55 protein-coding genes (1 of these 55 only partly in view) are annotated in these 55503 nt (G+C 67.2%); 26 read left to right on the forward strand and 29 right to left on the reverse strand.

Going from position 1 to position 55503, the window contains the following annotated elements:
• Positions 1 to 875, reverse strand: an 875-nt coding sequence (locus C477_RS05285; protein ID WP_008893419.1) for a nucleotidyl transferase family protein, incomplete at its 3' end; no start/stop codon positions are given.
• Positions 876 to 1265: 390 nt separating this feature from the next.
• On the opposite strand from C477_RS05285, the gene C477_RS05290 reads away from it, so the two are divergent.
• Positions 1266 to 2915: a bifunctional metallophosphatase/5'-nucleotidase gene (locus C477_RS05290; protein WP_008893420.1), complete on the forward strand. Its 1650-nt coding sequence runs from the start codon at positions 1266 to 1268 to the stop codon at positions 2913 to 2915.
• 39 nt (positions 2916 to 2954) lie between these two features.
• Here the strand turns inward: C477_RS05290 and rio1 are convergent, their stop codons facing one another.
• Positions 2955 to 3830, reverse strand: a complete 876-nt coding sequence (gene rio1 / locus C477_RS05295; RefSeq protein ID WP_008893421.1) for a serine/threonine-protein kinase Rio1 — start codon at positions 3828 to 3830, stop codon at positions 2955 to 2957.
• A gap of 140 nt (positions 3831 to 3970) precedes the next feature.
• On the opposite strand from rio1, the gene arcD reads away from it, so the two are divergent.
• The 5 genes from arcD to ligA all read left to right on the forward strand — a co-directional run bounded on the left by arcD (position 3971) and on the right by ligA (position 10055).
• A complete protein-coding gene (gene arcD, locus C477_RS05300; protein ID WP_008893422.1) occupies positions 3971 to 5437 on the forward strand; it encodes an arginine/ornithine antiporter ArcD in 1467 nt (488 codons plus the stop codon).
• Between the two features lie 198 nt (positions 5438 to 5635).
• Positions 5636 to 6016: a 2Fe-2S iron-sulfur cluster-binding protein gene (locus C477_RS05305; protein ID WP_008893423.1), complete on the forward strand. Its 381-nt coding sequence runs from the start codon at positions 5636 to 5638 to the stop codon at positions 6014 to 6016.
• Between the two features lie 74 nt (positions 6017 to 6090).
• Positions 6091 to 7488 (forward strand): selenium-binding protein SBP56-related protein, encoded by a 1398-nt coding sequence (locus C477_RS05310; RefSeq protein WP_008893424.1) that lies wholly within the window; start codon positions 6091 to 6093, stop codon positions 7486 to 7488.
• A 4-nt stretch (positions 7489 to 7492) separates the two neighbouring features.
• Positions 7493 to 7882: a 2Fe-2S iron-sulfur cluster-binding protein gene (locus C477_RS05315; RefSeq protein WP_008893425.1), complete on the forward strand. Its 390-nt coding sequence runs from the start codon at positions 7493 to 7495 to the stop codon at positions 7880 to 7882.
• Positions 7883 to 7976: 94 nt separating this feature from the next.
• The gene (gene ligA, locus C477_RS05320) at positions 7977 to 10055 is read left to right on the forward strand and encodes an NAD-dependent DNA ligase LigA (RefSeq protein ID WP_008893426.1); all 2079 of its coding nucleotides are present in this window, start codon (positions 7977 to 7979) and stop codon (positions 10053 to 10055) included.
• A 35-nt stretch (positions 10056 to 10090) separates the two neighbouring features.
• Here ligA and C477_RS05325 read toward each other — a convergent pair whose 3' ends face one another.
• The 5 genes from C477_RS05325 to C477_RS05345 all read right to left on the reverse strand — a co-directional run bounded on the left by C477_RS05325 (position 10091) and on the right by C477_RS05345 (position 13793).
• On the reverse strand, positions 10091 to 10279 hold the full coding sequence (locus C477_RS05325) for a hypothetical protein (protein WP_008893427.1): 189 nt from the start codon (positions 10277 to 10279) through the stop codon (positions 10091 to 10093).
• A 140-nt stretch (positions 10280 to 10419) separates the two neighbouring features.
• Positions 10420 to 11385, reverse strand: a complete 966-nt coding sequence (locus C477_RS05330) for an ArsA family ATPase (protein ID WP_008893428.1) — start codon at positions 11383 to 11385, stop codon at positions 10420 to 10422.
• A 159-nt stretch (positions 11386 to 11544) separates the two neighbouring features.
• Positions 11545 to 12519 carry an ABC transporter permease gene (locus tag C477_RS05335; RefSeq protein ID WP_008893429.1) on the reverse strand — a complete coding sequence of 325 codons (975 nt, stop codon included), beginning with the start codon at positions 12517 to 12519 and terminating at the stop codon, positions 11545 to 11547.
• Entirely contained in the window at positions 12516 to 13442 is a 927-nt protein-coding gene (locus C477_RS05340) for an ABC transporter ATP-binding protein (RefSeq protein WP_008893430.1), read from the reverse strand. Before C477_RS05340 ends, C477_RS05335 begins: the two co-directional genes overlap by 4 nt.
• Before the next feature lie 81 nt (positions 13443 to 13523).
• On the reverse strand, positions 13524 to 13793 hold the full coding sequence (locus tag C477_RS05345; RefSeq protein WP_008893431.1) for a hypothetical protein: 270 nt from the start codon (positions 13791 to 13793) through the stop codon (positions 13524 to 13526).
• 130 nt (positions 13794 to 13923) lie between these two features.
• Here C477_RS05345 and C477_RS05350 point away from each other — a divergent pair, with 130 nt between their 5' ends.
• The 5 genes from C477_RS05350 to C477_RS05370 all read left to right on the forward strand — a co-directional run bounded on the left by C477_RS05350 (position 13924) and on the right by C477_RS05370 (position 18132).
• Positions 13924 to 14616, forward strand: coding sequence for a hypothetical protein (locus C477_RS05350; protein WP_008893432.1), 693 nt, complete (start codon positions 13924 to 13926; stop codon positions 14614 to 14616).
• 26 nt (positions 14617 to 14642) lie between these two features.
• A complete protein-coding gene (locus C477_RS05355; protein WP_008893433.1) occupies positions 14643 to 16436 on the forward strand; it encodes an excinuclease ABC subunit C in 1794 nt (597 codons plus the stop codon).
• A gap of 105 nt (positions 16437 to 16541) precedes the next feature.
• Positions 16542 to 17132 carry a DUF192 domain-containing protein gene (locus tag C477_RS05360; protein WP_008893434.1) on the forward strand — a complete coding sequence of 197 codons (591 nt, stop codon included), beginning with the start codon at positions 16542 to 16544 and terminating at the stop codon, positions 17130 to 17132.
• A 78-nt stretch (positions 17133 to 17210) separates the two neighbouring features.
• Positions 17211 to 17507 carry an SUI1 family translation initiation factor gene (locus C477_RS05365; protein WP_008893435.1) on the forward strand — a complete coding sequence of 99 codons (297 nt, stop codon included), beginning with the start codon at positions 17211 to 17213 and terminating at the stop codon, positions 17505 to 17507.
• A 100-nt stretch (positions 17508 to 17607) separates the two neighbouring features.
• Positions 17608 to 18132 carry a GNAT family N-acetyltransferase gene (locus tag C477_RS05370; RefSeq protein WP_008893436.1) on the forward strand — a complete coding sequence of 175 codons (525 nt, stop codon included), beginning with the start codon at positions 17608 to 17610 and terminating at the stop codon, positions 18130 to 18132.
• Between the two features lie 118 nt (positions 18133 to 18250).
• On the opposite strand, the gene C477_RS05375 is transcribed toward C477_RS05370, so the two are convergent.
• A complete protein-coding gene (locus tag C477_RS05375; protein ID WP_008893437.1) occupies positions 18251 to 19357 on the reverse strand; it encodes a saccharopine dehydrogenase family protein in 1107 nt (368 codons plus the stop codon).
• A gap of 99 nt (positions 19358 to 19456) precedes the next feature.
• Positions 19457 to 20587, reverse strand: coding sequence for an ORC1-type DNA replication protein (locus tag C477_RS05380; protein WP_008893438.1), 1131 nt, complete (start codon positions 20585 to 20587; stop codon positions 19457 to 19459).
• A gap of 135 nt (positions 20588 to 20722) precedes the next feature.
• Between C477_RS05380 and C477_RS05385 the strand changes: the two genes are divergently transcribed.
• The 3 genes from C477_RS05385 (at position 20723) to C477_RS05395 (ending at position 23375) form a co-directional block, all read left to right on the forward strand.
• Positions 20723 to 21046 carry a hypothetical protein gene (locus tag C477_RS05385; protein ID WP_008893439.1) on the forward strand — a complete coding sequence of 108 codons (324 nt, stop codon included), beginning with the start codon at positions 20723 to 20725 and terminating at the stop codon, positions 21044 to 21046.
• 169 nt (positions 21047 to 21215) lie between these two features.
• Positions 21216 to 21893 carry an IS6 family transposase gene (locus C477_RS05390; RefSeq protein WP_008893440.1) on the forward strand — a complete coding sequence of 226 codons (678 nt, stop codon included), beginning with the start codon at positions 21216 to 21218 and terminating at the stop codon, positions 21891 to 21893.
• A gap of 84 nt (positions 21894 to 21977) precedes the next feature.
• Positions 21978 to 23375: an RNA-guided endonuclease TnpB family protein gene (locus tag C477_RS05395; RefSeq protein WP_008893441.1), complete on the forward strand. Its 1398-nt coding sequence runs from the start codon at positions 21978 to 21980 to the stop codon at positions 23373 to 23375.
• A 56-nt stretch (positions 23376 to 23431) separates the two neighbouring features.
• Here the strand turns inward: C477_RS05395 and C477_RS22790 are convergent, their stop codons facing one another.
• On the reverse strand, positions 23432 to 23599 hold the full coding sequence (locus tag C477_RS22790; protein WP_008893442.1) for a DUF1059 domain-containing protein: 168 nt from the start codon (positions 23597 to 23599) through the stop codon (positions 23432 to 23434).
• Between the two features lie 77 nt (positions 23600 to 23676).
• Positions 23677 to 25761, reverse strand: coding sequence for a MutS-related protein (locus C477_RS05400; RefSeq protein WP_008893443.1), 2085 nt, complete (start codon positions 25759 to 25761; stop codon positions 23677 to 23679).
• A gap of 80 nt (positions 25762 to 25841) precedes the next feature.
• Between C477_RS05400 and C477_RS05405 the strand changes: the two genes are divergently transcribed.
• The 4 genes from C477_RS05405 to C477_RS23990 all read left to right on the forward strand — a co-directional run bounded on the left by C477_RS05405 (position 25842) and on the right by C477_RS23990 (position 29213).
• Positions 25842 to 27440 carry a SagB/ThcOx family dehydrogenase gene (locus C477_RS05405; RefSeq protein WP_008893444.1) on the forward strand — a complete coding sequence of 533 codons (1599 nt, stop codon included), beginning with the start codon at positions 25842 to 25844 and terminating at the stop codon, positions 27438 to 27440.
• Between the two features lie 254 nt (positions 27441 to 27694).
• Positions 27695 to 28651 (forward strand): DUF368 domain-containing protein, encoded by a 957-nt coding sequence (locus C477_RS05410; protein ID WP_008893445.1) that lies wholly within the window; start codon positions 27695 to 27697, stop codon positions 28649 to 28651.
• A gap of 68 nt (positions 28652 to 28719) precedes the next feature.
• Positions 28720 to 28950: a hypothetical protein gene (locus C477_RS05415; RefSeq protein WP_008893446.1), complete on the forward strand. Its 231-nt coding sequence runs from the start codon at positions 28720 to 28722 to the stop codon at positions 28948 to 28950.
• Positions 28951 to 29042: 92 nt separating this feature from the next.
• Positions 29043 to 29213: a hypothetical protein gene (locus tag C477_RS23990; RefSeq protein WP_008893447.1), complete on the forward strand. Its 171-nt coding sequence runs from the start codon at positions 29043 to 29045 to the stop codon at positions 29211 to 29213.
• A 47-nt stretch (positions 29214 to 29260) separates the two neighbouring features.
• On the opposite strand, the gene C477_RS05420 is transcribed toward C477_RS23990, so the two are convergent.
• Complete coding sequence (locus tag C477_RS05420; RefSeq protein ID WP_008893448.1) at positions 29261 to 29653, reverse strand: hypothetical protein; 393 nt, start codon at positions 29651 to 29653, stop codon at positions 29261 to 29263.
• A 168-nt stretch (positions 29654 to 29821) separates the two neighbouring features.
• Here C477_RS05420 and hemL point away from each other — a divergent pair, with 168 nt between their 5' ends.
• Both hemL and C477_RS05430 read left to right on the forward strand, forming a co-directional pair.
• A complete protein-coding gene (gene hemL, locus C477_RS05425) occupies positions 29822 to 31117 on the forward strand; it encodes a glutamate-1-semialdehyde 2,1-aminomutase (protein WP_008893449.1) in 1296 nt (431 codons plus the stop codon).
• Between the two features lie 90 nt (positions 31118 to 31207).
• A complete protein-coding gene (locus tag C477_RS05430) occupies positions 31208 to 31879 on the forward strand; it encodes a type 1 glutamine amidotransferase (protein WP_008893450.1) in 672 nt (223 codons plus the stop codon).
• A gap of 53 nt (positions 31880 to 31932) precedes the next feature.
• Here the strand turns inward: C477_RS05430 and C477_RS05435 are convergent, their stop codons facing one another.
• On the reverse strand, positions 31933 to 33258 hold the full coding sequence (locus tag C477_RS05435; protein WP_008893451.1) for an MFS transporter: 1326 nt from the start codon (positions 33256 to 33258) through the stop codon (positions 31933 to 31935).
• 331 nt (positions 33259 to 33589) lie between these two features.
• Positions 33590 to 33898 (reverse strand): non-histone chromosomal MC1 family protein, encoded by a 309-nt coding sequence (locus tag C477_RS05440; protein WP_008893452.1) that lies wholly within the window; start codon positions 33896 to 33898, stop codon positions 33590 to 33592.
• A gap of 239 nt (positions 33899 to 34137) precedes the next feature.
• Here C477_RS05440 and C477_RS05445 point away from each other — a divergent pair, with 239 nt between their 5' ends.
• Positions 34138 to 34335, forward strand: a complete 198-nt coding sequence (locus tag C477_RS05445; RefSeq protein ID WP_006111025.1) for a hypothetical protein — start codon at positions 34138 to 34140, stop codon at positions 34333 to 34335.
• Between the two features lie 182 nt (positions 34336 to 34517).
• On the opposite strand, the gene pheT is transcribed toward C477_RS05445, so the two are convergent.
• The 4 genes from pheT to C477_RS05465 all read right to left on the reverse strand — a co-directional run bounded on the left by pheT (position 34518) and on the right by C477_RS05465 (position 41290).
• Positions 34518 to 36233, reverse strand: coding sequence for a phenylalanine--tRNA ligase subunit beta (gene pheT / locus C477_RS05450; RefSeq protein ID WP_008893453.1), 1716 nt, complete (start codon positions 36231 to 36233; stop codon positions 34518 to 34520).
• Positions 36233 to 37759 carry a phenylalanine--tRNA ligase subunit alpha gene (gene pheS, locus C477_RS05455; protein ID WP_008893454.1) on the reverse strand — a complete coding sequence of 509 codons (1527 nt, stop codon included), beginning with the start codon at positions 37757 to 37759 and terminating at the stop codon, positions 36233 to 36235. Before pheS ends, pheT begins: the two co-directional genes overlap by 1 nt.
• 323 nt (positions 37760 to 38082) lie before the next feature.
• Positions 38083 to 39564, reverse strand: a complete 1482-nt coding sequence (locus C477_RS05460) for a hypothetical protein (RefSeq protein WP_008893455.1) — start codon at positions 39562 to 39564, stop codon at positions 38083 to 38085.
• A 100-nt stretch (positions 39565 to 39664) separates the two neighbouring features.
• Positions 39665 to 41290, reverse strand: a complete 1626-nt coding sequence (locus C477_RS05465) for a tryptophan--tRNA ligase (protein WP_008893456.1) — start codon at positions 41288 to 41290, stop codon at positions 39665 to 39667.
• Positions 41291 to 41376: 86 nt separating this feature from the next.
• Here C477_RS05465 and C477_RS24700 point away from each other — a divergent pair, with 86 nt between their 5' ends.
• The 3 genes from C477_RS24700 (at position 41377) to C477_RS05475 (ending at position 42972) form a co-directional block, all read left to right on the forward strand.
• Entirely contained in the window at positions 41377 to 41511 is a 135-nt protein-coding gene (locus C477_RS24700) for a hypothetical protein (RefSeq protein WP_008893457.1), read from the forward strand.
• A 54-nt stretch (positions 41512 to 41565) separates the two neighbouring features.
• Complete coding sequence (locus C477_RS05470) at positions 41566 to 41961, forward strand: methylated-DNA--[protein]-cysteine S-methyltransferase (protein ID WP_008893458.1); 396 nt, start codon at positions 41566 to 41568, stop codon at positions 41959 to 41961.
• A 75-nt stretch (positions 41962 to 42036) separates the two neighbouring features.
• Positions 42037 to 42972, forward strand: a complete 936-nt coding sequence (locus C477_RS05475) for an ornithine cyclodeaminase family protein (RefSeq protein ID WP_008893459.1) — start codon at positions 42037 to 42039, stop codon at positions 42970 to 42972.
• A gap of 12 nt (positions 42973 to 42984) precedes the next feature.
• Here C477_RS05475 and C477_RS05480 read toward each other — a convergent pair whose 3' ends face one another.
• From C477_RS05480 to C477_RS05520, 9 genes are all read right to left on the reverse strand, one after another.
• The gene (locus tag C477_RS05480) at positions 42985 to 44127 is read right to left on the reverse strand and encodes a tubulin/FtsZ family protein (protein ID WP_008893460.1); all 1143 of its coding nucleotides are present in this window, start codon (positions 44125 to 44127) and stop codon (positions 42985 to 42987) included.
• Positions 44128 to 44175: 48 nt separating this feature from the next.
• Positions 44176 to 45231: a tRNA-intron lyase gene (gene endA, locus C477_RS05485; protein WP_008893461.1), complete on the reverse strand. Its 1056-nt coding sequence runs from the start codon at positions 45229 to 45231 to the stop codon at positions 44176 to 44178.
• Between the two features lie 279 nt (positions 45232 to 45510).
• The gene (locus C477_RS05490) at positions 45511 to 46287 is read right to left on the reverse strand and encodes a hypothetical protein (RefSeq protein WP_008893462.1); all 777 of its coding nucleotides are present in this window, start codon (positions 46285 to 46287) and stop codon (positions 45511 to 45513) included.
• Between the two features lie 104 nt (positions 46288 to 46391).
• A complete protein-coding gene (locus C477_RS05495; RefSeq protein ID WP_008893463.1) occupies positions 46392 to 47039 on the reverse strand; it encodes a hypothetical protein in 648 nt (215 codons plus the stop codon).
• A gap of 171 nt (positions 47040 to 47210) precedes the next feature.
• On the reverse strand, positions 47211 to 48404 hold the full coding sequence (locus C477_RS05500) for a helix-turn-helix transcriptional regulator (RefSeq protein ID WP_008893464.1): 1194 nt from the start codon (positions 48402 to 48404) through the stop codon (positions 47211 to 47213).
• Positions 48405 to 48695: 291 nt separating this feature from the next.
• On the reverse strand, positions 48696 to 49070 hold the full coding sequence (locus C477_RS05505) for a hypothetical protein (protein ID WP_008893465.1): 375 nt from the start codon (positions 49068 to 49070) through the stop codon (positions 48696 to 48698).
• 23 nt (positions 49071 to 49093) lie between these two features.
• Complete coding sequence (locus C477_RS05510) at positions 49094 to 49600, reverse strand: hypothetical protein (protein ID WP_008893466.1); 507 nt, start codon at positions 49598 to 49600, stop codon at positions 49094 to 49096.
• A gap of 342 nt (positions 49601 to 49942) precedes the next feature.
• Positions 49943 to 50527, reverse strand: a complete 585-nt coding sequence (locus C477_RS05515; RefSeq protein ID WP_008893467.1) for a TlpA family protein disulfide reductase — start codon at positions 50525 to 50527, stop codon at positions 49943 to 49945.
• A gap of 130 nt (positions 50528 to 50657) precedes the next feature.
• Positions 50658 to 50888 carry an Lrp/AsnC family transcriptional regulator gene (locus C477_RS05520; protein WP_008893468.1) on the reverse strand — a complete coding sequence of 77 codons (231 nt, stop codon included), beginning with the start codon at positions 50886 to 50888 and terminating at the stop codon, positions 50658 to 50660.
• A 159-nt stretch (positions 50889 to 51047) separates the two neighbouring features.
• Between C477_RS05520 and C477_RS05525 the strand changes: the two genes are divergently transcribed.
• Together C477_RS05525 and C477_RS05530 are read left to right on the forward strand one after the other, a co-directional pair.
• Positions 51048 to 51641 carry a DJ-1/PfpI family protein gene (locus C477_RS05525; protein ID WP_008893469.1) on the forward strand — a complete coding sequence of 198 codons (594 nt, stop codon included), beginning with the start codon at positions 51048 to 51050 and terminating at the stop codon, positions 51639 to 51641.
• 356 nt (positions 51642 to 51997) lie between these two features.
• The gene (locus C477_RS05530; RefSeq protein ID WP_008893470.1) at positions 51998 to 52648 is read left to right on the forward strand and encodes an HAD family hydrolase; all 651 of its coding nucleotides are present in this window, start codon (positions 51998 to 52000) and stop codon (positions 52646 to 52648) included.
• A 107-nt stretch (positions 52649 to 52755) separates the two neighbouring features.
• Here C477_RS05530 and C477_RS05535 read toward each other — a convergent pair whose 3' ends face one another.
• Together C477_RS05535 and C477_RS05540 are read right to left on the reverse strand one after the other, a co-directional pair.
• Entirely contained in the window at positions 52756 to 55116 is a 2361-nt protein-coding gene (locus C477_RS05535) for a DEAD/DEAH box helicase (RefSeq protein ID WP_008893471.1), read from the reverse strand.
• 199 nt (positions 55117 to 55315) lie between these two features.
• Positions 55316 to 55503, reverse strand: the 3' end of a protein-coding gene (locus C477_RS05540; RefSeq protein WP_008893472.1) for a PH domain-containing protein. The gene runs 334 nt beyond the window's last position; 188 of the gene's 522 nt are visible here — the last part of the coding sequence; its start codon lies off the right edge, out of view; the stop codon is at positions 55316 to 55318.

Below are 55503 nucleotides of genomic sequence, written 5' to 3' on the forward strand. Positions count from 1 at the left end.
GGGTCGTCCGTGAGTTCGATCGACGGCGCCGACCCGGAGGAACTCATCTTGCCGGGCCCCTCGAGGCTCGGGAGGAACCGCCCGAGCAGGGCGCCCGGCTTGTCGACCGGCAGGGCCTCCTTCGCGGCGACGTCGCGACAGACCCGAACGTGGGGATCCTGATCCACGGCGATGGGGACGAGCGTCGGCTGCCGGCCGCCGACGAGTTGCGGAAACAGGAGGTGGGTCGCCTGCACGGCGGGGTAGAACTGCAGACCCACGGTGTCCTGCTCGCCGTAGACGGCCTCGACCGTCGCCGGCGTGAGGTGCTTCGCGAGACGGACCGCGATCGGATAGATCACGTCCGCGTCGGCGGTGTCGACGACGATCCGCGTCCGGTCGGGATCGAAGCCGACGGCGAGGATATCGCGCAGATTCTCGCGGGCGTGCTCGCCGATCGATTCGAACGACTGGTCCTTGGCGAGGAACTTCTCGTCGTCGGAGAGCGGGATGTACACCGTCGCGCCGGTCTCCCTCTGAAAGCGCTTCGCGAGGTACAGCGGGAGGACGTGGCCCAGATGCATCGGTCCCGAGGGCCCGCGACCGGTGACGATCGCGTGCGGATCGCCGGCCGCGGCGGCCTCGAGATAGTCGTCGACGTCCCGGCCCGCGTAGAACGTCCACCGCCGGAGCAGCGGATGGTCGGGGAAGCGTTCGATCTGCTCGTCGGTGAGCGGATCCGCGCCGAAGCGTTCGAGCAGTTTCTCGTAGTCGATCTTGCCGTCGACGGCGTAGGGCGTGACGGTGAACCCGTCGGTGGCCGTGCTCTCCTCAGCGGGGGATGCAGCGTTCGTCTCGCTGTCGGTGCTGTTCGGCGTGTCGGATGGTTCTGGCATTAGGTCTGGAAGTGTGACTGCAGCGGCTGGAACTCGATTCGAGTCGAAAAACGAGCGGAGGGAGCGTCCGTCGCCGCGGCCGCCGGGTTAGGCCGCGTCGCCCGCAGCGACGGGACTGTCCGCTCTCGAGGGGGCTCGCCAGCGCCACTGCCACTCGAGAGCGGACGCCATTACCGACCCGTAGCCTGTCGACGAATCTAACAGTTTCGGTTCTCCGGATCGGAAGCGACAGTCGTCTCTCGAGGCCCTCATCGCGCTTCTCATCGACTATGGATACCAATAGAGGGGCCTATCGTGTCGCCCCGATACGCATCCCGCTACGTTTGCATGTTGTTGTTTTAGTATAAATTTTCCGATAAGAATATCAGCACTCCGCGAGAGGGTCCGCGTATGACCGACCGGACGACCGATATCGAACGGCGGCGACTGCTGGGGTACGTCGGCGCGACGGGCGTCACCGCGCTGGCGGGATGCCTGTTCGGCGAGGAAACGACGGACGACGAGGGGAACGGTGACGAGAACGCCACCGATTCGGACGACCCCAATTCCGAAGAGACGGAGTCAGAGGAGTCGACCGACGACGGGTCGACGACCGTTCGACTGCTCCACGATACGCACTTGCACGGATCGATGGGGAGTCCCGACGAGGCGCTCAACGTCGCGAACTACTTCGGGCTGATGTGCGATCTCGCCGCCGACGCGCCCGACGGGAACGCGCTCGTCGTCGGGAACGGCGACGACCTGCATACGTCCGTCGAGTCGTCGGTCTTCGACGGCGGACACATGGTTTCGCTGTTCAACGCGGGACCGCTCGAGTACGACACGTACGGCAACCACGAGTTCGACAACGGTCCGGAGAGCCTCCGGGAGAACGTCGCCGACAGCGAGTTTACGTGGGTGAGCGCGAACGTTCGCGACGAGCGGACCGACGATGTCTTCGCCGCCGAAGAGGGCGCCCGGCGGTACGCCATCGAGGAGATCGACGGCGTCAAATTCGGAATTACCGGGCTCGCGCCGGCGGACACCCCCGACGTCAGTTCCGTCGGCGACCACGTCGAGGTGCTCGACCCGGAAACTGCGGTCGAGGCGGTCGTCAGTGAACTCCGCGATGAGGGCGCAGACGCGATCGTGTTGCTGTCGCACCTCGCCAGTCCCGTCGCTCAGGAGGTTGTCGCGTCCGTCGACGGGATCGACGTCGCCGTCGGCGACCACGCCGCGATGGTCTACGACGAACCCGAGACGGTCGACGGGGCCGTCGTTTCGGTCGTCGGAGACGAGTTCGACTACGTCGGCCAGCTGGATCTCGAGGTCGGGAACGACGGACTCGTCGATCACTCGTTCGAACGCTACGACCTCGCGGAGCAGGTCGAAAGCGGCGAGGTCACGCCCCACGAGGAGGTCCAGTCGCTGCTCGAGGAGTACGAGGCCGCCCTCGAGGCCGAACTCGACGTCGTCATCGGTGAGACGACCGAACCGCTTGACGTGCGGACCGAAACGGTCCGCAGCGCGGAATCGAACTTCGGCAACTGGCTGACCGACGTCATGCGCGCGGACCTCGAGGCCGACGTCGCCCTCCAGAACGGCGGCGGCATCCGAAGCGACGAGCTGTACCCGGTCGGCGGAATCACCAGACGGACGGTCGTCGACATCCTCCCGTTCCCGAATCGGACGGTGAAACTCGAGGTCACGGGGGCGACGCTTCGCGAGGCGATCGAACTCGGCGTGAGTACGGTCACGGAGGGCCACGGCCGCTTCCCGCAGGTCAGCGGGATGGCCTACGCCTACGATCCGGACGCGCCCGCCGGCGAGCGCGTCGAAGAGATCACGGTCGGCGACGAACCCCTCGAGGCCGACGCGACGTACGAACTCGCGACGAACGACTTCGTCGCGGGCGGGGGCGACGGCTACGAGATGTTCGCGGACGGCGACGTGCTCGTCCCCGCCGACGAGGGGACGCTGCTCTCGGCGCTCGCGATCGAGGCCATCCAGGAGGCCGAGGTCATCGGACCCGAAACGGAGGGGCGGATCGAGGTCGTCTGAGTCCGGGTTCGTCTGCGTTCGGAGACAGCAGCCCGGCCCTCAGTCCCGCGACGGGTCCGGTTCCGGACTCGTGACGAACTCGAGTAACTCGTCTTCGGTGACGTCCATCCCCTGTCGCGAGAAGAATCCGGCGACGTTCCGGCAGTCCCGCTCTAAGAACTCCCGGCTGTTGGGGTGGTGGACCGTGACGGCCTGGCCGAGGTCGATGAAGACGAGCTGACCCTCGTCCTGATCGAAGACGACATTGTACTCGCTGAGGTCGCCGTGGATCAACCCCGCCGAGTAGAGGCGACGCATGTACTCGCGCATGACCTCGTAGGCGGTTCGGGGGTTCTCGATGTGGACCTCGCCGAGGCGTTTCGCGCGGCCGTCGTCGGTGCCGATGTACTCCATGACCAACACGTTGCGCTCGGTGGCGATCGGTTCGGGCACGCGGACGCCGGCCGCCTTCGCCCGCTCTAAGTTCGCCAGTTCCTTCTTCGTCCAGGCGAGGACGACATCCTTCTTCTTGCCGCCCAGCCCCTCGAATCGGGGGTCGCCCTCGAGGTAGTCGCGCATCTGTCGGAAGTTCGAGGCGTTGATCCGGTAGATCTTGACCGCGACCTCGCGGTCGTCGCCCAGCGCGTGGTAGACGTTGGCCTCCTTGCCCGTCGACAGCGGCCCGCCGAAGGCCTCGACGTAGCCGTCCTGGACGAGTTTGTACAGCGCAGCGAGGGTCGCGTCGTCGAACACCGACTGCTCGACCTTGAACTGGTCGGCGTCCTTGATGCGCTCCTCGAACTGCTCGAACTTCCGATCGCGCTTGCGAGCGATCCGGTCGGCCTCGGTGTCCGAGACGTCGATCTCTTCCCACTCGTCGCCCGGCGTCTCGACCTCCTCGAGGTCGACCAGCCCGTATTCCGTTCCCTCTCCCATCTACTCGGTCGTAGGCGCTCCGACGGGTAAAGTACTGGGTCTGGTCGCCGACCCGTTCCGATCGCCGCGACGGGGCAACGGCGAACGGGGAACGGCGATCTATTTATATCCGCTATCGAAAAAACGCGTGCGACCTGCTCATGGCACTGGACTTCACACCGAAGACCTACGACGAAATCCCCGAGGACAAGCGGCCGTCCCTGGGGGAAGCGCTCGTCCCGATCGCGGGAATGATCCTGTTCCTCTCGGTCGGGATGATCTACCTCGAGATGGATCCGCAGATGCCGCTGTTGTGGGGGATCGCGTTCGCGGGACTGTTCGGCCGGTACTACTTCGGTTACGCCTGGAGCGACCTCTACGACGGGATCGGTCGCAGTATTCTGACCGGTCTCCAAGCCATCCTCATCCTGTTCGTTATCTACATGGTCATCTCGGCGTGGATCGATTCCGGGACGATCCCGACGCTCATGTACTACGGGCTGGAGTTCCTCTCGCCGACGATCTTCCTCCCCTTTACCGTCGTCCTCTCGGCGGTCGTCGCCTTCGCGATCGGTTCCTCGTGGACGACGGCCGGGACGCTCGGCGTCGCGATGATCGGGATCGGCTCCGGGCTCGGAATTCCGGAGGCGATGACGGCCGGCGCCGTCCTGTCGGGCGCCTACACCGGCGACAAGAACTCGCCGCTCTCGGACACCACGAACCTCGCCGCCGCGGTGACGAACACGGAACTGATGGACCACATCCGAGCGATGCGCCCCGGCACCGCGATTTCGTTCGCGATCTCGCTGCTCCTGTTCGTCGTGCTGGGCCTGAGCGCGAGCGGGACGATCCCCGTCGATCGGATCGCCGAGATCCAGGGCGGCCTCGAGAGCAGTTACGCGATTTCGCCGCTGACGTTCGTCCCGCTGGTCATCACGTTCGCGCTCGCGTTCTACGGCTTCCCCGCGCTACCGTCGCTCGGCGCCGGGATCTTCGCCGGCGTCGCGGTCAGCACCACGGTGCAGGGCGTCGGCTTCGCCGCCGCCTGGGAGACCGTCCACTTCGGGACCAGCCCCGAAACGGGCGTCGACCTCACGGACGAACTGCTCGCGAGCGGCGGCCTCGAGGGCTCCGTGTGGGTCGTTTCGATCGTCGTTGCCGCGCTGGCGCTGGGCGGTATCCTGCAGGAAACCGGCGTGCTGGCGGCGATCGCCTACCACATCGGCCGGGCCGTTAGCAGCGTCGCGGGCCTGACGGCCGGTACGGCCGCGGGCACGATCGCGATGAACTTCCTCGCCGCGGAACAGTACATGGCGATCGTCGTCCCCGGGATGACGCTGCAGAACCTGTACGACGAGTACGACCTCGAGAGTCGGAACCTCTCGCGGGCGGTCGAAGCGTCCGGGACGACGACGTCGGCGTTCGTGCCCTGGGGATCCGGCGGGGTCTTCATGGCCTCGGCGCTCGGCGTGCCGGTGATCGAGTACGCTCCGTACTACTTCTTCGGCATCCTCTCGCCGCTGATTCTGGTCCTGATGGGTGTCACCGGCTGGCGGATCTTCTACAAGGACGACCCCGAACGGGAATCGCCGGCGGAAGCCGACGCGCCGACGCCCTCCGTCGAATAGCGTCGTCGTCGGATCGCGGCTTTCCTTCTCGAAGCCGGATCGCTTGGTGGTACTGACGGCGATCCGAACCGCGGTCGGTACTGACAACGACACGATGTGTGATCGAGCGCACCCACGCGCGGACTTTTTCTCGGCGGCGGCCGTACCGTCGGTCATGGCCGAACTGCACGCGAAACGCGTACCGACGGAACGGGGACGATGACGAGCCACGTCGTGACCCTCGAGTGGACCGACGGCTCGACGCAGACGATCGCGGTCGACGAGAACGAATCGGTCCTCGACGCGGCCCAGCGGGCCGGCGCCCGACTGCCCTACGACTGCCGGAAGGGGACCTGTATCACCTGCGTCGGTCGATTGCTCGCCCTCGAGGGCGAGGAGAACGAGTCGGCCGAAGGCGGGACGGAACGGCCGCCCCACGCCGCGGACGCGTTCACGTATCGGCGGGCGCCGGCGGCGCTGACCGACGAGGAGCAGGCGGACGGCTACGTCCTGCTCTGTATCGCGCACCCGCAGTCGGATTGTCGAATCAAAGTCGGACCGCGAGTGCGCGCCGAAGTCGGCGACAGTCCCTGGGCGTAACCCTCGGTCTCGTCGCGCCCTCCGTTTCTCTCCCCCTGACCAGATTTATCTCCGTGCTCGTGGTCGGACGGTATATGAGTGATGTTAACGCACCCAGCGACGTCGAACCGGACCACGAGCACGACCACCACGAGGGCCCTGGCTACGCGACGCCCCAGGCCGCCATCGAGGAGGGCGAGCGAGAGGAACTGGCCTACGTGATGAGCCTCTACGTCGGCACGGACGTCGACGCGCCGGACTTCGTCGCGGTCGTCGACCTCGATCCTGACTCCGAGACCTACTGCGAGATCGTCGACCGCATCGAACTGCCCAACCGCGGCGACGAACTCCACCACTTCGGCTGGAACGCCTGCTCGTCGTCGTGTCACATGGAGGGCCTCGAGCGCCGCCACCTGATCGTCCCCGGCCAGCGCTCCTCGCGAATCCACGTGATCGACGCGAAGGATCGGCGCAATCCCGAACTCGAGACGGTGATCGAACCCGAGGAGGTCTTCGAATACGACCTCTCGGCGCCCCACACGGTCCACTGTATCCCGGACGGCGAGATCCTGATCAGCATGCTCGGCGACGCCGACGGCGAGTTACCGGGCGGCTTCCTCGAGCTGAACGACGACTTCGAGATCGAGGGCCGGTGGGAGCCACCGGGCGAGGTCGAGATGAACTACGACTACTGGTACCAGCCCCGCCAGAACGTGATGGTCTCGAGCGAGTGGGCCGCGCCGAAGACGTACTACCCGGGCTTTGACCTCGAGGACGTCGAGGCGGGCAACTACGGCCAGCGCCTCCACTTCTGGGACTGGGAGGCCGGCACCGTCGAGCAGACCATCGACCTCGGCGAAGAGGGGCTGATCCCGCTCGAGGTGCGCTTCCTCCACACGCCCGAATCGACCCACGGCTTCGTCGGGGCCGCGCTGTCGTCGAATATTTTCCACTTCTGGCGCGACGGCGAGTCCGGCGAGTACCGCGCCGAGAAGGTGATCGACTTCGAGAGCCGGGAGCACGACGACTGGGACATGCCCGTCCCCGCGCTGCCGACGGACATCCTGATCTCGATGGACGACCGCTACCTGTTCGGCTCGAACTGGCTCCACGGGGACGTCTGGATGTACGACATCTCGGACCCGTCGAACCCGCGACGGGCCGACTCGCTGTCGGTCGGGGGCACCTTCGGCGAGGTGCAGGAAGTCCAGGGCCGCGAACTGTCCGCGGGCCCCCAGATGATCCAGCTCTCGCTTGACGGCGAGCGCCTCTACTGGACCACCTCGCTGTTCTCCTCGTGGGACGAGCAGTTCTACCCCGAGGAGGGCGAGCGCGGCTCGGTGATGCTGAAGGCCGACGTCGACCCCCGGAAGGGAACGATGGAACTCGACGAGGACTTCCTCGTCGACTGGGGCGAGTGCCCAGAGGGTCCAGCCCGCGCCCACGAGATCCGCTGGCCCGACGGCGACTGCACGAGCGACGTCTGGCAGTGACCGGATGGTGAGCCAGCGCCACGACGTCACCCTCGAGTGGCCCGACGCCGACCGCGAGACGCGGACCATCGCGGTCGGCGAGGACGAGACGGTCCTCGAGGCCGCCGAGCGCGCCGACATCGCCCTCCCGTTCGGTTGTCGCACCGGCGCCTGCGGGACCTGTACTGGGCGGCTGCTCGAAGTCGACGGAGCGGAGCCGGCGGCCGGCGACGACGAACGCGGTACGGTTGAAATCGACGGCGCGTTCTCGTACCGTCGCTCGCCTCGAGCGCTGAAAGACCGACACCGTACCGCGGGCTACGTCCTGCTGTGTATCGCCTCGCCGCGAGCAGACTGTCGGATCGCCGTCGGCGCGAGCGTCCACACCGAACTGGTGGACAACCCGTGGAAGTGACCGATTCGGACGAACCGGTCGCGTCTCGAGCGGAGATCCCGCATTCGAGCGGCAGTCAGTAACGTTAACGGGCGCGAGCGGCAACCCTCGAGCAATGTCTGTCGCCGACGAGGACGTGGAGAACCCGTACCTCCGGGATCCGCCGATCGACTTCACGCCGGTCGAGGAGCTCTCGGAGGACGAGGCCCGCGAGCAGGTCGAACTGCTCCGGGAGGCCGTCCGCGAACACGACCGCCGGTACTACGTCGAGAGCGAACCGCTGATCGCCGACCGGACCTACGACGCGCTGTTCGCCCGCCTGCGGGACCTCGAGGACGCCTTCGGGCTCGAACACCCCGACAGCCCGACGCGCAGCGTCGGCGGCGAGCCCATCGAGGAGTTCGACACGGTCGAGCACGTCGCGCCGATGCTCTCGATCGACCAGAGCGGCGAGGAGGAAGACGTCCGCGAGTTCGCCGATCGCGTGCGCCGCGAAGTGGGTGACGTCCAGTACGTCTGCGAACCCAAGTTCGACGGCGTCTCGATGGAGTTCGTCTACGAGGACGGCCGCCTCGAGCGCGCGGCGACCCGCGGGGACGGCCGCGAGGGCGACGACGTGACGCGCAACGCGCGCACGATCGGCTCCGTTCCCCAGAAGCTCCACGGCGACTACCCCGAGTTCCTCGCCGTGCGAGGCGAGGTCTACATGCCCAAAGACGCCTTCCAGGCGCACAACCGCGAGCGAATCGAGCGCGGCGAGGAGCCCTTCGCCAACCCGCGCAACGCCACCGCGGGGACGATCCGCCAGCTCGATCCCGCCGTCGTCGCCGACCGTCCCCTCGAGGTGTTCTTCTTCGACGTGCTCGAGGCCAGCGACCTCGAGGACTCCCACAGCGCCGAACTCGAGCGCTTTCCCGACTGGGGGTTACGGGTCACCGAGCACGTCGAATTCGCGGACGACATCGACGAGGCGATCGACTACCGCGACCGGATGCTCGAGGCCCGCGACGACCTGAACTACGAGATCGACGGCACTGTGATCAAGGTCGACGACCGAGACGCCCGCGAGGAGTTGGGCCGCACGGCGCGTCACGACCGCTATGCCTTCGCCTACAAGTTCCCCGCCCGCGCCGAGGTGACGCCCATCGTCGACGTGGCGGTGCAGGTGGGTCGCACCGGTCGGCTGACGCCGGTCGCCCTCCTGGAACCGGTGGACGTCGGCGGCGTGACGGTCTCGCGGGCGAGCCTGCACAACCCCGAGGAGATCGCCGAGAAGAACGTCGGGATCGGCGACACGGTCCGCGTCCAGCGGGCCGGCGACGTCATCCCCTACGTCGAGGAGGTCGTCGAGAAGGGCAGCGAGGGCCATTACGAACTGCCCGACCACTGTCCCGTCTGCGACAGCGCCGTCGAGCGCGACGGTCCGATGGCCTTCTGTACCGGCGGCCTCGCCTGCGACGCCCAACTCCGGCGCTCGATCGAGTACTACGCCGGCGACGACGGGCTCGACCTCGAGGGGCTCGGCGAAAAGAGCGTCCGCCAACTGGTCGACGCCGGCCTCCTCGAGTCCGTCGCGGACCTCTACGAACTCGACCGCGAGGACCTCACCGACCTCGAGGGCTGGGGCGAGACGAGCGCTGAGAACGTCCTCGCCGAGATCGAGGCCAGCCGCGAGCCCCCGCTCGCCGACTTCCTCTCGGCGCTGGGCATCCCCCACGTCGGGCCGACGACGGCCCGCGAACTCGCCCGCGAGTTCGGCACGTTCGACGCGTTCCGCGAGACCGCCGAAGCCGAGCCCGAACGCCTCGAGGACGTGCCGGACGTCGGCCAGACCGTCGCCGAACAGCTCCACGAGTTCTTCACCAGCGAGGCCAACGCCGAGGCCGTCGACGACCTGCTTGAGCACGCCTCGCCCCAGGAGTCGGACCTCGAGAGCGGCGGCGACGAACTCGAGGGGCTGACGTTCGTCTTCACGGGCTCGCTCGAGGGGGTCACCCGCGGCGAGGCCCAGGAGGCCGTCGAGGCCCACGGCGCCAACGCGACGGGCAGCGTCTCGGGGAACACGGACTACCTCGTCGTCGGCGAGAACCCGGGACAGACCAAACGCGACGACGCCGAAGCGAACGACGTCCCGATCGTCGACGAGGACGAGTTCCGCGAACTGCTGGCGGAGTACGGGATCGCCCTCGAGTGATCGCTCGCTGATTCTGGCGGCGACATGTGGCGGTCTCAGCCACGCCGGCTGAGGACCACGACGATAGCGATCGCGGCGGCGACGACGCCGATGACCGTGGGAACGAGTTGTCCGCCGCCCCACTCCCAGCCGAGGAACTGGGTGCCGACGATCGCGACGAGTACGGCGGCCAGTCCGATCGCGGTGCCGATCGAGGACGAGGTCCGGCCGATGGAGCGCGCCATGTGATAATATTGGACACCCAACAAGTAAAACGGCAAGGCCGCGCCGTCGTTTTACGACCTCGTCTCTAGGTCCCTTGTACTGTTGCTGTCAGGCCGTCTCGAGCAACTGTCGCCGTCATCGACGGTCGCCCCGGTCACGCTCACGCCTCGGCGGGCAACCGCGCCGCGATCTCCGCGACCGCCCCGAGGCCCTGCACCTCGCCCTCCCGTTCGGGCAGCGTGACGACCTCGAGGTCGGGAAACGTCTCCCGGACCTCTTCGACTCGCTCCAGATGCCGTCGGTGGCGCGACTGACACCGCGAGCAGTCGTCCTCCGGATCCTCGAAGACCCGGTTCACGACGAGGCGGTCGACCCGGACATCGGCCTCCCGGAGCGTCCCTACCAGCCGTTCGGACTCGGCGATGGCCATCCCCTCCGGAAGGAGGACGACCCGGAACTCCGTGCGCTCGGGATCGGTCAGCAGGTCGCGAGCGCGCTCGAGGCGGGCGCGAAACGCCTCGAGGCTCTCCTCCTCGTCCTCCTTGCTGCTTCCCATCATCGACATCGGGCCGAGGACGGCCGTCCGGGCGGCGTTGCCGATCCGCTTGGCCTGCCCGCGCAGCGACTGGGCCGTCTCGAGGGCCAGCCCCATCACCTCGGGCATGTCGAACAGTCGGAGGGTGTGGCCGGTCGGCGCGGTGTCGAAGACGACCACGTCCCAGTCGCCCTCGTCGACGTATTCGACGAGCAGATCGAGGGCCGCAATTTCGTCGCTGCCGGCCGGCGCGCCCGAGGCGAACAGCCGTCGGACTTCCTCGTCGTCCAGTCGAATGCCGGCGCTACGGAGGTCCTTCGCGAGCGCTCGCGCCAGTTTCTCGTACCGTTCCTTCTGGGTGTCGGGATCGATCTCGACGGCCCAGAGACTGCCGTCACCGTCGCCAATGCCCTCGAGTTCGCGGGGTTCGGCCCCGAGATCGACCTCGAGGGAGTCCGACAGCGAGTGGGCCGGATCGGTCGAGACGACCAGCGTCTCCCGGCCGGAATCGGCCAGTCCGAGGGCGGTCGCCGCCGCGCAGGTCGTCTTGCCGACGCCGCCCTTGCCGCCGTAGAAGATGCAGTCGGTCACGGTCTCGCGTACGATCGATAGACACCTAAATCGATTGCCACGATCGCCGGAGTGTCATCGCTGGCGATCGGATGCAGGTCGATCGAGTATCGAGTCGGGGTGAGGACTCGAGCGCGAAATGCGAGTGAAAAGAACGAACGCGCTGCGAACGCCGTCAGTCTACAGGTCGACGCGGTCGAACCGCCAGAGCGCGACCGCGAGCGGGACGACGATCCACAGCAACAGGATGATAAAGGAGAACCAGTCCTCGAGGAAGAACGGCATGCCGTCCGGGAAGTAGTAGTCCGGGTACGTGGTGCCCTCGACGGTGGAACTGATGATCGAGAGCGCGTTCGCGAAGGCGTTACCCGGGTCGAGCGAGTCGATGAACAGCGCCCAGTCGGGCACTCGTTGGGCGGTTATCTGTTCGGTCGTTCCGTCGGCCATCTCGAAGGTCCGCGTGTATTCGACGCCGTCGATCGTCCCCCGGGACATCAGGATCTGAAGCCCGGTGAGAAGCAGGTTCCAGACGGCGTAGAACAGCAGGAAGACGCCGAAGACCGCGGCGCCGGCGATCGTCGTCGACTTGGTCATCGAGGAGAGCGAGACGGCGATACTGGTGTAGGCGAGGCCGTAGAGGATCGCCATCGCGAGCAGTCCGGCGTACTCGACCACGTCGAAGCTCCCGAGGATCGCGGCGACGACGACGGCCGCGAGGACGAACCCGACGATCAGCGACAGCGACAGCACGGCCGCTCGGCCGAGCAGTTTGCCCAGCAGCACGTCCTTTCGCGAGTGGGGCAGCGAGAGCAACACCTTGATGCTCCCGGACTCCCGCTCGCCGGCGATGGCCTTCCAGCCCAGCACCAGCGCGATCAGCGGAATGACGACCCGCGTCATCTGGCTGACCAGCGAGACGAGCGCCCCCGTCGTTTCCGCCTGCGTCGGCGAGACTTCGGCACCGAAGTACGAGAGCCCGCCGGTGACGCCGACCAGCAACAGGAAGAAGAAGACGCTCAGTCCCCAGAACAGCCACGAGCGGACCGCGTCCTGAAAGTCCTTCTTCGCGACGGCGCGGACGCTCTCGAGGTTCACGGAACTCGAGGCCGATCCCGACCCCGACCCCGATGATCCGGCTGCGGTTTCGGTGCTCATCGCGCGTGCACCTCCGTGCCGGTCGTGTACGACTGGAAGACGTCCTCGAGGGAGGCCTCGCGGGTCGTGAAGTCCTTGACCTCGATGCCCCGATCCTCGAGTTCGCCGAGGACGGCCGTCTTGGAGCCCTGGACCTGGACGACGAGGACGGGCGGATTCCGGCCCTCGACGGTGGCGTCGGAGACGTCCGGCAGCGAGCGAACGACCTGGAGCGTGTCGTCGTCGAGGCGGTCGACGGTGACCCGCAGCGTCGTCCCGCCGCCGACGGAGTCGCGCAGTCCCTCGACGGTGTCGACGGCGACCATCTCGCCGTCGCGGAGGATGCCGACGCGGTCACAGACCGCCTCGACCTGTTCCATGATGTGACTCGAGAAGAAGACGGTCGCGCCGCGTTCGTTCTCCTCGCGGACGATTTCGCGCATCTCGCGGGCGCCGTTGGGGTCGAGCCCCGTCGACGGCTCGTCGAGAATGAGGAGGTCCGGCTGGCCGACGAGGGCCATCGCCAGCATGAGTCGCTGGGACATCCCCTTCGAGAAGCCGCCGGCCTTCTTGTCGATGGCGTCGACGAGGCCGACCCGCTCGAGGAGGGCTTCGGGGTCGTCGTCGGATCCCTTCGAGTCGATGGCGAACTCGAGGTGCTGGCGGGCCGTCAGGCGGTCGTAGGTCTCGACGCCCTCCGGGAGGACGCCGGTCCGCGAGCGGATCTCGCGGCTGTTGGCCTGGGCGTCCAGCCCCAGGACTTCGACCCGTCCGGCGGTCGGCCGGATGAAGTCGAGGATGACGTTGATCGTCGTCGACTTGCCGGCGCCGTTCGGACCGAGAAAGCCGAATACCTCTCCCTCTTGGACCTGAAACGACAGATCCTCGAGCGCGAGGGTCTGACCGTAGGACTTGGTCAGGTTATCGACTGTAATAGCTGGCATAGCTGTGTGGTCTCACCCGTGTCCGATAAGAGTTGTTACTCTCCCGCGATAATATTCGTCCCCTCGGGGAGGAAAAATGGGCTAAATCGGGTCGTCGGGTCCGTACTGCTCGGCGGTACGTTCGGCCTCCGTGGCGTATCGGTCCCGGGTCTCCTCGTCGTCGACCGGCTCGAGTTCGTCCTCGGGGACGTCGACCGCCGCGGTGACTTCGGCGCCGGTTTGCAGCGATTGGCCCGATCGCTCCCGCTGTTGATACCGCGATCCGTCGGGCGTCGCGTAGACGAGCGTCACGATGTTCCGGCTGTCGAAGTCGCGCTCGACGAGCCAGCACTGCACCGTCGACTCACTCATACCCACCCCTTCGGCGTCGACGACCGAGAATGTACCGCGTCTCTCGTCGGGCGACGCCGGGCGGACGGTCTCACGCAGTGGCGGACTTCGCGAGGTACTTGCCCCTCGAGGTGAGATTTCGTACTACTCCATGCAGGAGACCTGGAGCGACCACGTCGACCAGTTGCTGGACGAGCGCGAGCGCGAACAGCACCGCGTCGACCTCGAGCGGGCGACGGTCGTCGTCACGAACCGTCGCGTGCTGGCCTTTACGCCCGACGAGGACGGACCGAACTACCGATCCGCGGATCGGCCGAACGTCACGCGGGTCTCCGTCGAAACCGACAGCGCGCCGGGACGGCTCCTCTGGGCGTCCCTCTTCCTGTTCCTCGGGCTCGGCCTCCTACTGATCAGCACGACGGTCGACCTCGCCGGCTTCGCCGACGGCTACGCCGGCACAACCGGCGATCCGACTGGTATCGTCGACGCCGCTCTCGAGGCGCTCGCGACGATTTTGACGGTGTTCGATCTCTCGATCCTCATCGGCGGCGGCCTCCTGCTCGCGCTCGCCGTCCTGTTCTTCGCCGGCTACGTCCGGTCGCGGTGGCGGCGACTCGTCCTCCGGGTCAGCGGTGACGACGACATCCTGCTCCCGGTCACCGACGCCGACCTCGAGGCCGGACGGGCGGTCACCCTCGAGGAGGCGATCCTCCCGAATACGTCGCCCGCGGACGGCGACGCCGGTGGCGACTCCGCGACCGACGAGCCGTCGACTGCCGACCAATCGAGTGACGCCCCATCAACCAACGAGCCGTCGACTGCCGGGGTCGATGAGTCAGGCTGAAAGCCGCTGACGACCTAGGCCCGCCGATGAACGCCGACGGGGTCCGCGAACGAGCGAAGTCGCTGCCGCGCGAGCCCGGCGTCTACCAGTTCCGGGCCGAGGGAACCACCCTCTACGTCGGGAAGGCCGTCGATCTCCGGAGTCGCGTCCGCTCCTACGCCGATCCGCGGACGGCGCGGATCCGCCGGATGGTCGACCGCGCCGACGAGATCGAGATCGCCGTCACCGACACCGAGACGCAGGCGCTGTTGCTCGAGGCGAACCTAATCAAGCGCCACCAGCCCCGCTACAACGTCCGGCTGAAGGACGACAAGTCCTACCCGATGGTACAGTTGACCGACCACGAGGCCCCGCGGATCGAGATCACCCGTGATCCCGACGGCGAGGCGCAGGGCGCCTCGAGTGCAAGCGGTGGAGCCGCGAGCGGGCCGACGGTCTTCGGTCCGTTCACCGACAAGGGCCAGGTCGAGACCGTCGTGAAGGCCCTGCGGGAGACCTATGGCGTCCGCGGCTGTTCGGACCATAAGTACAGCGGCCGCGAGCGCCCCTGTCTGGACTACGAGATGGGGCTCTGTACCGCACCTTGCACCCGCGAGATCGACCTCGAGAGCTACGCGCAGGACGTGACCGCCGTCGAGCGCTTCTTCGAGGGCGAGACGGGGATCCTCGCGGACCCGCTGCGCCGGGAGATGGAGGCCGCCGCGGCGGACCAGAACTTCGAGCGCGCCGCCAATCTCCGGGACCGCCTCGAGACCGTCGAGGCGTTCCACGGCGAGGGCGGCGAGGCGGTCCAGTCGGTCGGCGACGAGCGCGCGGTCGACGTCCTCGGGGTCGCTATCGAGGGCGAAGACGCGACCGTCGCCCGCCTGCGCGCCGAGCGCGGGAAACTGGTCGACCGGGATCGACACACCCTCGAGGCGCCCGCGGCCGAGGGCGCCGGAGACGAGGAGGGCGGCGTCCCCGCGGTGCTGGCCGCCTTCATCGTCCAGTACTACGCCGAGCGCGACCTGCCCGACGCCCTCCTCTTGCCCGAACGCCACGGCGACGGCGAGGTCGCGGCGTGGCTCGAGGCCGAGGGCGTCTCGGTGCGCGTCCCCGGTGCCGGTCGGGAGGCCAAACTGGTCGACCTCGCGCTGAAGAACGCCCGCCGGAACGTCGGCGGCCGCGACGAGTGCGGGATGCTCGCCGACGCCCTCGAGATCGACGCGGCCCGGCGGATCGAGGGGTTCGACGTGAGCCACGCCCAGGGGAAGTCTGCGGTCGGCAGCGACGTGACGTTCGTCGACGGCAGCGCCGAGAAAGCGGACTACCGCCGGAAGAAGCTCACCGATCAGAACGACGACTACGACAACATGCGGACCCTCCTCGAGTGGCGCGCCAGCCGCGCCGTCGAGGGGCGAGACGATCGCCCCGACCCCGATCTGCTTCTGATCGACGGCGGCGAAGGCCAACTCGAGGCGGCCCGCGACGCGCTGGCCGATGTCGGCTGGGACGTGCCTGCGATCGCGCTGGCGAAGGCCGAGGAGCGGGTGGTCACACCCCGCCGGACGTTCTCGTGGCCGAGCGACGCGCCCCACCTCCACCTCCTCCAGCGGGTGCGCGACGAGGCCCACCGCTTCGCGGTGCAGTACCACCAGACCGTCCGCGACGAGGTTAAGACCGTCCTGGACGACGTCCCCGGCGTCGGTCCCGAGACCAGAAAGCGACTCCTCGGCCGGTTCGGCAGTGTCGAGAACGTCCGCGAGGCGAGTGTCGACGATCTCGAGAGCGTCGAGGGGATCGGCGAGAAGACGGCCGAGACGATCAAATCGCGGCTCTGACGCGCTCGCTTCCGGAACTTGTACCGATGGCTGACACTCTCTGCCGTTGATTACTTACCGGAACTATGAAGAAGTAATTTATCCTGTATCGTTGGAAGCACTGCTATGAAAACCGAGCTTCGCCGCCGATCCCTGCTCGCCGTTTCCGGTGCGGTCGCGGTCGCCGGCTGTCTCGACGCGGGCGACTCGAGCGAGGCGAACGGCGAGACGCAGGCCGAACCGACCGACGGAACGACTGACGACGACGAGACGAATGGATCAGAGGCGAACGCTACCGCGGAAACGGTTCACGAGGATTACGAAACGACCGAGGTCCGGATCGTTTCTGCCGACGGGGACGAACTCGGTGCGGTGACGGCGGCGATCGCCGACACGCAGGACCTCCAGAGTCTCGGACTCAGCGACACCGAGGAACTGCCGTCGGACCGCGGCATGCTGTTCGTCTTCGAGTCGGTCGAGGAGCACAGCTTCGTCATGCGAGAGATGGACTTCGGCATCGATATCGTCTTCGCCGACGCGGACGGGACGATCACCGACATTCACCACGCGCCGGCGCCCGAACCGGGCGAGGACGGCGAGGAAGAACACCATCAGTATCCCGGCCGGGGACAGTACGTCCTCGAGGTCAACTACGAGTGGACGGCCGACCACGACGTCAGCGAGGGAGACGTCCTCGAGTTCGACCTCGAGGAATGACCGAAATCCCGGCGTCGCCGTGTGACCGTTGCGAAAGCAAGGACAGGGCTATCCCCCGTACCGGTCCTATGATACGGCATGTCAAACGACGACGAACTCGACGACCTGCTCGACGAACTCGACAGCCAAGGCGACCTCGAGACGTCACAGCAGGTGCTGTCGATCCGGACGGAGAGCCGTCGGTACGACAAGCCGGTGACGATCGTCGAGGGCTTCGACCTCGAGTCGGACGAGATCAAATCGATCGCGTCGGACCTCAAGAGTTCGATGGGGACCGGCGGGACCGTCGACGACGGCCGGATCGAACTGCAGGGCGACCACCGGGATCGCGTGCCCGACTTGCTTCGCGACCGAGGATTCGACGTCCGCGAGTGAGCCGTCCCGAGCGGTCGAACTGACGCTTTTCGCGTCGACCCGGGGCCGCAAACCGGCCCCGCGTCGAAGTCGCTTTATGTCCGTCCTAGCAAGTACGAGTATGAGGATTCGTCCGGCGGCGGACGACGATTTTCGGGACATCCGAGCGATCGCTCGGAAAACCTGGCACGATACCTACGACGAACTCGACGAAGACCTGATCGACCAAACCGTCGACGACTGGTACACCGACGACTCGATGCCCCTCGAGGCGCCGGGGACGGTCGTCCTCGTCGTGGAGAGCACGGAGCAACGCTCCGCGGACGGGAGTCGGGCGAAGCCCGACGACGATGACGGCGAAATCGTCGGCTTCACCCACGCGGTCGTCCAGGGCGACACGGCCGATATCCTCCGGATGTACGTCGATCCCGACCGGCAGGCGGCGGGCGTCGGCACCGACCTCCACGAGCGGCTGGTCGAACAACTCCGGGTCTACGACGTCGAGCGGATCCGCGCCTTCGACTTCGCCTTCAACGACACTAGCCGGCGGTTCTACAAAGGGCTGGGTTTCGAGCGGACCGACGTCGGCGAAGTCGAGATCGCCGGCGAGTGCTACGACGAGGCGGTCTACACGCTCGAGCTCTAGAGCGGACGGTGCGGAAACGGGTCGAGAAGGACGGAGCGTGTCTTCTCCGTTCGATCGACCGGGAACCTCCCGAGAACGCCGCAAAACCACTCCCGAGCAGAGAGACGGCTAATCAGTATTACTGCAACAGCGGATTCACCGGCGACGTCTCCGCTGGCGTCTCCTCGTCGAAGAAGCCCTCGACGCCCTCGAGTTCGAAGACGAAGTCGGCGCCGAACGCGCCGGCGGGGGTCTGGAACCCGGCGTCGGCGTCGCCCGCGAGCACCCGCTCGGCGACCGTCACCGCGCCGTCGACGGTGACGACGTACGGATCGGGCGTCACGAGTCGGGAGACGACGCGCTCGCCCTCTGCGCCGCCTTCGCCTTCGGTGCGCGCTTCGCCCCAGACGTACGCGGATCCGCGGTCGCGAGCCCGCTCGGAGGGACCCTCGCGGACGCCGGCCAACTGCTTCAGCGTCCAGCGTACCGGTTTCGACTCGAACACCGGCGAGAGGTAGCGATGCAGCCGCAGCGCGGTGCGAGCGGGCTGGGGCATCACCGCGTACATCTCGACGTTCGGGATCCCGGTCGTGTAGTGGGCCGTCGAAACGTCGCCCATCGGCATCGTCACCGCCGGTCGCTCCCCGCGGCCGAAGTCGATTTCGCGGGTCTTCCACCCCGTCGGCGCGCTCTCGAGGTCGCCGTCCCGACGGACGGCGTTCTCGGTGTCGGCGCCCTCGATGACCGTCCGGAGCGTGCCGATCGACGGCACGCGGAACGAGTCGACGCCCAGCGAGAGGTGGGTCGCCTCGGGCAGGCGATCGGCGAGGTGGGCGGCCAGACAGTCCATCGGGATCGTCGAGAGAGCGGCGGCCGGAAGCAGGGTGATGCCGGCCTCGGTCGCCGCCGCGTCGCGGTCGTGGATCGACTCGATGACGGGAATCTCTCCGGTGATGTCGACGTAGTCCGTCTCGCTGCGGAGACAACCCTCGACGAGCGGTTCTGCGGTGTTCGAGAACGGCCCCGCGCAGTTCAGCACGCAGTCGACGTCCTCGAGGGCCGTCGCGACGGTCACGGGGTCCTCGAGCGAGAACCGGCGCCCCGGCTGCTCGAGGTCGGCGACCTGCTCGCGGAGCCGTTCCCGGTCGCGGCCGGCCAGGATCGGATCCAGTCCGCGGTCGATCGCCTTCTCGGCGATTAGACCGCCGACGAACCCGTACGAGCCGTAGATCAGGAGGGTCGACATACCCCGAACGAGGTCGCGTCGGCGGTTAAGCGGCGGGCCGGCATTGCTATGCAGCGAACGGCGACGGCGAGAATCAGTCTCTCGAGGGGCCGATACGGCTCACTCGAGGCGTTCTAACACCGCGTCCTTCTCGTAGGACAGCGACAGCGACCGCGAGCGCCCGCGGCCGTCGACCTCGGCGTAGTCGGCGTCGATCAGCCCCAACTGGTCGAGTTTGTTGACGATCTCCGAGTAGCGCGTGTAGCCCAGCTCGGTCTCCTCGTGGAACGCCTCGTAGACGTCGCCGGCCTGCTCGCCGTCGTGGTGGGCGATCACCTCGAGCAGCGTCCGTTCGGTGTCGGTCAGCCCCGAGAGGCTCCGCGAGAGGTTAATGTACTTTGACTTCTCGAAGGCCTGCTCGACGTCCTGGCGCTCGACAGTGCGGCTGGCGCGCATCTCGGCGTTCAGCCCGGCCCGGCGCAGCAGGTCGATCCCGACACGCAGGTCGCCGCTGTCGGCGGTGAGGTCGGCGACGTACTCCAAGGTGTCCCGACCGATGACGCCGTCGTTGAAGCCGCGTTTGACGCGCTCGTCGAGGATGTCAGCGATCTCGGGCTGGTCGTAGACGGGGAAGTAGACGTCCTCGGGGCGGAAGACGCTCTGGACCCGCGAGTCGAGTTCGTCGATGACGTCCAGGGCGGGGTCGGAGGAGACGACGACGACCCCGATCTTCGCGCCGGGATACTCCTCGTGGGCCCGCAGGAGCGAGTAGAGCGTGTCCGAGGCCTCGTTCTCGTAGAAGAGGTAGTTGATGTCGTCTAAGGCGACGACGAGCACCTTGTCCTCTTCGACGAGTTTCTCGGCGATCTGGCCGAACAGCTTCTTGAACGAGATCCCCGAGGACGGCGGTTCGTAGTCGAAGGTCCCCTCGAAGAGCCGCGAGAACACCGAGTACCGGGTCGCGTTGACCTGACAGTTGACGCGGATGGTGCGGACGTCGCTGGTCTGGGCGCCCACCTCGTCGAACAGCTTCTGGATGGCCGTCGTCTTGCCGGTGCCCGGCGGTCCGCGGACCATGACGTTCAGCGGCCGGGAGCCGCGCACCGCCGGCCGAAGCGCGTACGTCAGGCTCTGGGTCTGGCCTTCGCGGTGCTTGAACGTCTCGGGAACGTAGTCGATCTCGAAAACGTGCTCGTCCCGGAACACGGATTCGTCCCACGACAACATCCCCTCCTCGGGGTCGTCTGCCATCACTTTCACCCTGCTCCCGCAGCGTCTTAAGGATTCGGGCGGCCGATCCTGCGGTCGCAAGGAATCGATCGATATGTGTGACCACACCACAATAATTAATATTGATTAGAGTGACTCTCAGGCGAGGATACCGATATGACTCCACCGGACCCACCGGCGACGATTCCCGACTTCCTACTCGATCAGTTCACTGATCACTCGCCGGAGACGCTGCGAGACATCGGCGAGTACGCCCGCAAGGAGACCTATGTCGCACCCGAGGCGGCGCCCAATTCCATCGTCGAAGCCTTCGCGCTCCAGGACGAGGACACGCTCGAGGCGATCGCCCGGTACGTCGACGAACTCGCCGATTTCCTCGAGGAGCGCGACGCCGACTCCCTCGAGGCGATCACCGGCGACGACGCAGGCGACGAATCGGGATCGTGGGGCCACCAGCGACTTCTGGACTGGCACAGTTGACCGGGCGGCCGGCGGCGTCTCCGGCGCGACCGTCTCGGTCGCACGGCCCGCTTACACGAAGCACAGGAGAAAGCCCACGACTTTAGTCGTGGGATGAATCCGTCACTACTGAAGGCACCGTCTAGTTAGCGCGGTTTGAGAAGTGAGCAGGTCGTAGAGTTGGTTTGGAATGATGCTCGCAGACCTGCTCAGCGAGAGCTACGCGGCGGAATTTGATGAATGTTGGGAGCGTGAGCGGACGGCGACGCCTGTCAGGGCGTTCGCCGTCCGGCTCCACGCAACCGGTTGTTCGCTTCGAGAGATACAAGCAATTCTTCGCTCACTCGGCGTTGAACGGTCTCACCAAGCAATCTGGCACTGGGTACATCGGCTGGCTGACAGCGTACCAGACCCGCCGACGGCGAAGCCGTCGCGGGTCGCGGTTGACGAAACCGCTGTCAGGATTAACGGCGACCAATCTTGGATATACGCTGCAATAGACCTCGACACGAAACTCATTCTCGATGTCGCGCTCTTTGGACGGCGAGGCACCGATCCAGCTGCTGCGTTTCTGCATGGACTTACCGAGAAACACGATCTCTCTGAGGCTGAGTTCCTCGTCGATGGTGCTGGCTATCTGACTGCCCTCTCTCGATTAGGATTGAGCGGTCACCTCGACTATGTCGATCGAAACCACATCGAAAAGTGGTTTCACACCCTCAAAATGCGGGTTGACCGCTTCCATAACTCATGGGTCGGCAGTCGAGCAAGCGTCAAAGAGTGGCTTGAACAGTTCGTACACTATTACAATATACAGCGACCGCACCAGTCACTCAACGGAGAGACGCCAGCGGAGGTGCTAAACTAGACAGTGCCCTACTGAAGATAACCACAACACCATAGCCCGACCGCAATCCCAACGTTCACAATACAAGAATTCGACATCTAACGTGTGAGCGACCGGCCACAACGCACAAACGAGTACATCGCGGAACCCGCTAGTCAACGGTACCGCGAGTGTTTGTTCGAGTGGTTGGCCGCCCACGCCCCTTTATGGAACCAGATTAACTACCGACGCCGACAAGAATACTTCGCCGACAACGGTGACGTCTGGGACGCCGAATACACAGAACTATACGACGAGTACGCACCCATGCTCGGAAAAGCAGCGTGCCAGCAAGTCGCCCGCAAAAACAGCGAAGCATGGCGGAGTCACTTTGACCTCCTCGACAAATACCACTCCGACGACCCAGCAGTCACGGAGACCCCCTCTCCACCCGGCTACTGGGGTAATCGCGAGGAGGGATACAAGCTTCACGGGCTCGTCCGAAACGACCTCTACACACTCGATTGGGACGAGGATACGAGTACGCTCGACTTCGGCGTCGGCGACGTACTTGAAGAGAAATACGACTTCGAGTACCAAGAACGCGTCACATTGGAAGTCCGTGGTAATCCACAGTGGGATGGTGACGATTCGCGGTTGGAACTCGTCTACGACGAGGCGGCAGACACGCTTCGTGTCAAGCATCCAGTTCGCATACGGCCAGACAAACTGCGAGAACAGCGAGTGGATGTCTTCACTCACACACTCGACTCCGAGAACACGACGCACTCTGCCGCCATCGACGTGGGCGCAAACAACACGCTCGCCCTCGTCACCACCACTGGAGAAACCGCGGTGTATCACGCTCGCCCAGAGTTCGACCGCTTCCGAGCCCTGTCCGGGTTGATTGCCAAGTTGCAGTCTGAACTCTCCGACGACCAGTATACGAGCAAGCGGATTCAACGCGTGTACGACGAGCGTGGGGAGAAACGCGACCATAGCCGTGATGCTGCGGTGAAACACGCGGCAGACTGGCTTCTTGAACGGAATGTGGATACCGTGTACGTCGGCGACCTGACCGACGTATTGGACACGCATTGGCAGGCTGAGGTGAACGAGAAGACACACGCGTTCTGGTCGCACGGGCAACTCGTTGACCGACTCGAACTCACGCTCGGTGATGTTGGAATCACAGTCGAGCAAGTGAGCGAGGCTGATTCGAGTAGCGAGTGTCCCGAATGTGGGAGCGAGGACGTTGTTCGGGATGGTGACTCATTCAGATGCCACGAATGCGAATTGGACGCGCATAGTGACATCGTTGGGGCGTGGAATTTATTGCAATCAGCGGTTGGGCCGATGGCGCGGCCTGCTGCCCTACTCGCTGAACGCGATAGGGACGTACCCACTAACGGGGCGTACTGGGAGTGGAATGGACACGACTGGACGCCCGCGAGTTTTGGGAAACAGTCGAGTCCGCTCGACCAAACCAGCGTCAGCGAACCCGCAAGTTCACAGCCGGGGTAGTCCACTGGCCGGATTGCCCACGGAGGAATCCCACGACTTCAGTCGTGTGGAGGACGTCAAGCGAGTTCGACGCGATCCATTTCGCGTTCGATATCGGCCTTCGCGATCCGTCCGTTGTGGGTCATTCGAACGTGCGCTCGGACTAACCGTTCCACCTCGTCGGAGCTGCTCGAGCGGATCATAAACTGGCAGTGCTCCCCTGAACACTCGAACTGGTAGGGCATGTCATAGCATCGCTCGAGTATCGGGGTAGCTATTTCACTTGCAGTTGCGGGAATAGGATTCGAGACCGACCCAACGGCTAATCGAACTTCTCGAGCAGCCGATCGTAGAAGACGGGCTCCGGATCGCCTTCGCCGTCCGGCGCGCCGCCGTTGGTCGCGACCGCGTCGTCCCGGGCCTCGTCGGCCAGTTTCTCGACGATCAACTCGGGCGTCGACCGCGCGAGGTGGTCCTTGACGGGCGAGCGGTTGACCTCGAGTTCGCCGTCCACGAGGCCGACCGCCTCGATGCCGTCGACGGTCACGTCGTAGTCGGCCATCTCCCGGATCTCGCCGGCGAGGTGGGAGACGAAGACGGCCGTCGCGCCGTTCTCCGAGAGCGCTTCCAAGATGCCGGCGATGATCTTCGCCGAAGCGCCGGGTTCGGTGATGCTCTCGAGTTCGTCGACCAGCACGAGCGAGCCCTCGCCGCCCTGGGCGAGGTCGGCGAACTCCCGGACCGTCGACTCGAAGGCGCCCGCGTCGAGGGTTCCCTGGGTCTTGGCGTGGTAGTGGAGGTCGTCGAACCGCTGGAGGCGCACGCGCTCCGCCGGCACGGGCAGGCCCATGTGGGCCAGCACGACGACGCCGGCGACCAGATCTAGCGTCGAGGTCTTCCCCCCGCTGTTGACCCCCGACAGCAGCGCCACGTTCGAGACCTCGTAGTCGACGGGATCGATGGCCTCGAGCGGCTCGTCCAGGAGGGGTGACTGGCCGCCCTCGATGGCGAAGCCGATGGGATCGCCGCTCTCGGTCGTCGCTTCGCCGCCGTCCGAGGCGCGTGGCGCCTCGCTCTCGACGAACTCCGGCATCGTACACTCGTACTCCCGGGCGAAGCGGGCGATCGCGAGTTCGACGTCCAACTCGAGGGCATCCCGAACGAGCTGGCGGGCCCCCTCGCGCTGGTCGGCCAGATCGGCCGCGAGCTCTCGCTTGAGTCGGCCGGCGCGGCGCTCCTTGGCCGCGGTCAGCTCCTCGCGCAGCCGCGAGACGACTGCCTTGTCGCGTTCGACCGGAAACGCCGGTTCGTCGCTGAACGCCCGTCGGGCGATCTCGCTCTCCCCCTGATCGAGATCGAGCGCGTCGACCAGGTGTTCGCGGGCGGCCTCGACGGCCGCGGCGTACTCGTCGGCGAGTTCTCGGGACAGCAGGGAGTCGACGCCGGCGCCCCGTTCGACCAGCGAGAGCAGGTCCGAGCCCTCGATCGTCACGTCCTGTTCGCGGATGGCCTCCCGCAGGCGGTCGTTGGCCACGCTCTCGGCCGCGCTCGCGGCCGCGTCCAGGTCGTCGACCGCCGTCGTCAGCCGGTCGAGTTCGTCGTCGCCCGCGACGGTGCCGTCCTCGTCGAGCCGCGAGAGGCCGTCCTCGAGCGCCTCGAGGTCACAGGCCGGCTCCAGATCCGCCGCTTGATGCACCTCGACGGCCGCCTGCAGGCGGTCCCGGTTGCGCGCGAAGAAGGCCAGCGGGCGCTCGGGGACGACCTCGGCGGGATTCTCGAGGGCGCCGGGCTTGACCTGGACGTCGCCCTCGAGGGTGACGCCGGCGAAGGATTCGTCGAGGGCGATCACCGTCGAGTACCCCCTCGCGAGTTCGGCCAGTCCCTGGGCGTTCTCCACGATCTCGACGGAGAGTTCCGGGATCGCTTCTTTCGCCTCGCTGTAACGCTCGGCGTCGGTCGTCGCCAGACAGCGCTCGCGGACGCGGACGTCGCCCGGGTTCCGGAGCGGTTCGAGCCCCTCGAGGGCCTCGAGCACCGCGTCGTCGTCGTCGCGGTCGATCGCCTCGCGGGCGAACGCCTGCACGTCCTCGATGCGCGAGCGGCGCGGACTCGGGTAAATCGTCTCGAGCCGCTGGGCGGCGTAGTCGGTGACGGTGCGTTCTTTCAGCAGTCCGAGGACCTCCCGGTAGACCTCCCGCGCGCGGTCGGTCGCGAGGAAGCCGCCGGGGTCGTCGTGCTCCTGGCGGATCGCGCCGCGCGCGATGCGGGCGGCGCGCCCCTGTGTGATCCCCGGCGCGGTCGCGATCGTCGCGACGTCGCCTCGCCGCAGCGCGCGCTCGGGCTCGTCGAGCGCTTCCAGCGCCCGAGCGGTCTTTTCGCCCACGCCCGGGATCGACTCGAGGTCCATTGCTTCTCGAGGGTCGTATCCAACCGAAGCGAGAAAAAGTTCCCGCCCGGTTTTTGGCGACCGGCGTGGTAACTCGGCGCATGACGGCCGGCGCACTCGAGTACCACGAACGGACGAAACACTCGCCCAGAAGCGTCCGCGAGGAGAGTACGGGGCTGAACTTCGACAACAAGCCGCGGCCGTACAAGGCGTACGTCGACCTGCCGTCGATACCGCTCGCCGAGCGGATCCGGCCGCCCCAGCAGCCGGCGCTGTCGGCGATCGCCGAGCCGACTCCCGACGGCGACTCGAGGCGCGGTCGCGATCCGGACCGCGAGACCGTCACGACGCTCTGTTACGACGCCGCGGGCATCACGAAGGCGATCGAGCTTCGCAACCGGACGAAACTGTTCCGGGCGGCGGCGACCACCGGCGCGCTCTACCACGTCGATCTGTACGTCGTCTGCGGCGACCTTGAGGGGGCTGGCGACGGCTCGAGCGCCGATCCCGACCTCGACCTCGAGGCCGGCGTCTACCACTTCGATCCTCGCACCTGCTCGCTGGACGTCCTCCGCGAGGGGGACCACCGCGGCGTCCTCGCGGCCGCCAGCGAGTACGAGGCCGTCGCCGAGGCGCCGCTGTCGATCGTCGCGACCTCGACGTGGTGGCGAAACGCCTGGAAGTACGAGGCGCGCACCGTCCGCCACGCCTTCTGGGACTCGGGGACGACGCTGGCGAACCTGCTCGCGGTCGCCCACGCGCTGGACTACCGCGCCGAGGTCGTCACCGGCTTCGCCGACCGTCCCGTCGCCGACCTGCTCGGCGTCGACCCCGAGCGGGAGGCGCCCCTCGAGATCGTCCCGATCGGCGCGAACGCGCCTGTTCCGAGTTCGGCGGCCGCTGATATCGACCCGATCGATCCCGACACCGAACCGCTGTCTCCCGACGAAAAGACATTCCCACTGATCCACGAGGCCTGGGAAGCCGGGACGCTCGAGGACGGCGCCGCTGCCGCTTCGTGGCGCGCTACGGGTCCACCGGAGAACCGGACGATCGGCACCCGCGACCCCGGGGACGGCGAGCGCGTGGCGCTCAAGCCGGTCGACCACGAGCGGGCCTCGAGTCGCCCCCTCCATCGAACAATCCGTCGGCGCGGCTCCTGTCGCGAGTACGAGCGCGAGCCGATCAGTTTCCGACAGCTCTCGACCGTGCTCGACCGGGCCGTCCGCGGCGTCCCGATGGACGTGCGGAGCGGGGACGAGCGAAGCGAGACCGGCGCCGGCCCACCGCTCTCGTTCGTCGACCCCTACCTGATCGTCAACGGTGTCAACGGCCTCGAGTCGGGCAGTTACCACTACCACCCCGACGCGGGCGAACTCGAGCGCCTCCAGTCGGGCGCGTTCCGCCGCGAAGCGAGTCACCTCGCGCTGGACCAGCGACTGGGCGGCGATGCCGCTGTCTGCATCTATTTCATGACCGACTTGGACGAACTCGTCGACGCGCTCGGTGACCGCGGCTATCGCGCGGCCCAACTCGAGGCCGCCCTGACCGCGGGGCGACTGTATCTGGGGACCTACGCCCACCGGACGCTAGGCGGGACCGGGCTGACGTTCTACGACGACGTCGCGACGGACTTCTTCGCGCCGCGAGCCGCCGGGCAGACCCCGATGTTCCTGTACACGATTGGACGACCAGCCTGAGATCTTCGTCGCCGGAATCGGACGGTAACGGAGATGGGAGACCGACGGGAAGAAGAAAACGGGCGGCGATGCGAGACGAGAGGCGAGAGCCGGACGACGGTCGACGAGGGGCACGCGCCGTCGTCGGTGTCGCACTTTTATACGGCAGCGCGTTACCCAATCGACTATGCAGCCCAGACCGCCCTGCGGTTCGTCGGCGCGGTACCGACCCGGATCGATCCCCTCCCCGAACGAACGGCGACGAGAGCAGACGCATGGAGTATGAACGCACCGACGTGGTCGACCGCGTCGAACTGCTTCGCGCCTACGCATACGGCCTCTGTATGGGCGCGGCCGACGCCCTGCCCGGCGTCTCTGGCGGCACCGTCGCGCTCCTGCTCGGCTTCTACGGACGTCTGATCGCCGCCGTCACCGCGTTCACCCCCGGCCGGGCGCTCACCGTCCTGCGAGGGTATCGCTCCGAGCGGCGCTCCCAGGCCCGGGACGCGCTCCTTGAGCTGGATCTCCAGTTCCTGTTGCCCCTCGGCGTCGGAATGGTCACCGCCGTCGTCTTCATCGCGGATATCGTCTCGTCGCTCGCAGAGTCCCACCCGGTCGCCCTGTTCGGCTTCTTCACCGGTCTGATCGCCGCCTCGGCGGTCGCCCTCTACCGGAGCCTCGAGGTCTCCTCGCCGAGCCACGTCGTCGCCGGGCTGGCCGGCGCCGGGCTCGCACTGCTGGTCGCCGCCGGTATCGTCGAACTTCCGGGCAGCGGCGGGGTCGTGATCTTCCTCGCCGGCGCCGTCGCCATCAGCGCGATGATCTTGCCGGGGATCTCGGGCTCGCTCATCCTGATCCTGCTCGGCCAGTACGTCTACCTCACCGGGGAACTGACCGCGTTCGTTCACGCGGTCGCCGACCTCGTCGGCGGCGGCTCGCTCGCGGCCGTCGTCGATCCGGGAACGACCGTCGCGCTGTTCGTCGCCGGCGGGATCGTCGGGCTCGTGACGATCGCTCGCGTCGTCCGCGCCGCGCTGGCCCGCCACCGATCGGTGACGCTGATCTTCCTGGTGAGTCTCATCGCCGGCTCGGTGCCGGCCCCGCTGCACAACATCGGCGAGAGCCACGCGTGGACGGCCGAGACGATCGGGCTGACCGCCGCGTGGGCGGCCCTCGGCGCCGTCGTCCTGTTCGGCCTCGAGTACCTCGTCGGCGGCTTCGATCCGGAGTAATTCGACGGCTTCGGTCGCCTTGCGCGCTCCGGGACGCTCGTTATTCCGTCGGCGCTCCGAGGACGGGTATGCCGCTCACGAAACTCCTCGGTTCGAAAGCGACGCGGTCGCTGACGGTCGTTTCGGTGCTCTCGGAGGCCCGAAAGGCGTTCGGGCGGGGGGACCGGACTCGCGGAATCGCGCTCCTCGGCGTCGCCGTGCTCGCCTGGAAGTGGGCGCTGATCGGCCTCGCCGCACAGGGCCTTCTCAAACTAGTCCGCGGTGGCGGATCGTCGGCGTCGGACTCGAGTCCGGCCTGATCGCGTACCAGCGAGACCGCGGCGCTCGAGCGAGCCGTCGAGACGCCTCTCCGGGCGTAACGCCTTCCCCGTCGGTTCCCGACGGTTCCGGTATGGGAGCCGACTGCACCTACTGCGGCTGCGATATCGAGCGCCACGAGCCGGTGTTCGTCAGCGAGGGAAGCGTCGAGACGCCGCCGAGCCGGTTCTGCAACTATGGCTGTCTCGCAGCCCACATCGAAGAGGAGGGGTTGACTGCCGGGACGACCTGCGAGTGGCGGTAAGTCGATCGTCGGCGTTCGACTGACCTCGCCGATCAACGCGATCGACGTTAGTCCCCGAAGTCGGCATCGTCGAAGTTGTCGTTGGCCAGTTCGTTGATCATGTCCTCGATCTCCTCCTGCGTGTCGTCGTCTAAGTCCTCGACCGCGCCGACGCCGTGGCCGCCGCTCTTGGCGGTCTGGAGCGCGTTCTTGTTCAGGTTGCCGTCGGGATCGACCACGGGCAGTTTCAGGTCCGTGAAGTTCTCCGGCGGGAACCCGGACGACGAGAGGATGAAGTGGTCGGCGACCTCGCTCAGATCATCGGTCTGGCGAGACTCGTCAGAGTCTCGCTGACCATCCGAGCTTCGCTCGGAGATATCGAAGTCCTCGAGTTGCGGCTCGTCCCACTCCTCGGTCGTCGTGCCCGAAAAGTCGGGTTCGTGCATCTCGTAGTCGGTCATGTGCGGACCTCCGGCGACCCGCGAAATCGAACTACTCCTTGCGTTCTCAACGGACCCGACGGACGCGGATCGTCGAGTCGACGAACGCGTTCGGAACGTTGTTTTAGCCGGACAGGAAACTACCGAAAGAAGCATGCGAGACGAAACCGATCGCGACGAGGTGAGTCGATGAACGAAGAGACGACTCGAGCCCTGTACGAACGGTCGCTGTCGACGCTCGTCGGCGGCGTGAACTCGCCCGTGCGGGCCGGCTCCCAGCCCTATCCGGAGTTCGTCGAGCGCGGCGAGGGTGCCCACGTCGTCGACGTCGACGGGAACCGCTATCTCGATTACGTGATGGGGTACGGGCCCCTCTTGCTCGGTCACGATCTGCCCGATCCGGTCCGCGAAGCGGTCGACGGAACGGTCGACGCGGGACCGATGTACGGCCTCTCGACCGACCTCGAGGTCGAACTGGCGGAGTTCATCGCCGACCACGTCCCGTCGGTCGAGCGCCTGCGGTTCGTCAACTCCGGGACCGAGGCGACGGCCGCGGCGGTTCGACTGGCTCGCGGCGCGACCGGCCGCGACAAGATCGTCGTCATGCAGGGCGGCTATCACGGCGGCCACGAGTCGTTCCTCGTCGAGGGCGACGCGGAGCGGCCGCGTCCGGGAAGCGCGGGCGTTCCCGAAGCGTTCGCCGAGCAGACGATTCCGGTCCCCTTCAACGACGAGACGGCGCTCGCCGACGCGTTCGAACGACACGGAGACGAGATCGCGGCCGTCATCACCGAACCGCTGCTCGGCAACAATGGGATCGTCCGCCCGGTTGCGGGCTTCCACGACACCGTCCGGACTCTGTGCGACGAGTACGGCGCGCTGTTCGTCCTCGACGAGGTCATCACCGGCTTCCGGGTCGGCGGCCTCTCGTGTGCGCAGGGAAAGTACGACATCGAACCGGACCTGACGACGTTCGCCAAGATCGTCGGCGGCGGCTTTCCCGTCGGCGCGATCGGCGGCCGCGCGTCGGTGATGGAGGCGTTCACGCCGACCGGCGAGGTGTTCGAGTCGGGGACGTTCAACGGGCATCCGGTCGCGATGGCGGCCGGCCTGGCGACCCTCGAGTACGCCGAGGAGAACGACGTCTACGAACACGTCAATTCGCTTAGCGATCGGCTCCGGACCGGCCTCAGCGAGATCGTCGCGGACCATGCGCCCGAGTACGCGGTCGTCGGCACGGACTCGATGTTCAAGCTCCTGTTCACCCGCGACGAACCGGCCGACCGACCCGACACCTATCCGCGGGATGGCAGCGACGTCGACGCCGGCGACACCGAGCGCTGGCAGCGGCTCTTTCGGCCCGCGATGAAAGAGCGAGGGATCCTTCTGCCGCCCAATCAGTTCGAGAGCCAGTTCGTGAGCGACGCGCACACCGAGGCGGACGTCGAGCAGACCCTCGAGGCCTACAAGGACGTCCTCGCCTGACCGTCGCCGGCGTTCGAGATCGGACGCCGGACGTTCGATACCCCCTCCATCGCGATAGCCCTTTTTCGAAGGCGGGCCACTGAACCACCGATGTCGTCCCCGACGATCACCGTTGTCCGCAACGAGATCGATCCCGGCTGCGAGTACCACTGCGACGCCTTAGCGGGGGTCGTCTCCGACGCCGCGGCCGACGCTCGAGCGGTCGACTATCCGGCCGGCGAGCGCCCGGTCCTCGAGGAGACGGACGGCGTCGTCATCACGGGGAGTACGGCGGGCGTCTACGAGGTCGACGACCGCCCGTGGATCGCCGATCAGAAGCGGCTCGTTCGGGAGCTGATCGACAACGAGATTCCGACGCTGGGCGTCTGCTTCGGCCATCAGATCGCCAACGCGGCGCTGGGCGGAACCGTCGAGCAAGCCGAGACGACCGCCCGACCGGTCGACGCCGACCTCGCTGACGAGCCGCTCTTCGACGGCGTCTCGTCGGTCGTTCCGGTCGCCCACGGGGACGTCGTCACCGAACCCGGCGACGGGATGGACGCGATCGCGTCGGCCGACTACTACCCCGCGTTCGCGACGCGCCACCGGACGGCACCGCTGTGGACCGTCCAGTTCCACCCCGAGTTCACCGCCGCGCTGCGCGAGCGCCTCGAGGCGGATTTCGGCTGGACCGAGGCCGAGCGCGGGTTCGGCGACGTGAACGCGACCCGGGTCGTCGAGAACTTCGCGTCGATCGTCGACGACGCGACCGCGGCGGAGTGAGCAGAGCGTCGCAGGCTATCGAGTCGCCGCTCGAGTGCGACTCGCGGGCGACGTCAGTCGTCGCTGGTCGGGTCTGGGCTGCCGTTACTGGCGGGGTTCTCGGCGATGAACCAGCCGTTCTCGGTCGCGCGCTCGGCGATCTGGGGCTGGAAGACCCACGCGCTCAGGGCGACGATCGGGATCATGGTGAGCCCGACGACCGCGTAGCCGAGGTGGAGGTTCGACAGGAACGGCGCGGCGAAGATCAGCGGGTAGATCGAGCCGCCGGAGGAGCCGATGCCGCCGACGAAGCCGGCCACGGAGCCCGAGTTGTCGGGGAACATCGCGGGCACCTGGGCGAAGATCGCTCCTTCAGCGAACGCACAGCCGGTTCCGACGAGGAAGCCGGCGACGACGGCGACGTAGATGTTGCCGGTCAGGCCGGCCGCTGTCATGCCGAACATAGCGCACACGACGAATACGAGCGTCGCGAACGTCCACTGTTCGCGGTAGCGGCCCGTAAACCACGGAAGAATGTCCGTCTCCTTGCGCGCGACGAGATCGCTGACGTAGCCGCCGATCGGGCGGAGCAGCCCCGCCGCGATCGAGAACGTCGCCGCGAACGTCGCCGCGATCACGATGTCGCTCTGGCCGAACGCCTCGCGGTAGTAGGTGCCCAGCCACCCGTTCATCGCCAGCTCGAGGCCGAAGGTCATGACGTACGCCACCGCGAGCACGACCGCGCCGTGGCGCGTCGCGATGTAGAGCCACTGCTCCCGGCTGACGCCCCGTTTGGTCTCCGCTCGCTTCGCGGTGCTCTTTGCAGCGTCGCCGAAGACGAAGTAGAGGATGCCGATCGCGACGGCGAGCACGCCAGTGTAGAAGAATGCGGCCCGCCAGTTCGACGAGAACAGCGGTCCTGCGTACCCCTCACCGAAGATCCGCGGCAGGGTGAAGTACGCGCCCAGTCCCGCGCCGGCGTTGCCGATCCCGGCGAAAATCCCCTCCGCCGTGCCGAGTTCCTCCTCCTCGAACCACTCGGAGACGTGCTGGATGCCGATGACGAAGGTAATCCCCGCCAGCGAGGCGACGATCCGCGAGGCCGTAAACACCTCGTAGGTCCGTGCGAACGCGCTGACGATCGCGAAGGTCCCGACGAGGAGCATCGTCCCGCCCGCGGTCACCGGCGCCCCGTATCTGTCGGTCAGCGGGCCGACGATGATCCGGCCGAGCGGCACGGCGATGACGGCCGCGCTCGAGACGACGCCGAGCTGGGCCACCGAGAGCCCGAACTCGTCGGCGATCTCGCCGGTGAAGGGGGCGAAGGAGAACCAGATGACGAACCCGAGGTTGAACATCGCCGTCGCGAGGATCAGGTTCTTGTACTTCGCGGGGATCATGCGGCTCCCCCACCCCCGTTCGCCGAATCTCGGCACGCGTGTGGTCCGCGTACTGAGAGCGAATTTGGAGTACAATTGTGTGGGCCTTCCCGAATATAGTTTTTGATTGGGATCATATTACAGGGTAATCTGGCCGTTCAATACTATAAAAGCATACTTCTTAGACGATCCCAATACTATCGTGCAGTGGCTATCGGACTAAACCCCCTCTAGGACTTCAGTGACGTCAACGAATGGCGGGTAGGAAAACGAAAAGTTAAATCAAATCTCGGTATCTATCGACAGATAGTGTCAATACGCTCGCGAAGAGAAAAACTCGCCCGCCAGCGACTCACTCGTCTAAGTGTTCGATCCCTTTCTTCGAGACGTTCGCCTCCGTGATCTCGCCGGGCATCCAGTCGGGCTTGTCGTCGGGGGCCGTCTCCTCCCACGCCCAGCCGTCGTAGATGTGAACCTTGTCCGTTCCCTTCTCCCGTAACCTGAGTTCGACGCGTTCCGCGCCGTCCTCGCTCGAGCCAGGCTCGAGCCGCCGGGCCGCCTTGAGAGCGGCCTGTCGCGGGGTGTTTCCGGAGAAGACGCTCGATTCCTCGCCGTCCGACTCGCGCAGTGCAAAGTTTCGTTTCCCGTCTTCACGTACCATAAGTTTCGCCTCCGTGTCAATCCAGCACACGATCCGACATAAAGATATCCCCCAAAACCGACCGACTGCGGCGGTATCTTTAAGTGAGTAGCTTCCGCCAGTGTACCGCATTACCCGGCGGACGACTCCAACGATGCTGACGGTTCCGTCACCTGGTTTCACCGCTCGTTCGGTCATTCGTTGAGGCGTCGAAAACACTTAAGTATATCCTACGGCGAAGTTCGGGATAGAATCCCGCGATGGTACGGAAAAAGAAGCTGAGTCCAAGCGGTGCCAAAGACGAAGACGGCAACTATCACAACGTCCATCTGAATCTCCACGAGGACGAACTGGCAGTCGCGGGCATGGATATCGGCGACGAGGTTTTCGTCCGCGTCCGAGACGGCAAGATCATCATCCAGAAAGCCGACGAGGAAGACGTCGAACACGAGTTCTAGAACGAAGTTTTGCGCTGCGGGCGCGGCGAAGCCGCGCCCTCGGCAAAAATTCGATTAAAAGCACTCCTCCCTCCGTTCCGTGACGCTTCGCGTCACTTCACATCAGTCGTCGGCCCGCTCGCTCCCTTCGGTCGCTCGCGGTACAACACGGTGACCGCTGCCGCAAAAAGCTGCTTGAGCGCTTACTGCAGCGCCTCGAGGTCGAACTCGAAGGCCGCGACGGGCACCTCGAGGTCGTGCTCGACGAGCACCTTCGGGTGGACTTCGCCGATCACGCCGACTTCCTCGCCGTCGATGACGACCGATGCGGTTCGACCCGGAATGAAGGTCGGGTGGTCGGTCGGCGGCGTCTCGAGGTCGACGTCGAAGTTCTCCGCGAGCGCCTGCAGGCGCGCCTTAGCGTCCTCGTAGCCCGCTTCGTGGCTCGCGAGGACGGCTCCGACGTGGCGGTTCTCGCCGACGCCAGTGTTCTCGCTCTCGTCGACGCGGGCCGTGAAGCCGATCTCCGAGAGGTGCTGCGGGTACGAGCGGTGGGTGTTGCGCTCCAAGACCATCAGCAGCGAGGGCATGGTCCAGGTCCGCAGCATGGTGTAGTCCTCGCTGTAGGCCTCCTTGATCGTCGCCGGCTCGCCGGCGCCGTAGACGTCGGCGTCAGGCTCGAGATCGACCCGCTCGTAGTTCTCCGCCTCGTTGATCATGTGGAAGTTGAGGAGGTCCTCGAAGCCGAGACCCACGAGTTGGGTGCGCGCGGCGCGCTCGAGACGGGAGCGCTCGTGGCGGCCCCCGACGGTCCCCACGTCGGGGTAGGTCGGCTCGAGGTCGTTGAAGCCGTAGGCGCGCCCGAGGTCGTCGATGACGTCCAGCGGGTGAAGGACGTCGACGCGGTAGGGCGGAACGGTGACCTCGTAGACCAGTTCTCCGTCGTCGCTCTCCTGGCGTTCGGCCTCGAGGCCGGAGCGCTCCGCGAGGTCGATTACCTCCTCGGGGTCGAGACCGATGCCGAGGATGGTCTCGATGCGGTCGTGGGCGACCGTCTTCGTCTTCGTCGCGAGGTCCGGTCGGACGATTTCGCGGTCGGGGTATTCAACCTCGACGTCCTCAAGCGTGGCCCCGCGCGCGGCCAGCGCGTAGCAGACGATGTTGAGCATCTTGTCGATCGTCCACTGGTCGGTGCCCGTCATCTCGACGAACAGGTCCCGCGAGTCCGTCGAGACCTCGGTGCGCCGACCGTTGATGACCGGCGGGAACGAGAACAGCCCCAGATCGTCGTAGATCGCGGGGTAGCGCTCGTACTCGCTGACGAGGTCGGCGTAGGTCTGGCCCGTCTGATGGTCCTCGAGGACCTCCGCGGGCGTCATCTCTCGATCCGAATCGAGGGGGACGAACGTGTCCTCGTCGGGCTCGAGTCCGACGTACTCGATCGTCGGCTCGCTCTTGTCCGTGGCGGACCGACCCTTCAGCATCGTCAGGTCGTGGATCCCGATCGCGCCTTTCGCGCGCTTGCGCCCCATCGTCGCGTGGAGCTTCTCCTGGAGTTGGATGAGCGACTCGAGGGCTTCCTCGTCGAGATCGACGTCGCGGATCACCGCGCCCGTCACGTAGGGCCGCTCGTCCGGCACGGAGTCGTCGACCTCGATGGTCCAGTCCGCCGAGTTCGTCGAGGGGACGTGGACCCCGCGCGAGTCGCCGTAGTGGTATCGCATCGAGCGCGCGACGCCTTCGACCGAGAGCCGGTCGAGGCGGTCCGGCGCGAACTCGAGTTCGAACTCGCCGTCTTCCGTTCGTCCTTCGAACTCGAGGCCGAGGCCGAACAGGTCGTCTTTGAGTTCGTCGTCGCTCTTCTCCTCGCGACCGGTCAGGCCGCGCAGTTCGTCGGGATCGATATCGACGGTGGGCATCAGTAGGTCACCTCCGCGTTCCGCAGGAACTCGAGGTCGGCCAGCGTGCCGTGGAGGTCGCGGATGTCCTCCGCGCCGGTGGTGAGCATTGCGAGTCGCTCCAGCGCGAGCCCCCAGGCCATGACGTCGCAGTCGACGCCCAGCGGTTCCAGCATCTCCTCGCGGAAGATGCCCGAGTTACCGATCTCGATCAGTTCGCCCGTCGTGGGGTGGGTGCCGAACAGCTCGAAGCTCGGTTCGGTGTAGGGGTTGTAGTGGGGTTTGAACTGGATGTCCTCGATACCGAACTGGGTGTAGAACTCCTCGAAGGTGCCCATGAGGTCCCGCACCGAGAGGTCTTCGGCCATCACCCAGCCCTCGATCTGGTAGAACTCGAGGAGATGCGTCGCGTCGAGGGTGTCGTTACGGTAAGCCTTCTCGACGCTGAAGAAGCGCGCGGGCGGTTCGATCTCGCCGATCTGGGTCCCGGAGAGGTACCGCGTCGACAGCGAGGTCGTGTGCCCGCGAAGCGCGAGCGCGCGGGCGAAGTCCTCGTCCCACGGCGAGTGGTAGCCCTCGCTGTCATCGCCCAGTCCCTCGCGGTGGACGCGCTCGACGTCCGCGACGAGGTCCTCGGGTAACTCGTCGATGTGGCTGGGCTGCTCCATGGCGAAGCGATCCCAGTGGGTTCGCGCGGGGTGGTCCTGGGGCATGAACAGGCAGTCGTTGATCCAGAAGTCCGCGTCGACGTGGGGACCGTCCATCTCCTGGAAGCCCATCCCGACGAGGACGTCCTTGACGCGCTCGGACATCTGGCGCAGGACGTGGACCTTCCCGCTCCCGATCTCCTCGGCGTCGGCCTCGACGTTGTACTCGGCGAACTCGACGTCCTCCCACTCGCCGCTCGTGATGAGTTCGGGCGTGACCTGCCCGACCGTTTCGGCGGTCTCGATGCCGGCCATCAGCTCCGTGACGGCGCGGTCGGTCAGACGGATCTCGCGGACGGTCGACTCCCGGCGCTCGAGCAGGCCGCGTCGCTCGAGTTGGTCGAGCGTCTCCGAATCGACGTCGACGCTATCGACGGCGGCCTCGTCCGCGTCGGCCAGCGTCTCGAGCGCGTTCGCCTCGGCATCGGCCGACGGATCGGCGTCCGGATCGGCAGTGATCTCGCCGCTGTCGATCGTGCCGTACCCCTTCCGGGCGTAGTTCGACAGCGCGATGTCGACCCCCGCTCCCTCGAGCCCCGAGGCGCCAATGACCCGTCCCATCTGGACGGCCTCCTCGTCGGCGCCGGCCTCGAGAGCGGCCTCGTAGAGCCGCACCTCGGGAAGGGCGTCGCCGGCGTAGCCGGCGCCCTCCTCAGTGAGTGCCACCGTTTCGTCGACGCGTTCCTCGATTTCGACCAGACTCTCGTCCTCGAGCTCGAACGCCGCCCCGGTGACGGTTTCGGGCGGGAGGTCGGCTCGCTCGGCGAGCGCGTCGACGGACGTTGCTTCGTCCGCGCTCGCGGCCTCCAAGACCGCGACCTGTTGTGCTGGAAGTTGCATTCGCTTGTTCGTATGGCTGCGTGTCGGTCAGTTAGCGGTTCCGATACCGCCCGCCGGATCGTCCGGGCGGGCGCACAGAACGGCCGGTTTCGCCGCGGGGACCCGTTACCGGTCCCTAGCGGCTCCACTGGCCCGGGCTCACCGGGCGAAGAAGAAACCGAATCCCGATCGCAGTCGCTGTGTCCGTCCGGCGACACCGCCATCATCGTGGGATTCGGTTGCCATACGCGAGTACACTCAGCTGCGAGCCAAAAACGTTGTGATACTGTCTCCCACACCACGACGCGGACGCCGTGACTCGGCGATCCGACGGCACTCTCCGCTCAGTCGTTCGAGAGCCGCGTCGTCTCAAGGCGGCCGCTGTCGACCCACTCGAAGCCGGACTGTTCGGCGCTGGCCGTCGTCTCGGGGACCGCCGCGGGATCGAACTCGTCGGCGAACTCGATACGTGTCTCGCTTGGACCGCTCGCGGGAAGTTCCGGGAGGAAGTCGTCGTCCTCGAGGAGCCCCTCGACGTCGACGGCGCCGCCGGCGCCCAGCGCGACGCCGAGCGCGCGGTAGCGGTCGTTCTCCGTGGCGAACTCCTCGCCCGCGCCGAAGGAGTCGTTGGTCACGCGGGTCGTCTTCGTGGTTCCCGAGAGCGTGCCGAACCCGTCGTCCGACGAATCGTCTTCGTCCTCGGCCTCGCTCTCGTCGTCGCCGTCGGTATCGGAACGATCCCCTCTCCCGGCCGCTCGCTCGCGCTCCGTCTCGAGGATCGAGTCGGCGACGTCCCGCAGCGACGCGCCGGCACTCGTGTCGGAATCGTCGCGAACTCGCGAGACGGTCGGCGACCCGCCCCGGAGTTCGAATCCGCCGGCCGCCGTCGACGGCGCTGACGTGGCTGTCGTCGACGACGATTTCTGCGTCGACCCGCTCGCGTCGGTCGCGGTGTCGTCGGTCGGGACGTCGTCAGTTCGTGCCGTCGAGGTGCGCTCGGGTTCGGCTTCGTCGATGAGCGACGCGACCGACTCTCGCTCGTCGCCGGGCGCCGCCGCTTCCGTTTCGACGGCGCTGCCGAGGGAATCCAAGCGCCGCTCGGCGCGCTCGAGCGCCCACGCTGGCCACGGATCCGACTCGGTCGCGTCCGTCGGATCGATCTCGTCGCCGGGAGCCTCGGGAACGTACGCCGCGAGATCGTGGGTCGGCAACAGCGGGCGGTCGAACGCCGAAATCCGCTCGCCGTAGCGATCGCGAAGCGCCTCGAGCTCCCCTTCCTCGACCAGCGCGGCCCGCCAGCGGTCGACGCCCGCCGAGAGGAGGACGATCGTCGCGTCGGTACCCGCGAGGAGGCGCTCGTCGACCGCCCGCAGGACGGCGGGGAGGTTGTCGTCGTCGAGCGGCGTTTGCGGGTAGGCGACCGTCGCCTCCCGCTCGCGACCGTTCGGATCCGTCGCGGCGAGTTCCAATCGGTCCCGGCCGTTCTCGGCCGGCCCCGTCCGCGTCCACTCGAATTCCCAGCCGATCGCGTCGAAAACGGCCTCGAGTTTCCGTCCCAGCGCTCGCTGGGCGTAGCGGGCCGAGCAGGTCAGTCCCCGGTCGCCCCGACAAACGAGCTGGCGCACCGTCGCCGTCCGGTCGCGCGCGTCCGCGAGGACGTCCGAAAGGATCGACTCGAGGGAACGCTCCTCCTGCCCGGGCGGGACCGCGGTGCGGTACTCCCGACGCTGGGCGCGGATGTCGTCGGGCGCGACGCCGAAGGAACCGAGGACGTTGGCGCAGACGACGACGTCTCGGCTCGGATCGTCGGAGCGGCCGGTCTCCATCGACGCGGCCTACACCGCGACCCCGGATATGCTTTCTCCTGAAATCGAGAAAAATCAGCGAACGGACACCAGTTATCCCCTGTCACCGCGGGGCCGTCTACTATCGTCGGCGCGGCGACTCGAGTTCGATGTCCGTCTCCGCGAGCAGTTCCTCGACCTCCTCGCGTTTCTCCTGGTGTTCCTCGAGGAACTCCCGCATCAGCTGGGCGGCCTGCTCCTTGCAGTCGCCACAGAGGCGCTCGCCGCTCGTACACTCGTCGTAGACGCGCTTGGCGAACTCGTCGTCGTCGCCGGCCAGCAGGTAGGCGTAGAGCTCGTAGACGGGACACTCGTCGGCCTTCCCGCCCTTCTCGCGGTGTTCCTCGGCTGTCTCGCGGCCGCCGGTCGAGGCGGCCTTGACCTTGTCGTAGCCGTCCTCGGGGTCGTCCAGCAGCGAGATGTGGGAAGCGGGAATCGAGGAGGACATCTTGCCGCCGGTCAGCCCGGTCATGAAGCGGTGGTAGATCGAGGACGGCGGCTGGAACCCGTAGCCGCCGTTGTCGACCTCGATCTCGCGGGCGAGTTCCTCGGCCGCGGCGCGGTCGAGGTCGAAGGCGTCGACGTGACTCTCGTAGACCCGTTTCTCGCCGTCGATCGTCTCGACGAGAGCGTCGAAGGCCTCCTCGGTCGCCCGCCGGTCGAAGAAGCGCGTGCGGGGTCGGATCGGCTCCATGCCGCCCTCCTCGAGCTTGGTCAGTACCGAGTCGAGGACGCTCGCGTCAACCTCGAGTTCCGACAGCGGCGTCTCCTCTAACGCTTCGGCGACGTGGACGCAGCGCAGCGTGTCGTCGTCGAATTCTTCGGGCTCGAGACGCTCGTAGAACTCCGCGACCAGCGCGCGCTCCTCGTCCTCGAGTTCGAAGCTGGCGTAGGCCTCGGTGACCTTGAAGAAGCGCATCCGCTCGGCTAAGTCCCGCGCCAGCCGGACGTGGGGGTCCTGGTCGGGGCCGACGGGGATGACCGTCGGCTTGGGCTCCTCGAGTTGCGGGTAGAGGATGTCGGCCATCTGGGTGACGACCGACTGCATGTGCGAGACGTCGGTCTCGCCGTCGAAGCCGTAGATCGCCTGGAACTCCGAGAAGTTGGCGTCGGCGCCGAGTTCGAAGGCGAGGTCCTGCAGTTCGCGGTTCTCGGACTGGCGGTAGAGTTCGCCCTCCTCGGGGTCGAAGCCGAGCGCGAGCAAGGAGAGGAGGTAGTCCCGAGCGTGCTCGTCGATTTCCTCCCACGACATCCCGCGGGCTGAGTTGGCCTCCAAGTCGGCGATCAGCCCGTAGGCGTCGGCACCCTGCTGTTGGTGCCAGATGATCTCGTCGAAGACCAGCTTGTGGCCGATGTGCGGGTCGCCGGTCGGCATGAATCCGGAGAGGACGGCCGCGGGCTCGTCGTTCTGGAGGGCTTCGGCGACCGGACGGTAGTCCCGGTGGCCGAAGATGACGCCCCGCCGCATCAGGTAGTGCGGATTCGGAACCTCCTCTAGGACCTCGTCGAACTCCTCGATACCGAATTCCTCGAACAGCTTGCGGTAGTCGGAGACGCTCGAGGATCCCCAGGGGTCCAGTGCAACGTCGTCGGCACCGGCAGCGCCGCCGTCGGGTCGAAGTTCCGACTGCGGGGCTGCGTTTCCGTCACCTCCATCGGTCGTCGATTCCCCTGACTCGGACTCCTCGAGTGGGTCGTCTCCGGTCATTAGATTCGTCTTGGCGCGCCAGTTCGCAAAAGCCTTCGGCTTCGCGGCGGTACCGCCTCGAATCGGGAATCGATCCGCCTCGCCCGGTGAACGAAATCGCAGACGAGACCGACGGCGCTCCCGGCTTCTCCGCCGGCGCCGGACTCGTCGGCGGCGGCCTCACCCTCGAGTGGCTCCGCCGTCGAGTGACGGCGGACGAGTCGGCGGAGCGAAGCGAGTGATCCCGTTCGACGGGACCTGCTAGAGTAAAGCGACGCCCCGACGAACGACGCGATATGCAGATCCGAGTGTTCGACCGCGAGTGCGAGATCGACGACTCGAGGATCGACGCGGACGCGGCGACGATCAGCGAGCGGGTCCGCGAGTACGAGGCCGGCGAGCGAACGACGTTCGATCTCGAGATCGAGTATCCCGACGGGTTCACGGGCGACGTCATGCGGGCGATAGAACGGGTTCCGGCCGGCGAGACGCGAACGTACGGCGAGGTCGCGGCCGCCCTCGAGACGGCGCCGGTCGCGGTCGGACAGGCCTGTGGCCGCAACCCGATCCCCGTCGTCGTCCCCTGTCACCGGATCGTCGGCGCCGACTCGCTGACCGGCTACGCGGGCGGACTGGAGTTGAAACGACGGCTGCTCGAGCACGAGGGGGCTTCGATTCCGGACGAGCCGTAGGCCGGCGTTCGTTCGGTGTGCGATCTACTCGAGCGGTCGGCGAACCGTTATATTCGCTTCGCGTAACGTCCGCGTATGGTCGCGTTCCCGATTCTGACGGACGGCGACGTCTACTCGCAGTTCGACTACGAGACGGTGATCGACGCCATGCGTGACGCGTTCGCCGAACGCGCGGCCGGGACGCTCGAGGCGCCGCCGCGCTGGTACGTCGAGGCCGGCGAGGGCGAACTCGTTTTCACGGTCGGCGCCGCGACGGGACCGACGAACGCCGCCGGATTCCGGGTGTACGGGAACTATCCCGACTCCAAGGCGGGTGCGGACCGCACGCAATTGGTGGCCGTCTTCGACGCGACGACCGGCGCGTTCGAGGGGCTGCTCGCCGGCCACGCGACGGGCCGGCTCCGGACGGGCGCGATCGGCGGCCTCGCGATCGACTGCCTCGCCCGCGAGAACTGCGAGACGCTGGGCGTGCTGGGCGCGGGCGTGCAGGCCCGAACGCAGGTCGGTGCGGCCTGTTCGGTCCGGGACTTCGACGAGGTCCTGGTCTACAGCCCGACCGCAGAGAGCTGCACGTCGTTCGCCGAGACCGCAGGCGAGGGGGTCGAACCGACCGTCCGCGCGGTCGACGATCCGAAGCCGGTCGTCCGCGAGGCAGACGCACTCGTCTGCGCGACCGACAGCGACGAACCGGTGTTCGATCCCGACTGGCTCGAGCCCGGTACCCACGTGACGACGATCGGCCCGCGCTTCCGGGGCACCCACGAACTGCCCCTCGAGGTCGTCGACCGCGCCGATGCCATCGCGACCGACTCGATTCCGCAGGTTGACGACTACGATCGCGAGTACCTGGTCAGCGGCGACGACTACGACCGAATGGTCGAACTGGCGGACGCGCTCGAGGACCCCGAACTGGGGCGGAGCGACGCCGAGGAGATCACGCTGTTCTGTTCAGTCGGGCTCGCGGGGACCGAGGTCGTGTTAGGACGGCGGTTTCTCGAGGACGTCGCGTAAGTCGATACGGCGCTACGCCGTTCGATCCGCGGCCGCCCGCAACTCCTCGAGTCGCTCCGATTCGACTCCGGCCAGCACGATCGCCGCGAAGACCGTCTCGCCGTCGGGACGCGGCGCGTCGCCGCCCAGAACGCCGTTGCCGCCGACGGTCGACTGCAGCGCCCGCCGGCCCTCGGCGATCGCCTGCCGGTTGAGCCACGTCGGCGGCCCGCCGACGACCAACAGCCCGCGGGCGGCCGTTTCGGGGTCGCACTCGAGGGTGAGCTTTCCGTGGATCCCCTTCCGGACGACCGTTTCGACGGCGCTGACCGCCTCGCTCGTCTCGACGTCCCGGTCGGTCGACAGGAGTCCGAGCCCGAACCGCGAGCTACTCGTTTCGACGTCCTGATCGCCGTAGCCGAGCGCCACGATCGCCGACTCGTTGCCGAGGATCCGCTCGATGTCGCTCGCGTCGATCACGTTCTGGGCGACGGAGTCGTCCGACCCGCCGCCGGCGAAGACGGCCGCGACGCGACCCGCCAGCTCCCGATTGCATCGATCGCGGGTGTCCGAGACCGTCTCGCCGGGGCGCAGCCACGCCTCGTTGTCGAAACAAACGACGGCGCTGGCGAGTCCCTCGAGTCGCTCCATCGTGGCGACCGCGTTCGACGCCGCGGTCGGCCGCGGCGGCTCGGCGTTCCCGGCGGCCGCGGTCGTTCGCGAGTGCGGTCCGGTATCCCCGGCGTCGGCGTCGGGATCGAACTCTCGGTCGGCCGGCAGCGTCGCGAGCACGTAGACGGGCGCGTCGTACCGTCGCTGCAGCGCGGCGACGAGTGCGGGCGCCGTTCCGCCGCCGGTCGCGCCGCCTAGACCGACGGCGATCAGAAACGCGTCGGCCTCGCCCGGCGTGCCCTGATCCAGCGCCTCGAGCAGTTCCTCGGCGTGTGTCTCGCCCATCTCGGACCGTCGCTCGAGGTCGTCGTCCGCGTCGATTCCGGTGCCCTGTCCGTACCGGTGGCGGTGCGATTCGGGAACGACGGTTCGTCGGAGCGTCGCCGCGTCGGTGTCGAAGACGAAGACGTCCGTCAGAAACGAGCGGTCCGCTGGCTCCGCGGCTCGGATCGCGTCGGCGATCCGACAGCCCGCGCCCCCGACGCCGATCACCTCGAGTTGCATACCGGGATACTCGGCCGAGGGGTTTTCACGGTTCCGCTCGCTCGAGGCTCAGGGCGTCAGTCGCTCGAGGGACCACCAGTCGACGTCGCCGGCCTCGTCGACCAGCGCGAACGCCATCGTCTTCCGGACGCCGTGGGCCAGCCGGACGTCCAGCGCGAGGTCTCGCGGTTCGAAGACGTAGTCGGCGGGGTGGACCCGGACCAACAGCTCCGAGTGCCCCAGGTTCTCGACGGACTCGACGTCGGCGTAGGTCCGGAAGTCCGCGCCGAACTTGTAGCCCGTCTTCGGGACGACGCCGCGTTCGCGCAGGGTGGTGTAGACCGCCAGCCGCCGGTCGAACCGCTCGCCCTCGACCTCGCGGCCCCGTTCGCGGACCGCCGTCGGCTCGAGGGCGATCGCGCCGCGTTCGGCGAGGTACGCCGCCTCGAGCAGCGAGCACTGCAGCGTCGGCTTGTCGTACTCCCGTCCCTCGAGGGGCTGGCCGTAGAAGGCCGACTCGTAGAGGTCGACCGGCGGCTCCCAGACGACGACGCGGTCGGCCAGCAGGTCGGCCTCGCAGCCGTCGGGAAGGGTGGCACCGGTCGTCCCCGACGGATCCCGCCGTGAGACCTCGAAGTAGGTGATCTCACTCTCCTCGTCGACCACCGCGAGGACGCCGGCGGTGAGTTCGCCGGCCGGGACGTCGGTTCGCTCGCCGATCACCCGGAGGGCGTACTCGATCTCGCCGTCGCCGGGGCCTTTCCCGCGCGGGAAGACCGCGAAATCGGCCGGTTCCGCGGGCGGATCGGCGACCCACGGCTCCGACGCCGGTGAGAGATAGAACCCCCGCGAGCGCAGGTCGGCGTAGACGAGAAATCGCACGCCGAACTTCCGGCCGGGCTCGCGGGCCACGAACGCCCGGAAATCGAGCCGTTCGCCCGAATCGTCGACGACCGCCTCGAGATCCCCGCGGTAGAGCAGGTGTGCCGCCTCGATCGGCGCGAGTGCGATCTCGTTGCCCTCGAGCGGATAGCCGTACCCCCGGGAATCGTGATAGCGCTGGCGCGCGTCGTCGCCGACGCGAACGACGCCCGCCGCCTCGTCGAACCGCCCCTCGAGTACCATAGACGAGGTTTGACGGTCGGGGACTAAGGGGCTGCGGATCGATTCCTCTTCGTCGTTGACGGTACTGCTCGAGTTGCAGTACTCGACGCGAACATCCTGAAAGCCCCTTCCGGGCTGTACTCCCAGGACTCGTTGCGCGCTTCGGTCGTTCGCTTCGCTCACTCCCTGTAGTGCTTACGTCGTCCGGGTTCGTCCAGCCCGGAAGCCCCTTTCAGTCCCACCCACCGCAGCGGCGGCTGGCCGACCGGCTATAGCACGGCGAGAACCGACGTTCGCCGGTCAGTCGTCGGCCGCGGAATCAGTCTCAAGCGGCCGCGCTAACCCCTTCTCGCACGTCGCGTCGAGACAGCGGGTGCCGCTGGCGGTCTCGAAGGTGGGAAGCCCGCAGCCGCACTCCCCGCCGACCACGCCGGAGGGGACCGCGAAGCCGGTATCGCAGTCGGGGTAGTGTTCGCAGCCGGCGATGAGCCCGCCGCGCCGCAGGATTCGGAGGTCGCCGTCGCAGTCGGATTCGGGGCAGTCCCACTCGCGGTCGAAGGCCTCCCGGACCGCCGCGTCCAGGGACTCGCAGCTCCGATCGAGACAGACGTCGAACGCGAGGCCGCGCTCGACGCGCATTCTGGGGAGGCCGCAGTCGCAGTCGCTCTGCTCGTCGCGGATCGTCGCGTCGGCGGGCACGCCGTAGCGGTCGCCGCAGCCGACGCAGTGGACGCCGCTCGAGCGCACGAGAGCGGCGCCGCAGTCGGGACAGCGGCCGACGGGCGTGCCGGCCGCGGAGGCCGGGTAGTTGGCGAAGCCGTCCTGCTCGTGGGCGGCGATCCGGAGCGTCTGCGTGCCCTTCTTCGCGACGAGCGTGAAATCGCCCGTGTGATCGCTCGAGACGCTGTCGGCGCGGGTCAGCCACGCGACGGGCTGGTAGCCGTCGCTGTCGTGGACCAGGACGGTGTTGTCGGGTTTGACGATGGTCGTCACTCGACCGCGGTACTCCTCGCGGTCCCCCGTCTCGGCGATAACGGTACAGTCGCCCGCGAGCACGCGGATCGCGTCGTCGATCATGGGCGGTCTGGCCCCGGTTTCGTACTTAAACCCGCGGCCCGCGGCCGGTCTCGACCGCGAAGAGCGCGAGCCGCTCGCGCTCTCGATCGAGGTCGCGGTCGCGATTACGGCTGCCCGCCGCGCTCGTTGCCCTGTGCTCCGTTCCCTCGTTCGTTCGGCCCGCCTGACGAGTGGTCGTCGTCGACGATCGAACGAGCGATCGCCGCGGTCTCCGGGCCGCCGAGTTCGCCGGCGCGGTCCCGGAGCGTCCGGATCGACTCGACGTCGACGCCGTGATCGGCCAGGGTGGGTTCGGGAACTCCGGCTGCGGCGGTCTCGGCCGCGTCGGCCCGTCGCTCGAGGCTTCGCATCTCGGCGACGGTCGTCGCGACTTCCGCGCGGTAGCGCCCCTCGTTGAGGTCGCCGGCCTCGCGGGACTCGTTCAACTCCTCGAGTCTGTCCTCCAGTTCGGTCAGGCGCCGGTCGGTCTCGTTGAACTGCGCGGCGATGACGGCCGCTTTCGTCTCGTTGGACTCGGCGTTCGCGATCCGGACGCCGAAGGCCCGTTCCGAGACGTTACCCTCGAGTTCGGCGTTCTGGACGCCGACGGTGGCGGCGAACTGCGCGCCGGGTTCGATCGATTCGGTTCCGTCGTCGGCGTCGGTCTCCGACTGCGCTCCGCTGCTGGAGGTCGCGCTCGCCGCCGCGAAGGGGACCGCGACCGCCGCGACGACGAGAATCGCTGCCAGTGCGATCGACGTGGTTCGATTCATTGGTTGGTGTTGTCTTCGGGTGGTGATATACGCTCGAGACGATGACTCGGGTTCACCGACGATTAACGCGATTCAACGCCGTTTTCGATCCGATGCCGTCCGGCGATTTCGTCGGTTTCGCCGACTCGTGTCAGCCATCAGTCCGGATCGGGATACGGTTTCGGTTCGCTCTCATGTCGATTCGGGACCGTCGTCCTCGTCGGTCAGCGGATCGCCCTCGCCGGGAAGCGAGAGCACGTTCTCGCGGCCGAGGCGGAACGACTCGAGTTTCCCCTCCTCGCGGAGGCCGCTGACGACCTTGCTCGTCTTCGCGTCGGTCCAGTCGAGTTCCTCGACGACGGCCTGCTGTTTCATCCGGCCGCCGTTCTCGCGAACGAGGCGGAGGACCTGTTCCTCGTTGCTGAGCAGGTCCGGATCCGGCGCTCCGGTCCCGGTCGCACTTGCGCTCGCGCTCGTACTCGAGTCCGTCGACTGCGCGGACTGGGTCCGTTCCGCCGACGCCGTCGATTCGTCGGTCGGTGGCGACGCCGTCGCATCGTCCGCTCGAGCGACGTCGGAATCGCTTCGATCGACGTCTCCGCCGGTCGGCGGTGCGCTCGGCCGCGAGCGGTTGCGATACCACCAGACGCCTGCGGCACCGAGCGCGACGACGGCGAGGGCGGCCGCCGCGAGCAGCGCCGAGGACGGCCCCGTCCCCGCAGCGGTGACGACGACGCGCGGCTCGCCGGAGACGAAGTCGGTGTCGCCGCCCCGCCAGATGACCGCGCGATCGCGTTCGTCGTCGGGCTCCGGCGCGACCGAGGCTCGGTCGTATCCGTCCGGCCACTCGATCAGCAATCGAGTCCCGTCGTCGAGGTAGATCCCCTCGAGGGCGTCGCCCGCCCGGAGTTCGTCGCCATCGACGGCGGCGAACCCGTGCCATTGGAACGTGTACCTGACGACGCCGTACTCCCGGGCGAACGACCGTCGCTCGGTCTCTACGGCGAACCCGTCGGCGGACATCTCGCGACCCGTCGCGTTCTCGGCCGTGGCGACCGTCTCGCCCATTCGGTCGGCGAAGGACTGCGTGTGGTTGTCCGGATCGTCGCGGATATCGTCCCGCAGCGATTCGAACGCCGTCGTGCTCTCCTCGTCGTCGAGCCGAACGAGGAACTCGAGGCGCCACTCGGCGGTCCCGTTCGACCGGAGCGCGACGTCCATTCGGACCTCGTCCGCGTCGATCTGGTCTTGCTGGACCGCGAACGGCTCCGGCTCCGACTCCGACTGCGGCCGCCCGGTGTCCGCGGCTCCGACGGCTGCGATCGGCCCGGTTCCGACGAGCAGTATCGCGACGACCGCGACCGTCACGCCGACGCGACTGTTCATGCGAGTCGGTACTTGCCAGCTCGCTTAAAACGTACCGAAGTCAAAAGACGGCCGCAATCGGCCGCGATCGGCACGATAATCCGAAACTCGTGCCAGAAATATCAGCTTCGTCACTTTCGAGATGGAGGGATGACCCCCTCGAGTCCGACCGCTTCCGAGAAAACGCGGCGTGCGTTTGGCCGCGGCGGCGGGAACGGTTCCGCGGAGGGGGACGCCAGCGGAAGCGTTTCAGGTGGAGGGGACGGCAGCGGGAGCGATTTCGGTGGAAGACTGCGTCAGCGGAGACGCGGTTCAGGCACCCGGCACGCCGAGCGCCGAGACCGAGCCGATACCGAGCAACTCGAGGGCCGCGAGGACGACGACCGCGGCCGCCCATGCGGCGAGGCCGACCGCGCCGGAGCGGAGCCAGCCGAGCCGGTAGCGCCACTTGACGACCGCGACCCACGCGACGGCGGCCAGCAGACCGCCGAGCAGCGGTATCGGCTCGAGGAACGCCCAGGCCAGCGCGCCGAGCAGCGCGGTCACCACCGCGTGGCCGTAGTCGCGGGCGTCCGCGGCGATGTGAGTGCCGGCGTGGAGGGCCGCACCGCCGACCAGCAGGCTCACGGCGAACGTCAGGAGCCGGTCCTCGAGTCCGATCGGTGCCGGGTGAGCGAATGGGGGCATTGGATGGGGAAGTTACCGGAGACTTATTCGTCGTCGTCCGATTCCTCGTCGTTCGATTCGTCGACGTCGTCGGTCTCGTCGTCACCGGCGTCGGCGTCGTCGCCGTTCTCGTCGGCGTCCGCGCCGTCGTCGCGTTCATCGCTCTCCGAGTCAGCGTCGCCGCTCTCGTCGCGTTCGTCGGTGTTCTCGCTCTCGTCGTCATCCGGCGTCACGTCGCTGACCGCGTCGCCGAGCGAGCCGCCGAGGTCACCGCTCAGGAACGACGAAATCCGCTCGTGGATCGCGGAGACGTGGTCGGGCACTTGGCCGGGGAGCTCGACGTTCGGTCCCTGTCCGTTCCGATCGTCTGCGGCGGTATCGCCGGCGGTTCCGTTCCCGCTTCGATCCGCGTTGTCGTTCGCGTGTCGTTCGTCCGCGCTATCCGCGCTCGCGTCCGTCGAGAGGGGCGCGTTTCCGGGCGCCGCGGCGGCGAACCCGGTAGTTGCGATCAGTACTGCGCAGGCGACTGCGATGAGCGTCGTTCGTTTCATAGTTCGCATCCCACTCTCGGTGGCCGGACCGACTTGAAGGGGGTTCGTCGTGGAGCGGGTTTTCGAGCGTTTGACGCCATTTGAGGGACATTTTCGCGGGTTTGTCTCCGGTTTGACGCCGATCGAAGGCGGTTGCTCCGGCATCGAAGCGGTGGGTCGAGCGCAGCGACGAACACGACTCGAGCGCGCGCTGCACGGTCGGCGACGCCGAACGCATCCGGGGCGGCGACCGTCGTGCTCTCGAGGGGACGCTACCGGAGGCATACACGCGATGCTATCGAGTCCGATTCTCCGGCGCCTCGAGTCTCGAGGCGCTGCGAGTCCACCGTCGCGAATCCGACGCTACGAGTCCGACGCCTCGAGTGCCGTCTCGACGCCGTCAACCAGATTGCTCGCGGTCGTACCGCCCTCGTCGCGCCAGTGGACCTCGCCGGTGCCGTCGACGGCCAGCGTCGTCGGCGTGCCGGTGACCGTGTAGGTGTCGAACAGCGCGCCGTCCTCGTCGACGGCGAGGGTCCAGTCGCCGTCCTGCTCGGCCCACCAATCGGAGAGTTCCGACGGCGAGGACGCCGAGCCGGAGTACTCGTCGACGACGCTCACGACGTGGACGTCGCCGTCAGGTCTGACCTCGCGGGCGGTCGCGAGTTCCTCGCGAGCCTCGCCGACGCGCGAGAGCATGGCGCGGCTGGTCGGACAGGTGATCCGGATGCAGTTGACCAGCTGGATCTGTCCCTCGCTCGGAACCCTGATCGTCCCCTCCTGGCTTCCGGGCGCGTCGACGGTGGCGAGTTCGACCGCCGACTCGTCGTTCTCGTCGCTGTCGTTCTCGTCACCGTCCCCGCTACTGTTCGAGTCCAGTCCGCCCTCGAGGCAGCCCGACCCCGCCGCCAGTACCGCCGTGCCCGCGATGAATGCGCGTCGTTTCATGTCGTCTCGGATCGCCGTCGTCCACCGGTTCGGCTCCGTATACGGGTTCGTCGCCGCGAAGTCACGTGTTTGTTTCCCCGGATCGGGACACGCGGGGCGCCGACCCCCTCCCGCTGCGATCGGCCCGCCCTCAATCGATACAGACGTACGTTCGCGTCGTACCGACGCCCTCGAGCGAACGGACGGACGCGGTGACCGTCGAGAGGATGTCGTGGGGGTCCTCGCCCTCGAGTTCGACCACGACGTCGAAATCGCCGGCGATGACGTGGGCCTCGACGACGTCCTCGACCCCGCGGACCGATTCGCACACCGCGTCGGGCATCCCGGTCGCGACGTCGATCATGACGAATGCGTAGACCATTCTCATGGACACTCCGCCGCCGAGGGCCAAATAACGACCGTGCGCCGCCCGGCTCGAGACCGCGCGTGCGAACGAGTGCGTCTCGGCAGCTGCTCGATCCGTCTCGTTCTGCAAGCGGCTTGCAGAACGCGCTTATCCCGTGCTCCCGTCGGTCGTCCTATGACCGAGACCACCACCGAGATCGTGCTGTTCGATGGCTTCGACGAACTGGACGCAATCGGCCCCTACGAAGTGCTCGAGAACGCCGCGCAGGCCGGTGCCGATCTCGAGATCGATCTGGTGACCCTCGAGGAGACCGATCTCGTCACGGCGAGTCACGACCTGCGCGTCGAACCGCAGGGCACGCTCGGTCAGCCCGACATCCTGCTTGTCCCCGGCGGCGGCTGGACGTCGGCCAACGAGGGCGTCCGCGCGGTCGTCGAGGACGGCGTGTTGCCCGACAAGGTCGACGCGTGCTACACTGAGGGCTCGACGGTCGCCTCGGTCTGTACCGGCGCGATGGTGCTGGCCGAGGCCGACCTGCTCGAGGGCCGGCCCGCCGCTACTCACCGGGTCGCCATCGACGACCTCGAGGCCCACGCGGCGAACGTGGTCGACGAGCGGGTCGTCGACGACGGCGATGTACTGACCGCCGGCGGCGTCACCTCGGGGCTCGATCTGGCGCTGTGGCTCGTCGAGCGGGAGTTCGGCGAGGACGTCGCGAGCGAGGTGAGCGAGGAGATGGCCTACGAGCGCGGCGAAGTGTTCGGTTGATAGCCGACGGAGTCCCTGACCCCGCTTCCCTGTCCTGAGTGAGTGTTCGAGCCTCGAGAGTGCGAGAGTCCCGGTAAGCGCGTGATTCTCGAGCGAGGAGAGGCAGGAGCGTTCTGCTATCGTGGCAACGAGAAATTGCCACTCCTTCCCCAACCGATTCGCTCGTTCGCAGGCTCACTCGCTCATCCCTCGCGCACGTCGACGGCGCACTTCGTAATACTCGAGTGCGCCGTCAGCGCGCCATCGTAACGTGGCTTGGCCAGTCCGAGGGGGGAACGGACCGCTACCGCTCGAGCAGCGATCCCGGTTGCTCCTTGCCAAATTGCTATCCGTGACGCCCGGGTAGGCAGGGCCACATGAACGCAGTGCTGTTCGACATGGACGGCGTCCTCGTCAACAGCGAGGACTACTGGACCGAGTTCCAGGCCGCGGACATCCTTCCGGCGGCCGTCCCCGACGACGACGTCGACGTCGCCGAAGTGACCGGGATGAACTACCGTGAGACCTACGACTACCTCGAGGCGGAGTACGGAACCGCAATCTCCCGCGAGGAGTTCGAGGAGCGCTTCGAGGAGACCGCTCGCGAGATCTACCGCGAGCACGTCGAGGCGTTAGACGGCCTCCACGACCTGCTGGCCGAGTTGGACGCTCGCGGGGTCGAGCGAGCGCTCGTCTCCTCGTCCCCACACGAGTGGATCGATATCGTCCTCGAGCGATTCGACCTCGAGGGATCGTTCGACCACGTGATCAGCGCCGAGGACATCGACGCGGCGGGCAAGCCGGAACCGGACGTCTTCGAGTACGCCGCGAACGAGGTCGGCGTCCCGGCCGAAGAGTGCGTCGTCGTCGAGGACTCTGAGAACGGCGTCGAGGCCGGCGCGCGGGCCGGCGCGCTGGTCGTGGCCTACCGAATCGACGCCCACGACGACCTCGACCTCTCGCCGGCCGACGAGATCGCGGACTCGGCTGCAGAACTGCGGGAGACGGTCCTCGAGTTGGCGTCGTAGCCAGAGCCGCCGGCTCGATATTTCGGTCAGTCAGTGCACCGATACGCGTATTCCGAGCGTTACCGAAAATTCCCGTTCGCGGCCTCGAGCCGGATCCGCTCCCGATCTCAGACGACGTCGACCGTTCGACTCGAGACGATCGGCACCAGCGGCTCCTCGGGGAAGGCGACGCTGACGGTGAACTCGAGGTCCTCGGCGTCGGCGCCGAAGACACCGACGGGGACGGTGTCCGCATCGCGCAGGTAGGTGTTCGTACTGGTCATCTCGACACCGTTGACAGTCACGCGAATGCCGGCCCGCGCGGGTTCGCCCACGTTGCGGACGGTCACCTCGCAGACCTCGTTCTCGCCGGTGGCGATCGTCTCCGGGAACTCGCCCCAGTCGACCTCGAGGGCGGGCAGCGACTGGGCGCCCTCGTAGACGCGCTCGGCGACGCCCTCGGTGAGGCCGGCGTCGACGAGTCCCTCGACACCGACGCCGACGATATCGCCGGGGGCCGACAGTCCCTCTCGCGCGAGTTTGCTCGCTCGGCCCGGCCCGACGCCGTCGATGGCGGTCAGCCCGACCGCGTCCTCGGCGACGCCGTTCTCGATGCGGGCCTCGACGCGCCGGGCGAGGTTCGCGGCGTGGGGGCCGACGAACCGATCGAGGAAGGCACCGAGCGCCGAGACGAGTCGCGTCGCGTTGCGCCGGATCACCCACGCGTCGCTGGCCAGCTCCGACGGCGTCGAGCCGTCGGCCGCGCCTCGGAGGATGGCCAGCACCTTCCGCTGACCCGCCTCGAGGTCGTCGGTCTCCTGCCCGACGAGCACGGCGCTGATCGCGTCCCGCTCGGACTGGCGGGCCGACACCGAGTCGAACTCCTCGGCGGTCGCGACCGTCTCGAGGACGTCGCCGGTCTCGAGTTCCTTGCCGTCCTCGCTCACGCGGTCACAGAGGTCGGCGAACCCCGCGGCCGTCTCGAGTCGCAGGTAGTACTCCGAGGCGAGTTTGCCCCGGGGCGTCGGTTCGATCGAGAGGTCGTCGGCGTCCATCTCGACGAACCCGCGGCCGACGAGGTCCTCGAGGCAGTTCCGAACGCGCTCGCGGAGATTGGGAAAGTCGTACGCTTCGGGTTTCGACTGGCCGCGGACGTAGTAGAAGGTGGTCTCGAGCCAGTCCATGACCTCCTCGAGGTCGGTGATGGTCCCCATCGCGATCTCGGCGTTGAGGTGGGTCTCTAAGCTCTCGGCGAGGCGGGACTCGATCTCCTTCCCGTCGCGCAGCAAGCGTCGGTACTTGTCCGCGTCCGCGCCGTCGCAGACGACCCAGCCGTAGCCGACGTCGTCGTAGCCGGGCCGCCCGGCGCGACCGAGCATCTGGAGGACGTCGAGAGGGCTCATGTCGACCTCGCCCTCGAGGGGGTCGTGGTACTTCGTGTCCCGGATCACGACGCAGCGAGCGGGCAGGTTGACGCCCCAGGCCAGCGTCGACGTCGAAAAGAGGAGTTCGACGTGGCCCTCCTTGAACCACTCCTCGACTAAGTCCCGGTCGTTCTTCGAGAGGCCGGCGTGGTGGAAGGCGACGCCGTCTAACACCGACTTGCGCAGCGTGGCGTCGTCGAGTTCCTTCGCGTCGGTATGAAAGTCGTAGTCGCCGCGGGCGCCCATCGGGATATCGCGTTCGGCGATCTCATCTCTGGCCTTCTTGGCCGCCTGCACGGTGTCCTGGCGGGAGGAGACGAAGACCAGTGCCTGGCCGTCTTCGCGCAGATGCGGTTCGGCCAGATCGAGGGCGCGATACAGGCGGCGGTACTTGTCCGCGAAGGCGTTGTCGCCGTGCGTGTAGGTCTTGACGCCCGATTTGAGATCGACGGGACGGTACTCGTCGCCGAACTCGAAGGTGGTCTCCTCGGGGGCGTCGAGCCACGACGCCACGTCGTCGACGTTCGGCATCGTCGCGGAGAGCGCGACGACGCGCGGGTCACAGAGCCGTCTAAGGCGAGAAATGGTCACCTCGAGCACCGAGCCCCGTCGATCGGCGTCCAGCAGGTGGACCTCGTCGATGACGCAGACGTCGACGTCGGTGACGAAGTCGTACCGTCGGGAATCGTGTTTTCGGGTCGCCGAGTCGAGTTTCTCGGGGGTCATCACGAGGATGTCCGCGCGCCGCGCCCGGCGGGGATTCAGGTCCCGCTCGCCGGTGACGACGTACACCGAGTAGTCCAAGTCCTCGAAGCGGTCCCAGTCGTCTTCCTTCTCGTTGGTCAGGGCCCGCAGCGGCGCGATAAAGAGCGCGGTGCCGCCGTCGGCCAAGGCCTTGCAGATCGCCAGTTCCGCCAGCGCGGTCTTGCCCGAGGCCGTCGGCGCGCTCGCGACCACGTTGTCCTCGGACTCGAGCAGCCCTGGCAGTGCCTCGCGTTGCATTCGGTTGAACTCCTCGAAGGCGAAGGCGTCGGCGAATTCGGGGAGAACCTCGGCGACCTCCATCACCCTCAAACGGGAAGCGCCGGGTCAAAGGCGTTTCCTTCGAGACCGCCGACCCGACCGGCCCCCGAGCGCGGCGGCGACGTCCGCGGCCCTCGAGTCGCGCGATGCGGGTCCCTCGTCGGATACCGTCGGCGTGGGGACATCGTACCGACAGCGAAGGGTCGTAATACAATTGAGGGCTGTGATCCGTCGCTCGCGATCAGACGGCCGTTTCCTCGCTCGACGCCGCCGTCTCCTCGAGTTGGTCGCTCAACAGCCGCGAGGCGCGCTCGGGCTCGGGGACGCGTTCGAAGACGAGTTCCGGTTCGCCGGAGCCGGCGGTGTAGACGGTCAGGTCGCCGTAGCCGAGCGCGCGGCCGAGGACGCTCTGGTTGAGGCTGATATTCT

This window comes from Haloterrigena salina JCM 13891 (assembly GCF_000337495.1).
GTDB classification, from domain to species: Archaea; Halobacteriota; Halobacteria; order Halobacteriales; family Natrialbaceae; genus Haloterrigena; species Haloterrigena salina.

Bases quoted from the DNA above. Each gene is read 5' to 3' on its own strand.
- C477_RS05410 (WP_008893445.1), top strand. From the start codon at position 27,695: ATGGAGTATGAACGCACCGACGTGGTCGACCGCGTCGAACTGCTTCGC.
- pheS (WP_008893454.1), bottom strand. From the start codon at position 37,759: ATGCAACTTCCAGCACAACAGGTCGCGGTCTTGGAGGCCGCGAGCGCG.
- rio1 (WP_008893421.1), bottom strand. From the start codon at position 3,830: ATGGGAGAGGGAACGGAATACGGGCTGGTCGACCTCGAGGAGGTCGAG.
- C477_RS05505 (WP_008893465.1), bottom strand. From the start codon at position 49,070: ATGCCCCCATTCGCTCACCCGGCACCGATCGGACTCGAGGACCGGCTC.
- C477_RS05390 (WP_008893440.1), top strand. From the start codon at position 21,216: ATGATGCTCGCAGACCTGCTCAGCGAGAGCTACGCGGCGGAATTTGAT.
- C477_RS22790 (WP_008893442.1), bottom strand. From the start codon at position 23,599: ATGCCCTACCAGTTCGAGTGTTCAGGGGAGCACTGCCAGTTTATGATC.
- C477_RS05535 (WP_008893471.1), bottom strand. From the start codon at position 55,116: ATGGAGGTCGCCGAGGTTCTCCCCGAATTCGCCGACGCCTTCGCCTTC.
- C477_RS05530 (WP_008893470.1), top strand. From the start codon at position 51,998: ATGAACGCAGTGCTGTTCGACATGGACGGCGTCCTCGTCAACAGCGAG.
- C477_RS05290 (WP_008893420.1), top strand. From the start codon at position 1,266: ATGACCGACCGGACGACCGATATCGAACGGCGGCGACTGCTGGGGTAC.
- hemL (WP_008893449.1), top strand. From the start codon at position 29,822: ATGAACGAAGAGACGACTCGAGCCCTGTACGAACGGTCGCTGTCGACG.
- C477_RS05315 (WP_008893425.1), top strand. From the start codon at position 7,493: ATGGTGAGCCAGCGCCACGACGTCACCCTCGAGTGGCCCGACGCCGAC.
- C477_RS05480 (WP_008893460.1), bottom strand. From the start codon at position 44,127: ATGCAACTCGAGGTGATCGGCGTCGGGGGCGCGGGCTGTCGGATCGCC.
- C477_RS05420 (WP_008893448.1), bottom strand. From the start codon at position 29,653: ATGACCGACTACGAGATGCACGAACCCGACTTTTCGGGCACGACGACC.
- C477_RS05370 (WP_008893436.1), top strand. From the start codon at position 17,608: ATGAGGATTCGTCCGGCGGCGGACGACGATTTTCGGGACATCCGAGCG.
- C477_RS05520 (WP_008893468.1), bottom strand. From the start codon at position 50,888: ATGGTCTACGCATTCGTCATGATCGACGTCGCGACCGGGATGCCCGAC.
- C477_RS05525 (WP_008893469.1), top strand. From the start codon at position 51,048: ATGACCGAGACCACCACCGAGATCGTGCTGTTCGATGGCTTCGACGAA.
- C477_RS05510 (WP_008893466.1), bottom strand. From the start codon at position 49,600: ATGAAACGAACGACGCTCATCGCAGTCGCCTGCGCAGTACTGATCGCA.
- C477_RS05515 (WP_008893467.1), bottom strand. From the start codon at position 50,527: ATGAAACGACGCGCATTCATCGCGGGCACGGCGGTACTGGCGGCGGGG.
- C477_RS05355 (WP_008893433.1), top strand. From the start codon at position 14,643: ATGAACGCCGACGGGGTCCGCGAACGAGCGAAGTCGCTGCCGCGCGAG.
- C477_RS05380 (WP_008893438.1), bottom strand. From the start codon at position 20,587: ATGGCAGACGACCCCGAGGAGGGGATGTTGTCGTGGGACGAATCCGTG.
- C477_RS23990 (WP_008893447.1), top strand. From the start codon at position 29,043: ATGGGAGCCGACTGCACCTACTGCGGCTGCGATATCGAGCGCCACGAG.
- C477_RS05305 (WP_008893423.1), top strand. From the start codon at position 5,636: ATGACGAGCCACGTCGTGACCCTCGAGTGGACCGACGGCTCGACGCAG.
- pheT (WP_008893453.1), bottom strand. From the start codon at position 36,233: ATGCCCACCGTCGATATCGATCCCGACGAACTGCGCGGCCTGACCGGT.
- C477_RS05435 (WP_008893451.1), bottom strand. From the start codon at position 33,258: ATGATCCCCGCGAAGTACAAGAACCTGATCCTCGCGACGGCGATGTTC.
- ligA (WP_008893426.1), top strand. From the start codon at position 7,977: ATGTCTGTCGCCGACGAGGACGTGGAGAACCCGTACCTCCGGGATCCG.
- C477_RS05445 (WP_006111025.1), top strand. From the start codon at position 34,138: ATGGTACGGAAAAAGAAGCTGAGTCCAAGCGGTGCCAAAGACGAAGAC.
- C477_RS05360 (WP_008893434.1), top strand. From the start codon at position 16,542: ATGAAAACCGAGCTTCGCCGCCGATCCCTGCTCGCCGTTTCCGGTGCG.
- C477_RS05310 (WP_008893424.1), top strand. From the start codon at position 6,091: ATGAGTGATGTTAACGCACCCAGCGACGTCGAACCGGACCACGAGCAC.
- endA (WP_008893461.1), bottom strand. From the start codon at position 45,231: ATGGTACTCGAGGGGCGGTTCGACGAGGCGGCGGGCGTCGTTCGCGTC.
- C477_RS05415 (WP_008893446.1), top strand. From the start codon at position 28,720: ATGCCGCTCACGAAACTCCTCGGTTCGAAAGCGACGCGGTCGCTGACG.
- C477_RS05495 (WP_008893463.1), bottom strand. From the start codon at position 47,039: ATGAATCGAACCACGTCGATCGCACTGGCAGCGATTCTCGTCGTCGCG.
- C477_RS05325 (WP_008893427.1), bottom strand. From the start codon at position 10,279: ATGGCGCGCTCCATCGGCCGGACCTCGTCCTCGATCGGCACCGCGATC.
- C477_RS05405 (WP_008893444.1), top strand. From the start codon at position 25,842: ATGACGGCCGGCGCACTCGAGTACCACGAACGGACGAAACACTCGCCC.
- C477_RS05430 (WP_008893450.1), top strand. From the start codon at position 31,208: ATGTCGTCCCCGACGATCACCGTTGTCCGCAACGAGATCGATCCCGGC.
- C477_RS05475 (WP_008893459.1), top strand. From the start codon at position 42,037: ATGGTCGCGTTCCCGATTCTGACGGACGGCGACGTCTACTCGCAGTTC.
- C477_RS05440 (WP_008893452.1), bottom strand. From the start codon at position 33,898: ATGGTACGTGAAGACGGGAAACGAAACTTTGCACTGCGCGAGTCGGAC.
- C477_RS05460 (WP_008893455.1), bottom strand. From the start codon at position 39,564: ATGGAGACCGGCCGCTCCGACGATCCGAGCCGAGACGTCGTCGTCTGC.
- C477_RS05500 (WP_008893464.1), bottom strand. From the start codon at position 48,404: ATGAACAGTCGCGTCGGCGTGACGGTCGCGGTCGTCGCGATACTGCTC.
- C477_RS05385 (WP_008893439.1), top strand. From the start codon at position 20,723: ATGACTCCACCGGACCCACCGGCGACGATTCCCGACTTCCTACTCGAT.
- C477_RS05340 (WP_008893430.1), bottom strand. From the start codon at position 13,442: ATGCCAGCTATTACAGTCGATAACCTGACCAAGTCCTACGGTCAGACC.
- C477_RS05350 (WP_008893432.1), top strand. From the start codon at position 13,924: ATGCAGGAGACCTGGAGCGACCACGTCGACCAGTTGCTGGACGAGCGC.
- C477_RS05365 (WP_008893435.1), top strand. From the start codon at position 17,211: ATGTCAAACGACGACGAACTCGACGACCTGCTCGACGAACTCGACAGC.
- C477_RS05375 (WP_008893437.1), bottom strand. From the start codon at position 19,357: ATGTCGACCCTCCTGATCTACGGCTCGTACGGGTTCGTCGGCGGTCTA.
- C477_RS05400 (WP_008893443.1), bottom strand. From the start codon at position 25,761: ATGGACCTCGAGTCGATCCCGGGCGTGGGCGAAAAGACCGCTCGGGCG.
- arcD (WP_008893422.1), top strand. From the start codon at position 3,971: ATGGCACTGGACTTCACACCGAAGACCTACGACGAAATCCCCGAGGAC.
- C477_RS05345 (WP_008893431.1), bottom strand. From the start codon at position 13,793: ATGAGTGAGTCGACGGTGCAGTGCTGGCTCGTCGAGCGCGACTTCGAC.
- C477_RS05490 (WP_008893462.1), bottom strand. From the start codon at position 46,287: ATGATCGACGACGCGATCCGCGTGCTCGCGGGCGACTGTACCGTTATC.
- C477_RS05470 (WP_008893458.1), top strand. From the start codon at position 41,566: ATGCAGATCCGAGTGTTCGACCGCGAGTGCGAGATCGACGACTCGAGG.
- C477_RS05465 (WP_008893456.1), bottom strand. From the start codon at position 41,290: ATGACCGGAGACGACCCACTCGAGGAGTCCGAGTCAGGGGAATCGACG.
- C477_RS05335 (WP_008893429.1), bottom strand. From the start codon at position 12,519: ATGAGCACCGAAACCGCAGCCGGATCATCGGGGTCGGGGTCGGGATCG.